The following is a 49499-nucleotide window of genomic DNA, read 5'->3' on the forward strand; positions in this document are numbered from 1 at the left end:
TTGGGATTCATTAAAATTTGTTGGCATCCAAACATTTTCTTCACCTCCTTATGATATTATACAGCACAAAGCCTTATAATGTCCAACGAATATAATTGCGGGGAACCCTGGGTCAGTCGCTCGGCTTATATCCCCACGGATAAATCCGGGGGCTTTACGCCGATTCTCGGTAACCTATTCGGGTAAAGCGCGATAAGTGGCAATCACCATCAACAACAGAACCACGGTCCAGGACCAATCGGGGATAGCATCCATAATAGACCAAACCCCTCCCAACAACACGCCAAACAGTTCTAGAAAGTAAGCAATCGCGATCGTGGCGATCGCAAACAAAATAACCGGAAATATTTGAGACATACCATTTCCTCTTCTTGTTCTTCGTTACCAGCAAGGGGATACCTTACGGATTTTGGACTTTCTTGTAACAGATTATAAAGGAAAATTTACAAAACGCAAAATCAATTATTATGAGCCACCAACATGATGAGGATCGTCGGGGATGAGACGCTTAGACGCCACCAACATGGCAAACACCACCAACAGCTTCACCAACCAGGGGGCTAACACCAAGCTAACCACCATACAAACCGCCGAAATCGATCCCGCCAATACGGCGGCAATTTCTTCGCGGGTGTCGCAAGACACGCAACCGGCACTCAGGGAAATCGCGAGGAAAATAATACAACCTACAGACATGATTCATTACCTTCGAGTGAAAAATATTACCAGTCCCGCACCCAAATTCTAGGTGCGAATTTTCTTATTTACAGCCTAAGACCGACACACCCGCTTGATTTCGCATCTGTGACAGGTTTTTATCTGTCCTCAAAAAAAAGACTGACATCTTCATTCCCTGAAGCTGTCGCCTTCTATTTTCCTCAAGACGCGATCGCCGTTTTGCTTGTTTCTTAGGCTACAAAGATAGCGTAGCCCTCTCGACTTTTTCCTCCGTGAAAACCCCTAACTTTCTTCCGAAAAAAAACGCCGGTTTTCCTGTAGGGATTTAGGCAAAAATACCCTCGCTTCTCCTGCAACCCCAATCCGATCCGGAACTTTAGCACAAGTGGATCGGATTTAAGTTTTCCCGTCCCATTTTGCCGCCAAAAAGCGGATAAGTCGATGAAATTTCCGGTACAAAATCGACCCACGGGGCGGAGAAAATGAACCGCCCCTGTGGCGAGTTCGTTACTCTTGAGAACCCTCGGCGGCGATCGCATCTACCTGGGCTAAATCCGGACCGTCTCCCTCGAATTCCGACGACTCCAAACAGAGGGGGTCATCGATTTGCGCCACAAACAATTCGTCAAGTTCTCCACTGGGGACCGCATCGCGCACGATCGCTTGCATCAAACGATTTTCCACCACCAGACGGCGATCGCGAATATACTCCAAAATTTGGTTTTCCTGAATTCCATACTCCTCCCGATGCTGATGGATCCATCGCAGGGCTAGCAACGGTGTGATATCCGCCCGATTCAAATCCACCCATTTCCCGCCGCGATCGCCGATCAGTTGTTGCAAATACCGATAAGCTTGCCAATGGGAAGGAATAGGACGATCGCGATCGCGAATCAAACAGCCGCAAGTCAGGGCAAACGTATTGTATTGCACCAACCGTTTTAACCCCGCCTCCACCTTTTTGGCGTGGTTATCCTGTAACACCGCCACGGCGATCGCCACTCCCTTGCCCGCGCCATATCCCAGCGCTCTAAAATTCAAATACCCCCCATTGCGGTAATGGCGCTGAATTTCATCGCTGACGTCGTGAATCGTCACTTCGCCAATTTCCTCTCCCACCGCGCTGTAAAACGCGAAGTAAAGCGCATCGCCAATCCGGGCGTTATCGGCAAAAATCTCTGGATTCTCCACCGCTGCGATCGCTGAAACCCAGGCAGTTTCCACCTGTTCGAAGGGGTCATCTTCCACCGGGCGGAAATTTTCCGCGCACCATTCCAGGGCCTCGCGCAGGGTCAGCTTTTCGCGCGCCAGGGCTTCCAGTTGACCGGCGTCAAAGGGATAAATCGGCGTCGGCGGAGTTAAATTGTGACGACGATAATACCCTTGCAACCACTGCCTCACCAACTCTACTACATTTTCCCCGGCGATCGCCCGTAACTGCATCGGTTCTTTGTGCTTGCACAGATATGCCGAAATTCCTTGGGGAAGGGGTTCTACCCTGGTTTTCCAGGTTTCTTCTGTCATCACATTCAGGATGACAATCCCGCGATCGAGGCGCGCCCTCGGAACCGTATCCCAAATCCGCTTAATCAAACTCGCCACCACTCGTTCCCGTTTCAACCCCGTCTCGCTTTTATCTCTCGCCTCCACCTGGTCAAAACAAATCATCAAGGGGTAATAGGCGCTAATTATCTCGAACAGATGCACCAGATTCTCCCAGGCATCCGCATCCCGATGCTCCCGGGGGGGATTGGGCAATCCCAACTCCTCGGCTTTGGCTTGGCCAATTTCTTGACCGGAAAGCCATTTTATGCTATAGGGAGCTTGGGCGTTGCACAAGGTCCAAATAATCGCCCGCACTAAATCCGGATCGCCGAAGTTGGGTTTGAGGAGGAATTGGGCATTGGTAAGGCGATCGACCCAGGCTTGATTTTTGGCCAGGGAATTGGCATTGAGTTTGGCGGAAAGTTCCGAGGGAGAAAGGATGCGGGGGTCGCAATGGAGCGATCGCAGCGCTGTAGAGGCGATCGCGGCGGCTAAGCACTGCCACTGCATGACGCCGCCACTCCCGGTATGGCGCAAACTCTCTACCACTCGTTGCAAAAACTGATAGCGCAGCAGATTGATGTCGGTAAACTGACCGGCATTGATGTAGGCAAACAACGCCCGGGCATCTCGTTGCACCTGATGGCGCAGATGAGCGATCAGATGGCTTTTGCCGGTGCCTGGGTTGCCGAGTACGGCGATCGAATTGAGGGGAGATTGCCCCTGGCGCGCTTGCTGCAGGGCTTGCAGGACCACGCGAGTGGCACAATCGTTTAAGCTGGATAGATTGGGTAGCTGCGATCCCCAGATTTCTCGATCGCTGACGCGCGCCGAGAGGGGAAACGGATTGTCCGTGGCGATCGCCGCATTGAGTGCTTTGATGGAAGAAATCGAACGACTGGGCATAGCAAAGTGCTGGTGTTGGCGGGTCGAAGCCATCTTCGGGTTCTAATTAAAGTGTGCCTCTTTTTTTCCGAAACCTGACGTAACGGCGAAGACCTATTCGCTACCAGAGTTCCTGCCCGTTGGCACTCGCGCGGGAAAAGACAAGGCGCGAAAATCGAGCCAAATTCTCAATTCTTAATCCCGATGCTCTAGGAACTTTTACCCAGAATTGCTTTGGCTTGTTCTAGGTGTTCGCAAACTAATTTACCGGAAGCGAGAAAGGCTTGGCGTTCTTCATCGGTGAGGTCGAGTTCGATAATTTTTTCGATTCCACCACATCCCAACAGGCAGGGAACGCCGAGAAATAGATCTTTCAATCCATATTCACCCTCGAGGTAGGCAGCAGCAGGAACGATGCGGGATTGGTTGAGTAATATGGCTTCGATGGTCAGGCAAATCGAAGAGGCAGGAGCAAAGTAAGCGCTACCGGTTTGCATCAGTTCGACAATTTCCGTGCCGCCGTGGCGGGTGCGTTCCACTAGGCGATCGATGGTGGGGCGATCCATCAGTTCCGTTAGAGGAATGCCGCTAACGGTGCAGTAGCGCGCTAAAGGCACCATCAAGTTGCCATGATCGCCGAGTACCATTGCGTTGATTTCTTGGATGGAAACCCCTAATTCCATCGCCACGAAGGTTTTAAAGCGGGCGGCGTCTAAAATGCCGGCCATACCGATGACGCGGCGACTGGGAAGCCCGGTGGCTTCCCAGGCGACATAGGTCATCACGTCTAGGGGATTGGTGACGACGATTAAGATGGCATCGGGCGATCGCGCGATCGCTTGTTGGGCAGCTTCGCCAACAATTTTGGCATTGACTTCGATTAAGTCATCCCGGTTCATCCCGGGTTTGCGCGGACGCCCTGCCGTAATTACTACGATGTCGGATTCGGCGGTATCCTCGTAGTCGTTGGTGCCCACAATCCGGCGATCGTGCCGTTCTACCCCCCTGGCTTCCATCAAGTCTAGGGCTAGCCCTTGCGGCATTCCTTTCACTACGTCCAGCATCACCACATCGGCGAGGTTTTTCTCGGCGACGCGCTGGGCTAGGGTGCTGCCGACTTTTCCCGCACCAATAATCGAGACGCGGGGACTTTTGCAAAACTGGGGACGGAAGGGGGCAGAGGTCATAATTTCCCTTGGGATTGGCGGAGTGCTTATTTGAATTCTTCCAGTTGGTCGATCCGCAGCCAAATGTTCGGGGTGGGGACTTGGCCGAATTTCACTAGGGCATAATCCCCTTTGGTTTCTAGGACTTCGCCTTTGGTTTCAAAGATATAGGGCGAAAAACGCGAATCGCTGGCTTTGGCTTCTAGACTATTTTCTAACTTTTCGCGCACGGCGCGAACCTTAGTTCCTCTTTTGACGGCCATAATTGTCTGGGTAATGTTTAGAAATGTTTCTGGGGACTATTTTAATGCCCGATGGCGCTCTCGCTTCGCCCGGGCGCTTTTTTGCCTATCGGGTTTGGTCTATGCCACTCATAATTGGGGCAGGTTGCATGAGGGCGATCGGCGGTTTCTTAACTTTCGGATATATTCCGTAACAATTTTTTACATTTTGGCGGGCGGTTTGGCCTCCCGGGCGCTGGATTCTCCATTCACCCCTGGGGCTGACAGTGGGGACAAAAATGGGTGGAACGTCCGGCGAGTTTCAGGCGTTGGATGGGGGTGCTACAGCGGCGACAAGGTTGGCCGGTGCGGTTATAAACCCAGGCGACGCCGGCATAGTTACCGTTCACGCCGAGGAGGTTGAGAAAGTTGCTGAAGGTGGTACCGCCGGCGGCGATCGCTTCTTGCAAGACTTGGATAATGCTGTGGTGCAGGCGATCGATGTCGGTGGGGGTCAGGTCGCTGCACAGTTGGGTGGGCGCAATACCGCTGAGAAATAACGCTTCATCGGCGTAGATATTGCCCAACCCGGCAATGATGGATTGATCCAACAGGGCGGTTTTGATGGGTCTGCGCCGATGGTGCAGGGCGTGGCGCAGGGTGTCTGGGGAAAAGTCTGGGGAAAGGGGTTCCGGGCCGAGTTTTGCTAGGCCGGTGATGATGGTTTCTGGGGCCGTATGGGGCGGAACCCACCACATTTTGCCGAAGGTGCGCTGGTCTACGAAGCGCAATTCGCGATCGCCGGTGCAGAAAATGCGGACTCGGGTGTGTTTTTGCAGGGCCTCCTGGGGATGGAGCCACAGCAGTTGGCCGCTCATCCGCAGGTGAACCCCCAGCCAACCCCCCGGTGTGTGGGAGGAGTTGGCAGAGGGTCGGTGCAGTTGGGCGAGCAAATACTTTCCGCGTCGGTGCCAGAAAGCGATCGCGCAACCTTCCAGTGCTGCCAAAAAATCCACAGCAGAAACCGGGTGGGCAATGGTTCGCGATCGCAACACATCTCCCCCCCGTATGGTTTCGCCGAGGGTTAATTCGGTTAAACCTCGGCGTACTGTTTCGACTTCTGGCAGTTCCGGCACCAGTTAGCGGGCGTCAGTTCCCTGATTGGGATCGCCCTCGACGTTGGTGCTACCCAACCCGGTTTCGGGTTCGGCGGTTTCCTTCGCCCCGCCACCTTTGCCACGTGGGGCACCAGCGCCGGTTTTGCGCGCCCCCGCCGCTGTGGTGGTTTGCTTCCCACCGCCCGTGGCAGCAGTTTTCTTCTTGCCTTTCGGTGCTTCCACTTCGACTACTTCATCTTCGCCGAAGTTGTTGGTGTTGACGCCGGCGTAGTTGACTTTCTCAAAGCGGACGATCACCGGGTAGATGATGCCGCTTTGGTCTACGCTGGCTACGGTGCCGACGTCTTGATACCAGTAGGACTCTTTGCGCAAGATGCGGACTTTAGAACCACGTTGAACCATGAGTGCTTTTCCCTTTTATGAATGCAACAACAACAAGTTAAAGGAGAATTGTTTTTCAGCGTACTACTCTCTCGGGAGAGTCTGGCACCCTTTCATCTTTAAGTTTTGTTAACTATTCCCGCCAGCGCACTTCCACGAAGTGCCCGGGGCGACCCCACATGTCCCGGATGGGGGAAATGTTTTCAATGGTTAGGTTAAAGGGAATGGCGGTGGTCACGTACCGTTGGGCAACGATTCCCACGTCGGGAGAAAGTTGGGAGGCAGTGGTGGCAGCTACGCCAATGCCCAAGAGTTGGGACAGGGGATCCCGGGGCAACACCATCGTCAGCCCAAAGGCAAGAGAGGCGGTGAGTAGCATTCCGACGGAGAGATTGGTGCCGCAGCGCGGATGCACGGCGAGGTCCCATTCTCCTCGGGTGAGGCGATCGAGGGCGCGATGCGCTGCACGTCGGACATCGGCAGCGTTTACTTCGCCGTAAAGGTAAAATCCGCGATCGGTGGACATTCCGCCTAAGCCTTGGTTATCGCGCGATCGCGGCGCTGCAGCAACCCCCACCTCGGAGGTATTCGGGTCTTCGCTCAGTACCCACACCGTGGCATGTTCTAAGGCATGAACTTGCCGCACGGCTAGCAGTTCTTTTAATCCGGGGATAAAGGGCAGTTGCGCGAGTAAATCTGCATCCTGGGTCGGTTGCGGAGCAAATTCAAACGGCAACTGATTCGCCGGGGCGGAAGCAGGAGTGGCGTTGGTCATCGCAGCAAGTCTCCAAAGGGTTGAAACGCATCAGTTTTTCTCATCTTAACCACTAGGATAACGAGTCTGTCTGCACGCACCGGCGATCGCGCCTTTTTTTTCGGCATTTTTTGCCCTTAGTTTTTGTAAATTTCTCCCCTCAATTGCCCCCTTTGTCGATAAAAATTCCTCGGCTGTCTTTCACCCCCCTCTCTGTGACCCGTTACCTATAATCTATTATCCGCTGTTTGCCTATTTTATCATTAAATCGCCGCTTTAATCCCCGATTTATTGTTAGCGTCGAACCCTGATTTTTTGTTGTTTAATCTGAGGGTATCTTTTGAAGAATTTAGAGGCGGGCGATTGAAATCGCGCCTGGGCCGGCAAAGTCCGCCTACGCGGACTAAATTTTATCTCGTTCCCTGGTAAAGCCAGGGAACTTATCCCCGGAGGCTCCGCCTCCTCACCGGAATCGAAGAAGCGGGGGATTGAAATCGCGCCGAGGCACAGGCATTCGTGTGGCCCGGGACAACAGCGCTATAGTCTGCCTACGCAGACTAAATTTTGTGCCATTTATCCCGGTAACTATGATATAATATCGGAACACGGCACTGCCGTGTCCTGACTGCGAGCGATTTTTGTACCGAGAGAATTGCGATCGCTCATTCAAAAAATGGCAATTACAGATTCAGCGTATCGATAGTTTCCCGCATCACCGCCCCCGATTTTTGCAGCAGTTCTTTCTCTTTCGGCGTCATAGTGAGATTTACGATGCGCGTCACTCCCTGGCGATTTACCACCGCAGGTAAACTCAGGCACACATCATTAATCCCGTGAATGCCATTAATCAGAGAACTCACCGTCAAAATCCGGTTTTGATTGCGTAACATCGCCTGTAAAATCTGCGTCACTCCCAACCCGATCGCGTAAGAGGTCGCCCCCTTGCGCTGAATCACTTCATATGCCGCATTTTTCACCTGGGAAAAAATATCCTGCAGCAGATTGGCATTCTCCGTAGAACAATCATCGATTCCCGCTTCCCCGCACAAATTCATCCCGGAAATATTCACCTTGCTCCACACCGGCACCTCGCTGTCCCCATGTTCCCCAAGAATATAAGCATGCAGACTGCGCGGGTCGATTTGTAACTTATCCGCCAATAAATACCGGAAGCGTGCCGTATCCAGCACCGTCCCCGATCCGATAACCCGATTGCTGGAAAAGCCCGATAATTTCAAGGTGACATAGGTCATAATATCCACCGGATTCGTCACTAAGAGTAAAATTGCATTGGGACAATATTTCACCACATCTGGAATCAAGCTTTTGAAAATCTCCACATTGCGATGCACCAAATCTAACCGCGTTTCCCCCGGTTTTTGCTTTGCCCCGGCGGTAATCACCACCACATCCGGATCCTGACTTTCTTCTATGCTTCCCGCTCTCACTTGGGTGGGCGACACAAAGGGCAGCCCGTGGAGTAAATCCATTACTTCCCCTTTCAACTTTTCTTGGTTGATATCCACCAACAGCATCTCGTCTAAGGTATTTTGAATCAGCAGGGAATAGGCGCAAGCCATCCCCACTTGACCCGCACCAATAATCACTCCCTTAACGGGACGACGATTGCTCATCCCTTCTGCACCAGCGTCCCCTAAAGGGGTAAATAAATGTTCGAACATTACCTTTTCTTTCCGTCTATGACTTCTGCCCGTTAGGATAGTCTTTTTCCACTGATTTCGCACCCTTCTCAAGAGGGAGGGCGATGCCACAGGGGAATGAGTTATGATGAAAAATCCGACCAGAACGATCGCGCGGCTTGACCCCCCGATCTGGTGGGCGGAGTTCCCCATGCGAGTGAGTCAGTGGGTGGTTTTTTGCAGCCTACAGGGTGAGGGTTGGTTTCAATTTTATGCTAAAAATGAATGGCGTAGATAAGGCGATCGCGCTCTTGTTAGGGGAAGCAGCGGAAAACTGTTATCTCCATCAGCGAAAGGCGAAGTGCGAGGAAAAAACCCTGGGGGTTGGACTCCCAGCTTCCCGTTATTATGGATGAAGTCGGCTTCGTAATCGTTCCAACTCCGATGAGTTCAATTGATGTCTCGCATTTTTCATCCCCTGAACTAAAGCATCAAATTCCGCCACTATCGGCTCACAGCGATCGATCCACGCCTCAAAAAAATCGCCGCGCGTCAGATAAGAAATACCGAGATCGCAAGCCACCTCGCAAGCCCGATCGTCGAAAGATATAAAAACGGCATCGTTTGGGTAACGCTGTATCAACACCAAACAAGCCGCTTCCCCGACATCGCATCGATGGGATATCTTTGACGAAGTATCTCTCGCCGATCGAGTTCTTCTACAGTTAATCGATCCACAACCAGAGTACCGCGATCGAAGTGTTCCTCTAATTGCCTTGCATTTTCCAAGAGGGTTTGATAACGCTTAGACTGAGCTAGAGTCTGGCGCTTGGCGTAGCGCAGACCCCGCGCGAATTCACTTAACCCCTCATCATTGTTTTCGAGGGGATACTCTCGTCGTCTCGGTTGTAGACTTTGGCGGGGAACCTCGCAGAGGAAACATCGAGCGCTTCTAGGAGGATGTTTATTCCTTGCGGATGAGCGAAGCTCATGACCCGTAGAACAACTGTATCTATGATTAGATTGTTCATGGAAAATTTCAAAAACATTGTTAAAATGCAATTTTATATAGCCATTAGTTTAACACAGCGTTATAATCATTGGTAGAGGTCTGTAAAACGTTGGGAGGCTGGAAATGAAACCATTTGCCCAGATCCCATAGCCGATGGCTGTTTCCGAACCTTCGATCGCCCGCGATCGCAGATTCGGTCAATCCCCCTCTCGCCTGAAGTATGATGTCTGTCATTCCTAGGGCAGAATTTTGAAGCTCACAGAGGCAGATCTATCCCCCACCGAAGGATCCACCGAGGCAGACCCTCTTTGGCTGGATCCGGGGTAATCGGTGATACACTCTGGCATCTGGCGAAACGATACCATTAAATTAAAATGATGAATTACGAAAAGTTAGGTCAGCAATTGCGGCTGGCGCGCGACCGATCGCAAATGACTCAAACCGAGGCGGCTCAACTGATTGATGTCACGCCATCTGCTCTCAACCAGTACGAGAGCGGTAAGCGCCGAGTGGACGCTTTGACTGTAGAGCGTTTGGCACGACTGTACGGAGTTCCGATTCGCTATATATTCGAGGCGGAAATTCCCTCGCGAGACTGGGAAGATGCCTTGCGTCTCGATTCACAGAATATTTCTCCTTCCAGTAAGGCGGGAATTGGACGGCTGATGGAAAAGGTGTCGGCTCTAGAAGAATTATACATGCGGATGGAAATTCCGTTTCCGGGTATTCCTCACTCACCGTTTCCTCCGGTTCCCGACGATCGCTTGGCTGAAGCGCAGACGGCGATCGCTTCTGCCCAAAAGGCGCGATCTCATTACCATTTGGGAATAGCACCCCTGTTGGATTTGCGAGGTTTCTTGGAAAGCCGGACTTACCATATTTTTATGCTTCCCTTTGGTCAAGAAGCAAACGCGATTCGTGGACTGTTTTTCCTTCACCCAAACCTGGGATATATTGCAGTTTTGAATGAAGAATTATCCAGGAGCGATCGACACTTGACCTTAGGGCATTTATTCGCTCATAGTCTCTACCAAAACCACTGGCCCGCTATTTTTTGCCGCCAAAACGATACCCGTTCTCTGGAGACATTTGCTAACCGCTTTGCCGCCTATTTCCTCATTCCTTCTGAGGCGTTAATCGAGCGTTTGCAAGCTCATCAAATCAAGGCAGTTGCCAATCCGGCAGATGCAATCCATCTGGCGCGTTATTTTGGCGTAAGCTATGAAACGATGCTTTATCGATTGAAGGAAGAATCCTGCTTAACCGGCTCTCCGGAACGGTGGAATAAAGTGCAGCCGGAAGTGTTAGCCCAAATGCTCGGCTATTCCCCTAAACCGAATGAATCGGATCGGCCATTTATGACGATAGAAGACCGTTTGCCACGCATTTTTATCGAACTTACTTATCGTGCAGTTGCATCAGAAAAGCTTTCCCTGGGATCGGCTGCTGAAATCTTAGGAATCAGCGAGTTTGAATTGGAGGAGCGTCTATACTTTGAAGAGTCCGAGGAGAAAGTCGCGGAAACTCATAAAATACTCCAGGTGTAATCCTCAGCAATGAGCGATCGCATTGCCCAAGTGAGTGTTTACCCTCCCTCGCCCCCTGAAGGTTACAATTTTCTTAAGGGGGCGATTTCCTCGGTATCGCGCACACCCAATCCTGTTATAATACCTAAATCGTTCCTCGGGAGCGACGAAGACCCTTTATCTCCTGCCATATCCCGATGATGTACTATTGTTTAATTGGCTTTACGTTTCGCACGATCGCCTGTGCCGCGATCGGATCCTGGATGAACCTTGTCCCGTCCCCCCAGAATTGGCGATCGAAATTATTTCTTGCGACCAAACCTTTGGCGAAATCAGCGCCAAAGCGGTAGATTACTTAAATGCGGGGGTTTCTCGCGTCTGGGTTATCGATGCGAAAGCGAAAACCGCGACCATTTTCTATCCCGATCGCCCCCCACAAACGAAAGGCGGCGATGAAGTAATAACCGATTCGTTATTGGTAGAATTGCAAATCACACCGGCGCAGATTTTCCAGTCAGCCGGGATTCCCTAGGTTGGGGGTAAATGTGTGAATTCACCCTGGTGCAACAATCATCGGTTAAAAAGCAACTCAAACTGAAAAAATACCAATTTAGCCTATATATGGCCGCACCTTTTCCATTATGTTTAGAATACCACAAAATCGAGAAATTTTGACGAGTTTTGCGATAAAATTTTCTTATACTTTGGCGGATTGGATAACGCGAGCGCTTTTTTTGTCAACCGTAGGGTGAGTGACCCCCGCCCTGCAATTCGTGGGAACATCATCCCATCCACCTCGGGGGTCGCGCACCAACCCTGACCAAACCCAAAAAAAATAGCCCGCCGCAGCGGACTATTTTGGCGTAGCGGGAGAGTTAGGTCTCCCGACTACACAGAGGAATTACTTCTTCAGCGATTCTTCCAACTTGGCAATGTCGAGCAGGGTCTTCATCACGGAGTCGGGGTTCAAGCTGATGGAGTCGATACCCAGTTCCACCAAGAAGCGGGCGAATTCGGGATAGTCGGACGGTGCTTGACCGCAGATACCGATCTTGCGATTGTTCTTCTTGGCTTTTTCGATGACCATTTGAACCATATCTTTAACCGCTTTGTTGCGTTCGTCAAAGATATGTGCCACCAAGGAGGAGTCGCGATCGAGACCCAAGGTGAGCTGAGTCAGGTCGTTGGAACCGATGGAGAAGCCGTCGAAGATTTCGCTGTACTGATCCGCCAGAATGACGTTGCTGGGGATTTCGCACATCACGTACACTTGCAGGCCGTTTTCGCCGCGCTTGAGACCGAATTTTTCCATCGTCTCTAGCACTTTGCGACCTTCAGCCGGGGTGCGGCAGAAGGGAATCATCGGAATCACGTTCGTCAGACCCATTTCATCGCGAACCCGTTTCAGGGCTTTACATTCCAACCCGTAGGCTTCGGCGTAGTTCGGGTCGTAGTAACGGGAGGCACCGCGCCAGCCGATCATCGGGTTTTCTTCTTTCGGCTCGAATTGCTTACCGCCTAACAGGTTCGCATATTCGTTGCTCTTGAAGTCGGACATGCGGACGACAACCGGATTCGGATAGAAGGCGGCGGCGATCGTGCCGATACCATGTGCCAGTTTGTCTACGAAGAATTCCGGTTTGTTGTCGGGATACAATGCCGTGAGTTTGGCAATCTCTTTCTTGACGGATTCATCTTCGAGTTTGTCAAAGTGAATCAATGCCAAGGGGTGAGCTTTGATGTGGTTGGCAATGATGAACTCGAAACGAGCCAAACCAATACCATCGCAAGGAATGGAGGACAGACCGAAGGCTTCTTCCGGGTTGCCCACGTTCATCAAGATTTTGGTCTTGGTGCGCGGTAAGTTGTCGATTTGGGTTTCTTCGACTTCAAAGGGAATCATGCCTTTGTAGACTTTCCCTTCTTCCCCTTCGGAACACGAAACCGTGATTTCTTCTCCAGTCTTGACGTCGCTGGTGGCAGTTCCGCAACCGACGATCGCCGGAATACCCATTTCCCGGGCGATAATCGCGGCGTGGCAAGTCCGTCCACCTTGGTTGGTGACGATCGCGCTGGATTTCTTCATAATCGGCTCCCAGTCGGGGTCCGTCTTGTTGGTGACCAGCACTTCACCTTCTTTAAATTCGTCGATCTTGTGGACGTCGAGGATGACGCGCGCTTTACCTTGGCCGATCATTTCGCCCACGGCGCGACCCCGGGAAACCACATCGCCGGTGCCTTTGAGTTTAAAGTTGCGGATGACGTTGCCGGCTTTTTGCGATTGCACGGTTTCCGGACGCGCTTGCACGATGAATAAGTCGCCGGTAATCCCGTCTTTCGCCCACTCGATGTCCATCGGGGTTTCTTTGCCCCGGGCGGCGCTATAGTGGTCTTCGATGATGCAGGCCCATTTACCCAAGGTCAAAATTTCATCATCGGTGATGCAATATTGATTGCGTTGGGGTTCGGGAACCGGGACGTTCTTGGTGAGCTTGGAACCGCCCACGTCATACACCATCTTGATTTCTTTACTGCCCAAGCGTTTTTCCAGAATCGGACGCTTGCCTTCTTTTAAGGTGGGCTTGAAGACGAAGTATTCGTCGGGGTTGACGGCACCTTGTACCACGTTTTCCCCTAACCCGTAGGCGGCGGTGATTAAGGCGGCGTTCTTAAAGCCCGTTTCGGTGTCGATGGAGAACATGACCCCGGAGGTTGCTAAGTCGGAACGCACCATTTTTTGCACGCCGACGGAAAGGGCAACGCTGAATTCGTCGAAGTCTTCGCGTTTTTCAGCGTATTGGTGTCGGTAGGAAATCGCGCGATCGGTAAATAAGGAGGCGAAGCACTTGTGGCACGCTTCGAGTACCCCTTTCACGCCTTGCACGTTCAGGTAGGTTTCTTGCTGTCCGGCGAAGCTGGCATCCGGTAAGTCTTCGGCGGTGGCGCTGGAACGCACGGCTACGTCAAGGTCGGTGCTGAAGCGCTCGCACATTTCTTGGTACTCTGGCCCGAACCGCTTGCAAAATTCGGTGTTGCTGCCATATTTTTCGCACAACTTCAAATACGCTTCGGCGATCGCATCGTCGAGTTCTTTCGGGAACGGCGTGTTCATCACCATTGCCCGGGCTTGCTTTCCCCGTTCCCGCAGGTTGTTCAAATCGTTGAGATCTAAGTCGGAGAACAACTTCCGCAGCTTGTCTTCCAACCCGGCTTTTTCAATGAAATATCGATAGGCATAGGCGGTGGTGGCAAAACCGGTGGGTACGTTGACGCCTTTGGACGCGAGCTGTTGGATCATCTCACCCAAGGAGGAGTTTTTCCCTCCCACTAAGGCGAGGTCGGCTAACCCGACTTCTTCAAAGGTCAGCACTAATGCTGTTTCCTTGGAACCTTTGGATTGTTGTTCTGGCGCTGTAGAAACCATAGAATTCGTCTCCCGTTAACTGATGCTCGTTTTAACAACTTTAAGACAAATGTCTTTTCTCTTCAACAAGTCTTTCGTTTCTTTCTCTATCGTATCATAACTCAATTTTTTTCTTTTCCTGCTTAACAAAATGTTTATTTTTCAACTTTCTCTGACAAATCCTCCTGTTCCTGCTTCTTTGATTCGACACTGGTTACTTTATCAACTTTTTCTCCAAATTTCAACCACCTTTAGCTTTACTTAATTTTCCAGTTTGTGGCGGATACCCCGGGATTCCCCGATGCAGCTATAAATCCGGTCTAATCCGGGCTATTCTGACTGAAATTCCCCACTCTTTACCCCTAATCCTAAAAAAATAATAAAGAAAATCGGCAATTCGACAATTCGGTACTTCCCCTCTGGGAAAACCGAGGCGCGAGTTCTTCCAATTGCATAGCCCCTGGAGAGTTTTCCGGCGTGAGGGGATAAATTTTCCCCCTGTTGGTTCCAGGTTTTGCACCCTGGCTTCGCCATTTTGATGGTGCTTAATTTACAAATATTCATCCTTATTTCTTCCCACTCCCGACCCCTCAACAGGTTATCTCTTTCAGGGCTTCTTTGTCTCCACCTAGATGACAATCGAAACGTTCTGAAAGCATCTTGCTTCCTGCTGGTAAAGTCAAGGCAAAGATAGGATTTGCTTGGGATAGTGATTAGTTTTTATTATAAGTAAATAAGTGTTTCTTTTCTTAAAATTGGATTCCCATGCCAAAGACCATTGAGAATGAAGCCAGCGCGCGTCCATTTTCCCTCCTGTCTTCACCTTGTACCCACAGAATTTCTCCTTTTTTTTAAACTCATTGTAAACTCCTGATTTTTCACTCCATAGGGGGATGACATGTACGCGGGTTGGGTAGGGAACGAGCTGCGTGTGAGAGAGACGGTGGAGGCCATTTTCCAGGCATATGGAGTTGGGGGTTCGATCCCCGGCGATCGCCTACCCTGTATTTGACTCCTAACTACCATCTGTTCGAACTCCTCCTTCTTTTGGCGTACCTCGCGTGCGAAATCCCTGCCTTTGGGTTGAATCGCGGGTCACTTCACCACGACTCAACTCGTTCCACAGCCGACAACCCGCACCATTTACAAATTCTGCCAGCAAACAGGTCTTTATGTTAGCCGAACATTTTCCGAGTCGCTGTTATCTCAGATACAGTTTGCGATTCTTAATGTTAAGTTAAGCATTGGCTGTAGAGGTTAAAACCAGGCGATCCCAGAACAGTAAGGCGGTCTGGATCGCAACCTGGGGAGGCGATCGCCCCATCTGCGGTGCAACCCGAGAGGGAAGGAAAGGAGAAAAAACCGGGTGCATTCGGCAAACTAAAACAGGGTATCACATCAGGGTTCTCGTGACATCCTCCCAGAGTGGCAAAAAAACGGGGATCGTCGCAAGATACAATCCAACCCCCGATCGCTTTTGCCGCCCGGGGCAAGGTCGGGTTATAATCAGCACCGAGTAAAAACAGCAGGGCGATGCTCCCCTAAAACCCAGGCGATCGCCCATTTGTTTTCCCCTCGCGGTCCATCAGCCAACCCACTGCTTCTCATGCTTCCCAACATCAAACCTCAAACCTTTGCCATCGATCCGGGCAGCTTGCGGCGCGTTCACCATATCGCCTTTAACGTCAAAAATTTGAACGCATCGCGTCATTTTTATGGTAATATCCTCGGCTTGCACGAACTCACCGGCGAGGAAGTGCCCAGCACCTTGCGCGAATTAGTGGCGGCGGGAAAAGTCGCCAACTTTGTCACTCCAGATAATACCGTCATCGACTTATTTTCCGAACCGGACTTATCGCCGCCAGATCCCGATCCGCAACGGGCCTTTACTCGCGCCAATCATCTGGCATTTGATATCGAGGCGCAATTATTCGATCGCGCGGTAGACGCCCTCCATCACCATCAAGTGCCCATCGCCCAAGGGCCGGTGACTCGTCCCACCGGGCGAGGAATTTACATTTACGATCCAGATGGATTTATCATAGAAATTCGTTGCGATCCCCTGGAGGATTAAAAAATGGAGAATATCGGCCCATTAGATGCGATTATGGGGGGATTAGCGATCGCGATCGCCCTGGGCGGACTGGTCATGTTATTCAGCGGCATTTTCGCCAGCCAAGATAAGCAATAATCCGACGCCGGCGATCGCCGGCGTCGCAGTAGAGACCCATCTCAGGTCTCTACTTGGGGAAAAGCCTTCCCCCGTGGCACTCCTCACGCCGCCAGCGCTTACTTGCCGTTGCCATTTTCCTCAGCATACATGGCCAACACGCGCTCGGCCAGTTTATCCGGCACTTCCTGCAGGTGGTCGAATTCCCAGTTAAAGAACCCGACGCCCATTGTGAGCGATCGCAATTCCACAATTAAATCCTGCATTTCCGACTGCGGGATATAAGCCGAAAGTCGGTCCCATCCTTTCCAGTCGGACATCGGTTCGTAGCCCAAAATCTGGCCGCGACGACCGCTGATCAACTGCATCATATTCGAGGTAAAATCGCTGGGTGCAGAAATTTCCACCGAGGCGATCGGTTCGAGTAACGCCGGTTGGCACTGAGTCATGCCCTCCTGCATCGCCAAACGTGCCGCTTGCTTGAACGCTTGTTCGGAACTATCCACCGAGTGGTGCGATCCATCCACCAGAGTCACCGCCACATCCACCACCGGGAAACCCAACGGGCCTTGTTCCAGGTACTCGCGCACGCCGGTTTCCACCCCGGGAATATACTGCTTCGGCACCACACCGCCGACAATTTTCTCGCTGAAGTTAAAGCCTTCACCGCGCGGGAGGGGCTGAATATCCAAGTAAACATCCCCAAACTGCCCGTGTCCGCCGCTTTGGTGCTTGTAGCGTCCGTGTACGCGAGCTGTAGTTTTGCGAATGGTTTCTTTATACGGAATGTGCGGCACATGGGTCTTCATCGGCAAGTTATACTTGCGGCGCAGCCGATCCAACCCCACTTTTAGGTGAATTTCCCCCTGACCCCAGAGAATGATTTCGTGGGTGTCTCCATGTTGTGCCCAGCTCAATGCCGGGTCTTCTTCGAGCAACTTGCTCATCGCCGCACTGATTTTCACTTCGTCGCTGCGCTTTTCTGGCGTAATGGCAAGGGAGAAAACGGCAGGAATGGGTTCGACTTTGGGTAATTCAATCTTTGGCTTGCCGTTGTCGCGAGTTAAGGTGTCGCCGGTGAAAATTCCTTCCATGCGGCTGAGTGCCACTAACTCTCCCGCACCCGCACGTTGCACGCTTTCGGTCTGCTGTCCCATCATCCGGTACATCCCGCCAACGCGCACCCCATTCAGGCTCATGCTGTCGGTGATTTCCCCTTGCCACACTCGCACCAAGGAGAGTTTTCCCCCTTGGGGGGTGTAATAGGTTTTGATGACCTGCGCCACTGGATCGTTAGCCGGCAGTTTCAACCCGCGCCGTTCCACGGTGGCGCTGGGTGCGGGGGCTTCGCGCACCAACGCATCGAGTAAGTGGCGCACCCCATAGTCCTGTTCGGCAATTCCCATAAACACCGGGACGATTAAATCGGCACTCAATTCCATTTTCAGATCGGCGACGATTTCTTCTTGCGGGGGGTCGATATCTTCGAGCAGTTCTTCTAACAGGCGATCGTCAAAATTGGCTAGCTCTTCGAGCATTTCCTGACGCGCCGCCTGTTCGGCGTCTTTGAGCTCCTCTGGCATGGGAACCGGATCCGCCGGGGCACCGGGATGATAGTGAAAGGCTTGCTCGCTGACTAAATCGATAAAGCCGATCGGCTCTTCCCCTTGGCGAATGGGATATTGATGGGGCACCAACGGACGGCTAGAAACGGTCTTTAAGGCGTTAAGCACCTCCATGAAGCTGTTTTTCGAGCGATCCATTTTGTTGATGAAGACCAAATGCGGGATTTCCCAGTCATCGAGGAATTTAAACAAGGGCGCTAGGGTCAGCACCCGGTTGACTTCCGGTTCGCAAACCACCACGGCGGCACCGGCACCGATTAAGGCGCTGTAGGTCTCTTGGATGAATTCTACCGATCCGGGGCAGTCGAGGAAGGTGAAGCGAATATCCTCGTACCGGGTGGTGGCGGCGGATACTTCGACGCTCATCTGGCGATCGCGGGCTTCTGCAGAACTGTCGCTGACGGTGTTGCCTTCTTTAATGCTGCCTTTGCGGGTAATCGTACCCGTGACAAACAGCAAGCTTTCTAGCAAGGTGGTTTTTCCACTTAAATAGGGTCCTACAATGGCGACGTTCCGCACGCCCGACGGTACTCTTTCGGTCATAACTCACTCCCTTGAGTTCAAACATTAAAAAAAATGAAAGTTTTTCTCCGGGGTTAGGATTTGTGGTATAATATCCCCTTGAACTCTAACCCTTGGCGGATGAACTTAATCGATTCTCCTCTAACTCGGCTTTCTTTCAGGTTCCTTTATATCTTAAAACTGAAACACTTTGCTAGGGTGCCTATTTCGCGAATTTTAACAAAATTTTATCCCGGTTAATAAGTGTGGTGAATTAATAAGTTTTGTAAAGGATTCCCGGCACTGCGCGATCGCCTCCGGGGGAAAAACGAGCAGTTTTCTCAAATGCCGAGAGTCTCCACTCCTTCTCAATTCTCAATTCTTAGTTCTCAATTCTCAATTCTCAATTCTTAACTCTCAATTCTGAAACGGGCAACAGCCACGGGGCAGGGGGATGCAATTCACACGGAAAACATGGCGGCAGATTATCGCGATGAGCGCAATGCTATGGATGGTTGCGGGCGGACCCGGCGCAATGGTCTGGGAACCGATCGCCCTCGCCCAAGCGCAATCCAACCCCGACGCGGCGGTTAACTGGGTCAATCGCGGACTCGGACTCATCCAAGAAGGACAAATCTCGGAAGCGATCGCGGCATTCGAGCGCGCCACGCAACTGGCTCCTTCCCTGGCGGCGGCACATTATAACCTGGGCTTGGCTCTGCGTCAAGATGGCCAACTGCAAGCTGCCGCCGATGCATTTTACCGCGCCACCCAAGCCGATCCCACTTTTGCTCTGGCATTTGCCAATTTAGGGGCGGCTTTATTGGAAGGTAACAATCTGCAACAGTCCCGCGATTACCTACAACAGGCGCTGCAACTCGAACCCACAATGGGACTGGCCCATTATAACTTAGGATTGATTTTCAAACAAGAGGAATCCTGGAATGAGGCAATCGGCGCGTTTCGCGCCAGCATCACCTACAGTCCCAACGCCCCGGAACCTCCCTATCATTTGGGACTCATTTATCTCGAACTCGGCCAAATTCCCGACGCAAAAGCCGCCTTTGAAGAGGCGATCGCCAAGCGCTCTAACTATGCCGAAGCCCACTATCATCTCGGCTTGATTCTCTACAACCAACAAGACTACAATGCCGCTTTAAATGCCTTTCGCAGCGCCGCCGAATCCAATTCTAATTATGCCAATGCCTATTATGGCGCGGGATTAGTTTTTCTCCGCCAAGGGGAAGTCGGGGAAGCGCAACGAGTTTTGGAATATGCTAAAGAACTTTATCGGATACAAGGGAATGGGGAACAAGCTCAGAGTGTGGAACGCCTGTTAGAGCGATCGCGCAATCCCTAACCGTGGCGATCGCGCGCCCATTCATTGCCGATTTTCCAATCGCCAATCCTCTGGTGAACCACCCTACTCTACAACTCAAGCAATTTGAATCGGTTGGGCGATCGGCAGTTCGATATAAAATTCGGTTCCTTTTCCAGGTTTTGAAAAGCACTGCAAAATCCCGTGATGTTTTTCCACAATAATTTGATAGCTGATAGACAGTCCCAACCCCGTGCCTTTCCCAATGGGTTTAGTAGTAAAAAATGGCAAAAATATCTGCTCGATTGTTTTTCGGTCGATGCCGCTTCCATTATCCCCAATCCGAATGACAACCGCCTGAGTTTCTACAGTAACTTCTGTGGGATTAGACCCGGATATCGAGTGGCTTTTTCTAAATGTATGCCCCGGTTCCACCACTTCGGTGCGGAGGGTGAGCGTCGGCACATAATCTGCGCCTAATTTTTTAGTGCTGACTTCTTCTAAAGCATCGATCGCATTTGCCATCAAATTCATAAACACCTGATTGAGTTGCCCGGGAGAACATTCCACCAGAGGCAAATTCCCGTAGTCTTTAATCAGTTTGATGCGCGGGTGTCCGGCAGTTTCTTTGAGCCGATGCTTGAGAATGGTTAAGGTACTTTCAATTCCTTCGTGGATATCCACTTTCTTCATCTGCGCTTCATCCATGCGGGAAAAATTTCGCAAAGAAAGCACGATTTGTTGAATGCGATCGGCTCCCACTTGCATGGAAGAAAGGGTTTTCGGTAAATCTTCGATGATAAAATCTAAGTCGATCGCTTCGGCTTGGTCTTGAATTTCCGACACCGGTTCGGGATAATGCTGCTGATAGAGTTGCAACAATTCAAGCAAATCTCGGCTATATTCATCCGCATGACTGATATTGCCGTAAATAAAACTCACCGGGTTATTGATTTCATGCGCCACTCCCGCCACTAATTGTCCGATGGAGGACATTTTTTCTGCCTGAACCAATTGGGCTTGCGTTTTTTGCAATTTTTCCATTGCGGCTTCTAAATCTACAGTGCGCCGGATGGACATCCACAGATAAATCCCCAGGGTACTGGTCAGCAGCAAGCCAATCGCCAGGGTGGCTAAAGTGGGCAATTGGGTTCTTGCAAAGCCCGGTTGCGGCACAAGTAACACGATCCATTGGCGATCGGCCACTTGAATGGTGCGAGTACAATGGGTGAGACTCGGACATAAAGACCCCCGCAATTTTTCCGTGGGCTTTTCACTGCTGTAATTGTCGATGATTTGGCCGGTTTTTGAATCATAGAAAATTAAAAATCGATTTTCATCTGCAGCAGATTCATCGAGCAGATAAAAATCCAACCGCTCTAGATTAATGCCTTTGAGCGATTCTTGCACCATCTGGGAAAGCTTGTAAATCGTGTAGACCATTCCCTGAAAGTTTTCCTGGCGCTCTTCTACCGTATCCGTGGGTCGGTCTTCCCGATAAACCGGTCGGTAAAGCGCCAATCCGCCAGCTTGAATCGCTAAAATTACCCGTTCCGTTGCCGCGATCGCCCCGGTATCTCGAGCTTTTTCTAAAGCGCTTATGTAATGCGGATCTGAAGCAAGATTAAAGCCGAATATGCTTTTATAAATCGGGGTAGGTTCGCCGTAGGTGATGGGAAAATATACCTCTTTGTCCGGGGCGACAACAAATTTGCCCGCTTCATCTCGCGCCTTAATCTGAAAATTAGGAAGTCCTGACAGGCGCATGGCCCGTTCGTAACTCCAGCGCTGATTTTTCTGCACGGGAATCACCCACGCCATCCCATGAATACCCGGGTAATTATCCAAAAAGGGTTGGGCGAATTGTTTGAAGTCTTGCCGCGAAATGCGATCGCTGGCATCGTAAAAGGCCCCGAGAGCCATTGTGGTTTGCACGTATTTGTCAATACTGCTTTGCAACGCTACGGTAAGATTTTCGAGTCGTCTTCCCAGGGTTTCTTGGGTTTTGGCCACTTCCGACTTCCACACCATCACCGTGGCGATCGCTGTTAATCCTACCCCCACGATCGCGCTAAATGCCACGGGAAGATAAGGATAATTTCGACCAGGCAAGTTCTGCCGTAATGTTTTCGCAATCTTATTTATCATTTTCCCACAGCTTGGGGAGATCCACCCATTGATTGAACGCGGACTATTTTTCGGTCACTCACCCGAGTGCTGTGGACACTGTTGTCTTTGCACTCAAACGCGATCGCCCCCGAGGTCTCCCCGTAAATCCGAAAAATACCCCGCTATTTGCTTATCCTACCAAAACATTTGAACTGTGGAAAACCCTTCACAATTTTTTATCGAAGTGGGAAAATTTTTTGTCAATTGTGCATGGATTTATTCTCACTTATTTTCCCGTTGGCACTATGCCTTTACCCGATCGCGCCTGAACTTTAGAAATCCCGGCATTCCATTGAGTTGCGCTTTGGCTTTTACCATCGATTCCTCCTTGAGACCCGATGAATCGTCGGTTTCATGGGATTTCCCTGGGGCGATCGCCCCCCTGACGGGTTCATCCCCAAGGCGATTTCTATCACCCATCCTCAAATCCACCCTGTCACCCCCTCTAGAACCAGAGGGCTTTCTTGACGTATTCTGGAAAGGGTCGCGCGCCCAATATGCAATTAACCCAAACGATTGGGCGATCGCGACTCCATGTCCCTTACAGTGCAATGCAATATGCCTACCTTTCTATTAGAAGTCGGTACAGAAGAATTACCCGCCAATTTTCTCGATGAGGCGATCGCACAGTGGCGATCGCGCATTCCCGCCAGTTTGTCGGAAAACTTCTTGACAAATGACGCTATTTATGTATATGGAACCCCCCGCCGCTTGGCTGTTCTCATCGAAGGATTGCCCGCCACTCAACCCAATCGGGAATCAGAAATTAAAGGTCCCCCAGCACAAGTCGCCTTCAAAGACGGCAAACCTACCAAAGCTGCAGAAGGATTTGCCCGCAAACAACAAGTCGAACTCGACCAATTAGAAATTCGCCCCACCGAAAAAGGCGATTTTGTCTTCGTCAATAAAACCATCGCCGGACGTCCCACCACGGATATTCTGCACGAATTAATCCCAGACTGGATTACCAAACTCGAAGGCAAACGATTAATGCGCTGGGGCGATGGCGATATGAAGTTTTCCCGCCCCTTGCGCTGGTTAGTCGCCTTGTTCGATAAAGAAGTTCTCCCCTTAGAATTAGACAACGGTTCGGAAACCCTCCGCAGCGATCGCCTCTCTTACGGTCATCGGGTTTTGCATCCTCAACCGATCCAACTCTCCCAAGCTTCGGATTATGTCGAATCCCTGCGATATGCCTTTATCGAAGTCGATAGCGATCGGCGTCAAGCAACCATCGTCGCACAAGTTAAATCCGCCGCTCAAAAAGTCGGCGGTACGGCAGATATTTCCCCGGATTTACTTCAAGAAGTCACCAACCTCGTAGAATGGCCCACTGCAGTTCTCGGCAGCTTTGATGAGGAATTCTTAATCCTCCCCCCGGAAGTCATTACCACCGTGATGGTCAGTCACCAGCGTTACTTCCCCGTCTTACAATCTCCTCAATCTAAAACCAAAACCGCCGAACTTCTCCCCTATTTTATTACCATTTCTAATGGCGACCCGGCTAAATCCGATGTCATCGCTTCGGGCAACGAACGGGTGATTAGAGCGCGATTGGCTGACGGACAATTTTTCTACAAAGCTGACCTCACCAAACCTTTGGAAAGTTATCTGCCTAAGTTGGAAGACGTGACCTTTCAAGAAGACTTAGGCTCCATGCGCGATAAAGTAGACCGCTTAAGTCACATTGCTGCCCTGGTTTGCCAGCAATTAGACGTCACAGGAGAAGAACGCGCCTATATCGATAATGCCGCGTTGCTTTGCAAAACTGACCTGGTGACGCAAATGGTGTATGAATTCCCCGAATTGCAAGGGGTCATGGGGGAAAAATACGCTCGCGCTTGTGGAGAACCAGAAGCGGTGGCTACGGCAATTTTTGAACACTATTTACCCCGCAATGCTTCCGATCGCTTACCGGAAACTCTCCCCGGTCAAGTGGTGGGCATTGCCGATAAATTAGATACTTTGGTGAGTATCTTTGGCTTGGGCATGATTCCTTCGGGGTCTTCAGACCCGTTTGCGTTGCGCCGCGCGGCTAATGCTATCATCGAGATTACTTGGGCGGCTAATTTACCGCTGCATTTGTCCCAGTTACTCGCGCGAATTTCGGGAGATTTTAAATCAAATCATCCCACTGTTTTGCCGGATTTATTGCAACAGTTATCGGAGTTTTTCTGGCAGCGAATTCGCACGCTGTTGCAAGAAGAACGCGGCATCGATTACGATTTGGTTAATGCTATCCTCGGTGAAGATGACCCGGAATATAAGGAGCGATCGTTACAGGATTTGCTGGACGTTCGCGATCGCGCTTTATTCCTGCAATCTATTCGCAATAATGGCACCTTGGATACTATTTACGAAACCGTCAACCGTTCCGCCCGTCTGGCGAAGCAAGGCGAACTCCCCACTACGGTCCTCGACCCCACTCGCGAGGTGAATCCGAAATTGTTCCAAAAATCCTCGGAACAAGCCTTCTACGATGCATTGGTTGACTTGCTTCCCAAAACTCAAGCAGCCCAAGCCCAGCGCAACTATCAGCAGTTAGTGGATGCTTTGGCCCACATCACCCCCGTGGTGTCCAATTTCTTCGATGGCGAAGATAGCGTGCTGGTCATGGATCCCGACCCCGATATCCGCCGCAACCGCTTGAATCTCATCGCCCTACTCCGAAATCACGCTCGCGTATTAGCAGATTTTGGTCCAATTGTCAAGAGCTGATTTGTCGTTGGTCATTTGTCATTTGTCGTTGGTCATTTGTCATTTGTCATTTGTAGGAGTACCAATTACTAATGACCAGTGACCATTGACCATTGGCTAATGACCATTGACCATTGACCATTGACCATTGACCACCCATTCCGGTGGGTGGGGGCAATAGAGGGTAAAATGAACGTTGGACAATTACTCACACGACCCCTCGACCTATGCCAAAGGCTCATATCATTGGACTGGGACGCTCAGGTGTTGCGGCGGCGCGACTGTTAAAACGCCAAGGATGGCAGGTGACGGTGAGCGATCGCAATAGCACCGATAGCCTGCGCCAACAGCAACAGCAACTCGAAACGGAAGACATACAGGTGCAGTTGGGGCAGTCGTTTGACGCCCTCGACTCCCTGGAATTGGTCGTGGTAAGTCCGGGGGTTCGGTGGGATTTACCCGCTTTGGTCCGCGCCCGCGATCGCGGTATCGAAACCATTGGCGAAATGGAATTGGCTTGGCGTCACCTGAAGTTCGCGCCTTGGGTGGGGGTGACGGGTACCAATGGCAAAACCACCACTACGGCGTTGATTGCGGCAATTTTCCAAGCGGCGGGACTTCATGCCCCGGCTTGTGGCAATATCGGCTATGCTGCTACGGAACTGGCGTTAAATCCCTTGGACCGAGGCAAGGAAACGGCAAAACCCCCAGATTGGGTGATTGCGGAAATTAGCAGCTATCAAATCGAGTCTTCTTCGTCTTTAGCGCCGCAAATCGGCGTGTGGACTACGTTTACGCCGGACCACCTCAACCGTCACGCCACGTTGGAAAATTATTTCCAGATTAAAGCGTCTTTGTTGCGCCGATCGCAGCTTCAAGTAATTAACGGCGATGACCCTTATTTGCGGAAAACTGTACCGGATTTGTGGCCGGATGCCTGCTGGACCAGCGTCCAGGGCAAAAGCGAACTCCTCGGAAATCCGGAGAAGGGGGTCTATATCGAAGCGGGTTGGGCGATCGCTATGGGCGAACCGATTGTCCAGGTAGACAGTTTGCGAATGCCTGGGGCGCATAATCTGCAAAATCTACTCATGGCTGTGGGAACTGCACGATTGGCGGGAATCGAGAAAGATGCCATCGCTGAGGCGATCGCTAACTTCCCCGGTGTCCCCCACCGCCTGGAACGGATCCGCACCTGGCAGGGCATTGACTGGATTAATGACAGCAAAGCTACCAACTACGACGCCGCACAAGTTGGCTTGGCTTCGGTTGATTCCCCGGTGATTTTAATCGCTGGCGGCGAGGCTAAAGACGGGGACGATAGCGCCTGGTTGCAAACTATCGAAGCCAAAGTCGCCCGCGTCTTGCTTATTGGTAATGCGGCGGATGCCTTCGCTCACCGATTGGAACAAGTTGGCAATTCGCGATATGAAATCGCCTATGGAATGGAACGGGCAGTGTCGCGCGCGGCAGAATTAGCCCAGGAACATGGGGCGCGCGTGGTGCTGTTATCGCCGGCTTGTGCCAGTTTCGACCAATATCCAAATTTCGAGCAACGCGGCGAGCATTTTCGCGAACTGTGTTTGCAATTGCCTTCCGAATAGAACGGCAACGGAAAAAAAGTCTCGCGCGCGCTTTGCCCCCTCTGAGGTCTTCCCCAGAGGGGGTATTTTTCTGTCCGCCCAAGCTTCAACTGTCCCAACGAAGCAGGCATTGAGGGTATATGGCCGATAAAACCGCAAACCGCCGTGATTTCGATCGCCCTTTTGCGAGAAATTCGTCACTCGGATAAGGTAACGCTTATCAACCGCCAGCAACCAGGATATCACCAGGTTTTCTGTACTCAAATCACAGATGAAGCTTGAAAAATAAACCACATTAGAACCGGGTTTTTAAATCAAGCAATCGGCAATTCAAAACTATGATGATTATTGAAGAAAGCATCTGCGAAATTTTTGCTCAGGCTTGGGTTTCTGGCCAAATTAGCTGGATCCACGAATACAAACTCAGAACTGCATTATCAAACAATGCTTTAGATGGAGAAGAAAAAAGAGTAGTCAACCGACTCTTTTATGCCCTACGCCGAGGATGGTTGAAGGTGGGCGCTTAACAAACGCGATCGCCCCCCTGTACTCCCGGAAGGAAGGTTTTTTTTCAGGGTAAAAATTGTCATTTGTCATTGGTCATTTGTCGTTGGTCATTGGTCATTTGTCATTTGTCCTTGGTCATTTGTCCTTGGTCATTTGTCATTTGTCATTTGAGGGAATACCAATTACCAGTGACCATTGACCATTGACCAGTGACCAGTGACTAATGACCAATGACCAGTGACCAGTGACCAATGACCATTGACCATTGACTATTGAAACCGGCTTTCATGTTTTTTACCCTAATTTATGGTTTCATAAATTAGGTAAACTCCTCCTTTCACATTTTAATGGTACGGAAATACAGATGGTTTGGAATCCTCGCGGCGGTGGTGTGCCTTTCGCAAGGCGCGATCGCCACCACTCCCGATCGCCGAGTGAGTGACACTGCTGAAAACGCTACAGAGAACCTGTGGGCACAAGCAGACAGCGATCGCCACATCCAGTTGGCGAATCAATGCAGTCTGCTGATTGAGGAAGAACAATTTCAAGAGGCGATCGAAGCGTGCAACAACGCCCTCGAACTCAAACCGGATTATTCGATGGGATTGACCAATCGCTGCGTCGCCCTCGGTCAAATCAACGAATATCAACAAGCCGTTGATTCTTGTCGTCGCGCCTTAACTGGCGATGGCAATTGGGGTGACGGAACCGAAGCGGGCGGTTGGAATAATTTTGGCGGTGCCCTATTATTAGTTGCCAGTGCAGCACGCACTCAAAAAGAAGCGATTCCCCTCCTCGAACAAGCCCTCGCCGCCTTTGATCAATCCCTCGAACTCGAACCGGATAACAGCAACACTCAGCAACTGCGAGAAGAGTTAGCCCAACTGATTGAAGTGCTACAATAAGACTTTACCCCGAGCGGTGACAAACGGATTTTTTTATCCACCCACCGGGACAAGAAACCGGGTTTCTCAGTCCTACTGTTTTGCCAAGCAATCAATCGGTTGCCAAGAAACCCGGTTTCTAACCTCTGCTTTACCAACAGAGAATTAATTGCAGTTTATCTAGCGTTTAATCAGCTTTTCCCCGCGAATCGATAAATCTAACAATTCCATCGGGTGCATTAAGGATAAATCGTGCCCTTGTAATTGCAAATGCTTTTTAATTTGCAACGAACAACCGGGATTGGGGGAGGCGATTAATTCCGCGCCAGTATTGACGAGATTCTCGGCTTTTTGCTGACCTAATTCATCGGCAATTCCGGGCTGGAGCATGTTGTAAACCCCCGCACTGCCACAGCACAATGCCGCATCAATGGGTTCGGTGAGAGTAACGCCGGGAATTTCTTTTAGCAGTTGGCGCGGTTGCTGACTGATTTTTTGCCCGTGTAACAAGTGACAAGCATCTTGATAGACGAGTTTTAATTCGCCGTCAGTTAAGGGAGAAAGTTTAGCGGTTAATCCCACTTCGGCGAGAAATTCTTGCACGTCTCGGACTTGACTGGCGAAGGCTTTGGCTTTTTCGCGATAGGTGGGGTCGTCTTGCAGAATGTGGCCGTATTCTTTTAAAGTATGACCGCATCCGGCGGCGTTGATAATGACACAATCCACGCCAGTTCCTTCAAAGCTGTCTATCATTTGACGGGCGATCGCCTGGGCTTGGTCTTCTTGTCCTTGGTGGGCGGGCAATGCGGAACAACATCCCTGGCTTTTCGGAATCACCACTTCACATCCATTGGCGGTTAATACCCGCACTGTTGCCTCATTCACCGGGGAGAAAAATAACCGTTGCACGCATCCTAAAATGACCCCCACGCGATAGCGTTTCTCTCCCTGGGCCGGAATCACATCCGGCAAATTATCGCGAAATGAATCTACCGTGACTTCGGGTAAAATCGATTCCATCGCCGCTAAGCGAGGGGAGAATTTTTTCAGCACTCCACTGCGACGAATCGCGTTAGAAATGCCGAGTTTTTGATACAGAAATAGGGGGGCGAGTAAGGGGCGCAGTCGGTTGGGGTAGGGAAATAGGTTAAAAATCAAACTGCGAAACACGCGATCGCCTAGGCTACGCTCGTAATTGCGCTCTACCTGCGGACGAGTTGCTGCAATTAATTTATCGTATTCTACCCCAGACGGACAAGTGGTGACGCAAGCCAAACATCCCAAGCAAGTATCGAAATGGTGAATCGTGGTCTCGGCTAATGGTGCTTCCCCTTTATTAATCGCCTCCATTGAATAAATCCGCCCTCTCGGGGAATCCATTTCTTTCCCAATCACCCGATAACTGGGACAGGTGGAAAGACAAAATCCGCAGTGAACGCAGGCATTGATGAGATTTGGATCCGGAGGATGTTTCGCATCAAATCCCGGTTGTTGGGATTCCGTTTCGGGCAAGTCTTGTAGATGCGGATTCTGATTCAGGAAGTTACTTTCTTTGGCCGGAACGGTGCGATTTTCTGTGGTATTCATAAAACGAGAATCTATACGGCTATCTTTGATGGAAAGCTTGGAATCAGGGGAGAATCGGCAACCTCTATGGAGGCGATTGGTTGTCGGGGGTTTTATCCGCTGTTTATCGGCCAATTGGTTGCCGATTTTTTGCCATGAACTGTCCTTTCAAATTCCTCCGACAAAACCCTGGGGACTAAAGATATTTTCGGGGTCGAACTGTTGCTTAATTTTTTGCATAATATCTAGGGCATTTCCGGTGTATCCCCAGATATCGAGTTGTTGTTTTATGTGAATCGGGGCCGATCGCACGGTGAGGTATCCGCCGTTATTTTGGCACAGTTGTCGCATTTGAGAAATCTTCTCCACGGCATTTTCAGCGTCGAATCCCAGACTACCCAAACCGCTACTGGCGTGAATTTGACCCACAGCAGATCCGCCGAGGATTTGGTCAACTTTTGCCAGGGTGGCGACGGCTTCGGTGGGTCTTACTCCTATTTTGCAGGCGATCGCCCCTTCAGTGTCGGATTGAGCCATTATTTCTCTCAATCGTCGCCATAAATCCGCTTCCTGACTTTCCGGATAAGCGCTTCCGTTTAACCCCAGTTTTTCCCCCACTTCTAACACCCGGGCGGATTGTTCTTCCACGCTATCACTCAAACTTTGGAACCGCACCAGCAACCCCATTCCTTCCCCCATCTCCAATCCACTCACCAGTTGGGGGGAAAGCAGGTCGTGGACTGTGGGCGTCAGGGCGGAATTTCGCAGGGTTTGGGTGGCGGTGGCGATCGCCTCTGCATCCCCCGTCAGCACCACGCTTCCCGACCCTAGGGATTTCGGATACACCCGAAACGTGACTTGACAAATTATCCCTAATGTGCCATATGACCCACTGAGTAATTTCATCAAGTCATATCCGGCGACATTCTTCACCACGCGACCCCCCGCTTTCGCCAATTCCCCGTCATAGCGGACGAAGGAAATTCCCAGCAGTTGGTCGCGCACGCCACCATACCGCTGTCGCCAACTTCCCGTATCTCCCGTGGCCACAATCCCGCCCAGGGTCGCCAACTGACGATACACTGGATCTAAGGCGAGAAACTGTCCCACCGAGGCGAGGTTATTCTGCAAATCCGCATAGCGCATCCCCGCTTCCACCGTTACGGTTAAATCCCCCACCGCCCGTTCGATTAATCGGTTCAGGCGCGCCGTACTCACCACCACCTGCACCCCCTCGGGAATTCCTCCCCAGTGGATCTTGCTCCCCGCCCCGCAAGCCAGGAGTTTCCAGCGATTGCGATTCGCCGCTTTCACTACCTCACCCACTTCATCGGCGGTTTTTGGATAAACAATGCAAACCGGCGGCGACCCAAGCCAGCGATCGCGCACCGGATCCCGCAGATCCTCCCAGGCGATCGCCCGGTCGCTTCCCAGAATACTTTCGATTTGTTCTGCGATCGCTTTCATTTCTTGTCCTTGGTCAGTTGTCATTTGTCCTTGGTCATTGGTCTTTGGTTATTGCTCATTGGTCATTTGTCCTTAGTCATTTGACCAGTGACTAATGACTAATGCGTTAATGTTAAAGCTTCTTTCTAGCCCTGAGAAAAAATTTTCCTCTACTGCTTTTTTCATTGGTGGGATATTATATCACATGCAGCCCACTTCCATCTTGTTGTTTGTTATTTGTCCTTTGACCTGTTACCACATGACCAATGACTAACCAACTGAACCCATTTGAAAAGATTGTCGGACAACAGCAAGCCGTGGAATTGCTCACCCAGGCGGTGGAGTGCTTACGCATTGCGCCTGCTTATTTATTTGTGGGGACGGCGGGGGTGGGGCGTGCTTTGGCGGCGCGTTGCTTTTTAGAATTACTGTTAATTTCTAAAAAAGGTTCTACTGTGGGCGTGAAACGCAAGTTAGAAAATCATCCGGACTTGCTGTGGATAGAACCCACCTATTTAGACCGAGGAAAATTGCTGACCACCAAAGAAGCGCAAGCGGCGGGACTCAAACGGAAAGCCCCGCCACAAATTCGCTTAGAACAAGTGCGCGATATCGGGGAGTTTCTGGGTAGAAATCCCCTGGAAGCTCTGCGAAAGGTGGTGGTTATCGAACAAGCGGAAACTATGAATGAAAGTGCGGCGAATGCGTTGTTAAAAACTTTGGAAGAACCGGGACAGGCAACCTTGATTTTAATTGCGCCCGGGGTGGATTCTTTGCTGCCAACTTTGGTTTCTCGCTGTCAGCGAATTCCGTTTTATCGCCTTACTGATGAGCAGATGGCGGAGATATTGCTTCGGGAAGGATATGAGGAGATTTTGCAAAATCAGGCGGTGTTGGGAATGGCGCAGGGGTCCCCGGGAATGGCGATCGCCTGTTGGCAAACCTTACAAGAAATTCCCCCAGAACTATTAGAAAAACCCCGCCAGTTCCATTTCACGACCCAGCAAGCCCTAGAATTAGCCAAACAAATCGATCGCACTCTGGATACCCCAGAACAACTGTGGTTACTCGACTACCTGCAGCAAGCCTATTGGATTGCTTCCCAGGAACAAGGAATTATCAGCGATTTCCCGATTCATCAGTTCGAACGGGCGCGGCGCAATTTACTCAATTATGCCAGTCCGCGTCTGGTCTGGGAAGTCACCCTGATGGGGATGAGTTAATCCGAAAGGGTGCGAATGATAATTAGCCCGCGTAGGCGGGCGTTGCTTGCCAAGGCGCGATTTCAATCCCCCGCTTTTTCCAAAAATTCCTTGCACAAAACCGACAGCAGGTGATATAATAAAAAATTACTTGCAGTTGCGGTCGGGGAGGAACCCTTCCCAGAGCCACAACTTGTCACGAGATAGCTTGCACATTTACGGGCAAGCTCTGCTAAAATCAAAGACACGCGGACGTGGCGGAATTGGTAGACGCGCTAGATTTAGGTTCTAGTGCCGCAAGGCGTGAAGGTTCAAGTCCTTTCGTCCGCATTGGGAAACTGGTAGAGGGAACGGCGATCGCGCTTCGGATTAATCTCCAGAGGCGCGATCGCATTACTCATCCCCTCAATCCCGACGGCGAAACCGCACCCGCAATCCATCCCGAGGATGGGGGGTGGGCACCGTCACCAACTCCAAATCTTGGTCTGGGAGCAATTCCCAGCGATAATTCCGCACCAAATGGGTGGCAAATACCCGCATCACCAGCAGGGCAAATGCTTTCCCCAAACATTCCCGCACCCCGCCCCCAAAGGGCACGAAACTAAAGGGTTTTTGCTTATCCTCCGCGCGATCGGCTCCAAATCGGTCCGGATCGAATTCCTCCGGATGCGGATAAACCGCCTCATCTTGATGGGTTTGATTGATTTGATAGAGAATCATCCATCCTTCCGGGATTCGATAGTCATTGAACTCGCAGGAATTCACCACGCGCCGAAATCCACCCCCCACCGGTGGCACCTTTCGCAACACCTCTTTGACGACCTGTTCGAGGTAGGTCATCTGTTTGAATAGGTCCATTGTCAGGGAATCCGAGCATCCCACCTGCTGCTGTTCTTCGCGCAGCTTTGCGATCGCCTCGGGATGCTGCGCCAGCAACAAACACAAGGAAGCGAGAGAAGAAGTGACGGTTTCGTGACCGGCAAACAGCAGCAAAAGCACTTGGTCTTTCAATTCTTCCAAGGTTAACCCGTTTCCCTCTTCATCGCGCGCCTCTAAGAGCAACCCGAGAGCATCGTTGCGCGGGGTATTTTCTTGCTGTCTGCGGCGGACGATTTCTTCGATTTTATCTAATAGTAATTGGCGACACCGCATGGCTTTTCCAAACCGGGACCAAGGTAAATTTAGGGGAATGGAAAATAACCCCTCGGTCCAGGTTTGAAAAATTTGGCTTAATGCGGCAGTTTCCGAGCCGGTTTCGGTGCCAATTAACAAGATGCTGGCAATGTCAAAGGTGTAATTTCGCAGTTGCGGATACCAGGTCATTTCCCCCCACTCTTCCCATTTGGCGAGATATTGATGGGTGATTTTTTCCATGCGGGGAAGATATCCCGCCAGGGCCTTGGGGACAAACGCCTGCGCCATGAGGCGGCGTCGCTGTTGGTGCAAGGTACCGCTTTGGGTGGCGAGGGAGAGCGAACCGAGTAAAGTGCGGGTACTATAAGGCCAAGTGGCGGCAAAATAGCTGTTGTCGTGGGTAAATAGAAAGCGATTCGCTTCTGAACCGCTCAACATGACGGTAGGTTGTCCGAAGATATGGCTGCGGTAAACCGAACCGTATTTTTTTTGACGCTTTTGGTTGAAGTCGCGATCGCGAAGAAAGCTAATGGTTTCGCCAATTATCGGCCAACCAAAGCTTCCGGGGGGTAAGGGCAGCGATCGCGAAGTGTCTGTGGTGGTCATGGTTTTTTTCAGTAGAACCCAACTCCCCACCATTGTGCCACCGCGCTGGCTTGAAAATTGAGAATTGAGCAATTTTGAATTGAGAATTGGGAAAATTCTCCATCCTCTATCCTCAGTGGGCTTCCTCGGTTCTCAGCGATCGCTTCTTGTTGAGTTCCACCGAACCGGAAACCGGGTTTTGCTCTCTAATTCGTTGCCAATCGGGCAAGATTGAGGGCAAGATTCCCGGTTTCTTGTAGCTTTCTCCTGAACCGACGCTCTAGTTATTCGCCCCCGGGGTTTTGATGTTAATAAACGGTAGCGCCCCGCCATCACTGCCCATCACCATCGGGAATTGACCATCCCATTTCTCGATCGCTTGCTTTTGCAGCAGTTGTGCGGTGATGCTTTCTCGCAGCAATCTTTGTGCTTCGGCTTGACCTTTTGCCCGGTTGATATCCGCCTGGGCTTCTTGTTCGGCTTTCAGAGCGATAAAAGATGCCCGTTTCGCTTCTTGTTCGGCGATTTGCTTCGCTTCAATTGCCTTAGCAAATTCTGGCGAGAACTGGATATCCACCAAGGATATATCGTTAATCAAAACGCTATACTCGCTCAATCTCTCTTGGATTTGATTGTCGATTTCTAGCTTGAGTTCCGTGCGTTTGGTGATGATTTCCTCGGCATTTTTCTTGGCAGTTGCAGCTTTTACCACTTCCGAAACGGCTGGAGAAATAATCCGATTGACGATTTCACTTTCGTCGCCGATAGTTTGATAAATGGTATTGACCCGCGCCGGGTCTACTCGCCAGTTGAGTGCCACATTCATGGTGACATATTGCAAATCTTTAGAAGCGGCTTCGGCTTCGATTTCGTTTTTCTGCACCCGCACGCTCATGGTTTCAACGCTGGTCACGATGGGCATAATTGGGTGGATGCCTTCATCGAGAATTCCCTCTTGGACTTTACCGAATTTCATCAATACCCCCCGTTGCCCTGCGTTAATAATCACAAAGGGCTTAAAGGCGGCGGCTAATATAAATAACAAGATGACTCCGGTTATTCCACCTGCCACTGTAATGGCTTGTTTGGAGTTGTAAGAAGGATTAGAGGAAGAGGAGTATTTCATCTTTTGCTGCTCTTAGTTTGTGTTAAAGGTGCTTTGGGTCTCGTCCCACACCAGAGTCGGCGCATTTTCTAAAATTTTATCAAATTTTAAACATTCCCTTGCTGCTTTGGCGTGGGCTGTGGGTTGTGCAGAAAGCAAGGGGTCTTGCTGCGGAGGTTTACTCCATTTTTCCGGTAATGATTTGTGGGCTTTTCTATGATAAACCTAAAGCACTAAACTTGTCACTAATTGATGAAGTTTTATGAAGATTACGGCAGCTCATGGTTGGCCTGGAACCACGGAAGAGGCGATCGCGATTCAGCAGCAGTTGCGATCGCAAGTGGTGGCGCAAGACGATTTGCCCCCAGTGCAGTATGTGGCGGGGGTGGATGTAGGCTACAAAGACAACGATAGCATCACTCAGGCGGCGGTGGCGGTGCTGAGTTTTCCGGATTTGCAGATCTGCGATCGCGCGATCGCTACTCGTCCCACCACCTTTCCTTACATTCCCGGATTCCTCTCCTTTCGAGAAGTCCCGGCGATTTTAGACGCCTTGCAACAGTTAACCCAGATCCCCGACTTGTTGTTATGCGACGGACAGGGGTTGGCGCATCCGCGTCGGTTTGGGTTGGCGTGCCATTTGGGCGTATTGACCGACCTGCCGGCCATTGGCGTGGCCAAATCCCGGTTTATTGGCGAACATGACGAGTTAGGGAAGCAGCGCGGCGCGTGGCAACCCTTGCGACATCAAGGTGAAATCATCGGGGCGGTGGTGCGTACGCGCAGCAACGTCAATCCGATTTACATTTCCATCGGACATCGCATTTCCCTGCCCACCGCCATCGATTATGTATTGCGCTGTACCCCAAAATACCGATTGCCCGAGACCACGCGCTACAGTGACAAACTGGCATCCGAGGGTTGAGAAGGCACGCCAGAAGTCGGTTTTTCCAGTCTCGGCGATCGCGATTGCCCGTTTCGCCGACGAGAGTTACAAAACTTTATGTCGGCGATCGCCTCCCTTTGTGTCCGATATCACTGCCGCTGCTGTGACAATATCACTGATAATAGAAAGTTTGGGGATTCATAATAGAAATAGAAAATAAACTCGACCGGGGGTGAATACAATGACCGCTAATTTTGGATATTTCCCAGGGCGTCGTTGCCGCGTGGTTAAACCGGAAAACATCCTATTCCACGATAACTTACAGGAATTCGGCTATCGAGCCAGCATTCTGAGTAATTTAGCAACCGGCGGCAAGCTTTCTCTAGAAGATGCCTTTGATAAAATCGAACAACTCTGGGAAAAATTAAGCTACTCCAAGCAAGAACTGGGCATTGGAGAGTCCTCCAATAGAGGGCGACGGGGTACGGAAGACCCTTAGGGACTTTTGATGGCGCTTGGGGTATAATATTTACCTAAAATTGCCTGCCAGTAGTGGTAAATGTTTTTTGTCGTATTTTTGCATAGGGTGCAACGTGAAAACGCTTTCCAAATGCTTAGCCGCTTGGCTTCGGAATCCTTTTGGAATCCTGTGGGCGCGGATACTGGTCTTGCGAGAGGCTAGCCTAACCGCGTCTTTTTTTGTTGGAAATCAGTCAATTTACTGACAAAATTATGAGAAAATCGATCCAGTGGAGGAGTTTAATTGCCGCCCGATTCCATGCGGTTACGTGGGTGAAGATTAAAAGGGGGGCACTCAAGACCGAGGGATCCGGCGATCGTTAACGACATTCCCAGATAGGTATTGGCAAATCAAATGCCACCCTAAAATGACATCCGATCGCAGACACTCCCCGAAGTTATTGGGATAATCGAAATACTCTCCGGAACTCGGAGAGCGAAGCGGCGGCACATGCCGCATTTAGAATAACAATCGTTCTTGCCAAACCGGATCGAATTTCACCCGAGCGCGGGTAGGTCGATATTTATGCTGCCACAGTAGGAGAGCCTTTGAGAGTTATGCACGAATTAACATTAGGATGGGTAGAAGCCGGAGAGGTCAGAGTTCAGACCCTTTGGGACAATCAGCCAAGCAAAAACCCCGGTACCGTGCGAATCGGTCGAGATCCGACTCGCTGCGATATCGTTTTACTGCATTCAAGCGTGTCGGGATTGCATGTGGAAATCTTTTACCACCACGGAAAAAATAGTTTTTACTTGCGGAACCTGCGCTATACCAATCCCCCCACGGTGGATGGCCATAAATTCACCAAAGGCAGTGCCAGTTTACGTCAAGGCAGCATTATTCTGTTGGGACAAGTGAAACTGAAAGTGATTGCCATCGATCCGCGAGATCCGGCTGCAGTGATGCTCTCGCCTAACTCTTCAGGAAAGGAATTGGTGGGGCAAAAAAGCCGTCGCCGTCGCCCCGCGCGTAAACCCCTCCCCACTTACGGATTGGAATGTCCCAACTGCAAGAAAGTCTCTCCGAATAAGTTACTGGATTTTGGTTGTCCCTGGTGTGGTTCCTCTCTGAGTTCGGCAAAAAGTGTGGTCATGTCAAGCAATAGTGAATGATAGGTTATATCTTGCCTTGTCGGTTTAATTGTAAGCGAGGTTTCCGTTGGTGCCGATCTGCTTTTCTTCATCTAGAGGGTGGGCTTTTGGTGGTTCAATCGGCAAGGGTAAGGTGACGATAAAGGTCGTTCCTTTTCCTACTTCACTGTGGACGGAAATGGTGCCGCCGTGTAACTCTACCGATTTTTTCACAATGGCCAATCCCAGTCCGGTTCCCTCAATTTTTGTGGCATTGGTGGCGCGATAAAAGGTCTCGAAAAGCCGTTTTTGGTCGTCTTTGGGAATGCCGATTCCCGCGTCTTGAATGTGGAACGTGACTTGGCGATCGCGGCAATTTAGCGCCAAGCGAACCGGCTTGCCTTCGGGAGAATACTTGAGAGCATTGGAGAGCAAATTCACGAGAATGTGCCGCAGGAGTTTTCGATCCATCCACCCCGAGTGGCAGGTGCCGTTAAAAGTGAAATCAAAGGGGTGGCGATCGCGATCGCTCTGTTGCAGTTCTTCCACCAATTCCTCGCAGTATGCTTTGACATCAAGTCGTTGGGGCTGGAATTGAAGTTTGCCGGTTTCTGCTTTGCCAATAATCAGTACATCATCGAGCAAATCGGTCATTCGCTTCACCGCCATTTGAATCCGATCGAAGTGCTTGAGCTTTTTTTCTGCAGAGAAGCGATCGCTGTAATGCTGTAGTAATTCCGTGGAAGATTGAATGGTAGTCAGGGGCGTGCGAAACTCGTGGGAGGTCATGGAAATAAACTGCGATCGCAGTTGCGCTAGTTGCTTTTCTTGGGCTAAAGAATCGCGCAGTTTGCTTTCGAGTTGCTTGAGGTGGGTAATGTCAATTCCTACGGAAACCGCTGCCTTTCCATTGTCGTATTTTTGCGCCACAAGCAAGTAATTGCGCGTCTGACCTTGATAGTGGCTTTCAATTTCGCGGGAGGCTTGCCAATCGCTATCGGCAAAAAACCGCTGCATAAATTCGCCCAATTCCGGCGTACTTTTGAGAAAGCCAAGGGGTTGACCGATAAAGTCTTCTGGGGTTAAATTAAACTGAGCGGCTAAAAATTTGTTGGCTCCCATATAATGCAAGTCGGAACTAATCCAGGCGACGCTTCCGGGGACGGCATCTAATACCGCTTGCAGTCGATCTTTGGCTTGTTGCAGTCCCTGTTGGGCGGAGTGGCGATCGCTGATATCGCGGGCGATGCAAATTAGTTCGTCGTCTTCTAGTGCGGTGAGGGAGACTTCTTGATAGAATTCCGTGCCATCGCGACGAATTCCCTTGGCGATTCCCCGCCAGGGTTGACTCTCGCTGATAAAAGGCAGCAAGGTATCTTGAAATGCGCTGAATTGTGCGTTATGATATAGGTTTTGCCAGCTCATGCCCAGCAGGTCGCTGGGGCGATCGTAGCCGTAGAGTTTGGCATAAGCCGGATTGAGATAGATATATTCGCGATCGCTGTTGAGCAGGGCAATGCCGTCGATAGAGGATTCGATCGCCGCTAAGTGCTTTTCCAAAGAGCGTTTGGCCAGAGTGTGCTGCACCACTTCTACCACAAAGCGATCGTTGCATTCTTTTAACGCCGCCGTGCGTTCTTCTACCTCGGTTTGCAAGGATTGATTGGCCTGCATTAGTTGGCGGGAGTGGGCAGAATCCCGCTCTGGTGTCACAAAAGATAGAATAGAGCGGAGTTCCCCTCCCGGATCTACCACGGATGACAGCAAACATTCGCATTTTATACTTCTGCCAGAAGGCGTCAAATAGCGGGCTTCGATCCGGGTGTGGCGCGCTCTCCCCTGCCGCAAATCGGCGATCGCTTCCTCCATTGAGTCCGCCCCTGTAGGATAGACCAAAATCCCGTCTCTGAGATGCTTGCCCACTACTTGCGAGGCACGCCACCCCAAGAGGGTTTCGGCTTGGGCGGACCACCGACACACCCGCAACTCGCGATCCCACTCGATCGCCGCCACCGGACAACGATCGAAGAAAATGTCGAGTTTTCCATCTGCCGATTGCCCCGCCGTTTCCGGTGCTCGAATCGGGGAAATCTCTCGCCCCACCCACTGCATAGTAGGCTTACCTTTGTAGCTACAAAAGCAGCCGCGCAATTCCACCTGCACCGTCTTGCCATCCACCCGGAAGCACTGGGTGAGGGTGGGATTTTGTACGTCCGAGGTCGGATCGAGGGTAGGAAGTCCCAACTTGTGTGCGGGTTGACCGATTAATTCTTCCGGTGTAGCGGCACCGAATAATCGCACCCCCGCTCGGTTAATATAAGAAACTCGCGCTTCGCACACCAAGGCGATCGCCTCTGGAATCATCTCCCCTAATTGGTGGTAGCGCTGTTCCCATTCTCCTATTATGCTCTGCTGTACCTGCTGTTTTTTTTGGCGCATTTTTTTTCTTCCCTAGCCCATGAGATGCCCTTACAACTGCCACGATCGCCTCGCGAAAGTCGTCTAATCCTCCCGAACTCCCCCAGTGGGGAATCAGGCCCCGAAGCGATCGCCGCAATTATGGCGCGATCGCTACCCCGGATGCGAACTTCGGCTCGGTTGCCACAATGTCTATCCCCATACCCCCTTTTCTGAGCGCATCCAGCCTCGATTTGACCCCATTCGTAGAATTGGCGACATAACCTCATTCGGAGACGAGACATTGCAACCTTCTCGGGTAACAGGCGATTTATGTTTAATCGATTCCAATTTAGATTAACCCACTCTCCATATTTTGCAGTGATCTGTGTCATAGAAGATGCTGCTTTCCAGTCACAATCCCAAGAAATCCTCGCCTTGCATCCCGCTTTTGCTGCACCGGACTACTCACTCCCATTTTATTGTTTTTTGTTACTGCACAATTCCCCGGGAAAATTCGTTGATTTTACCCACATCCCTCGGCGCTCCAGTCGGTAATTCTACGTATCCCGCTCCCCAGTTTCGAGCTGTTTTGTCGGCTTATAATTTCCGAAAATTTACCGATATTCCCTCAAATATCGCGCTTTTTATCATGTTTTTATGCCTGGATTTAAACTGCCTGAAACCATGCAGTGAGCGCCACAGCTAAAGCATCGGCTGCATCATCGGGCTTCGGTATTTTCTCTAAGTTAAACTCGCGAGCGACCGCTTCTTGGACGTCGTATTTTTCCGCATTGCCATAGCCGGTGAGTGCGAGTTTAACTTGGGCGGGGGTGTATTCCACCACGGGAACATTATGCTGGGCCAATACGAGCAGAATGACCCCCCGGGCCTGAGCCACTAAAATCGTGTTGCCCATGCGATAAAAGAAGAGTTTTTCTGCCGCAACCAGGTCGGGTTGAAACTGTTCTACCAGGGCTTGCATATCGTCGTAAATGGTGCGAAGGCGATCGCCCATCGGTTGCTTGGCGGGGGTTTGAATGATGCCAAAATCGAGAATCGAGACCTTATCCGCGCCAGTTCGACCTTGGCCCAATTCGCAGGCGATCGCGCCAAATCCGAGAGTAGCTAACCCGGGGTCGAGGCCCAGGATGCGTTTTTCCATGAGTGAATAAATCTGTGGGAAAACGGCTGAAGGAGGGTAGTGAATATTACATTGTAGAGTGATTGCTTGTTGGTTTCATCCCGGTCAAAGCCCTGAGCTTTAGCGCCGCTAGGGACGCTAAAGCGCAACGAAGAAATCTCAGAGCTTAGGCATTGTCTTCTTCCGGCATTTCCACGCCAAAGACGCTGCAGAAGACCTTTTGCACCTTATAACCCGAGTCAATCGATTCGAGGGGGTCTTTCCGCAGGCGGTGACGCAGACATAGCGTCACCACGCGGCGGATATCATCCACCGTCACCTCCGTGCGACCTTCCAAAGCTGCGATCGCCTTCGCCGCCCGGTTAGTGACGATATCGCCGCGCAAACCATCCACATCGAGTTCGGCGCAAACTTGGGAAATTTGCACCCGCAGATCGTAGTCCATCGTCACCGAAGGCAAGAGATTTTGCGCCTCGATCAGCTTTTGTTGCAAATCTTCTTGCTTTTGGGCGCGTTGTTCCAGGTAGACTTTGGGATTTTGGTCAAATGCCGAGCGTTCCTCGACGATTTTCACCCGCAAAGCAGGTTTTTTCACGGTACGGATTTCCGCGTGCATCCCGAAGCGATCGAGCAATTGGGGGCGCAGTTCCCCTTCCTCCGGGTTCCCGGATCCCACCAGGACGAATCGCGCGGGGTGGCGAATGGAAATCCCTTCTCGTTCCACGGTGTTCCAGCCAGAAGCTGCCGAGTCGAGTAGCACATCCACCAGGTGATCGTCAAGCAGGTTGACTTCATCCACATAGAGGATGCCGCGATTGGCTTTTGCCAGCAGTCCCGGTTCAAAGGCTTTTACACCTTCCGAGAGGGCTTTTTCGATATCGATGGTGCCGCAAACGCGATCCTCGGTGGCCCCCAGGGGCAGGTCGATCATCTGCACTTTGCGCCGCATCACCGGTAAGGATTCGTTATTGGCGACGCGATCGCGCACGCTGTCGCTCATCAATTCCGGATCCGACGGATCGCTGTTAAAGGGGTCATCAGCGACCACTTCGATTTCGGGAAGCAGATCGGCGAGTGCGCGAATCGTTGTAGATTTGCCAGTGCCGCGATCGCCCATAATCATCACCCCGCCAATCTTGGGATCGATTACATTGAGCAGCAGTGCCAGCTTCATCTCATCCTGACCGACAATTGCCGTGAAAGGAAAGACAGCACGCCGCGCCATCGCGGTAGGGGTTGGAATAGCTTGGGCAGTCGGACTCACTTGTTTACCTAAAATACTAATATATGAATGCTCCCCCACCTGCTGGAGCAAGGTGGAGGTGTCCCGGTAGGGCGGTGGGCTGTCAGGCCCGCTCCCCGTATCCCAGTCAGGTGGCATTCTCACCGCGCACTGGAAGCTTTTGCCCAGATGCGCCTCCAAATCGTTTCCGTCTGGAGCTAATTTGAGAAAATGAATTGTCCTTGGATTCTAACCTAGCGCCCTAGATTTACTAATTGGGCGATACCAGGATTTACAGGGCATCCAGCCTTGCCAAATGGGTCGTGTCTCCGGTTTGCTCGGAATCTGTGTCCGCCCTTTACCGTACCCATTGAGCTGGTACAAGTTTACCAGAGTTTGGCGATTTTTCCTCTACCAACTCCGGCGCTGAACTGCGTTGAGCATTTCTGCTTGGGGGAGGCAAAATCACCCCGTCTTGACTCCACCGTGCGATCGCGACGGATGGAGAGTGCGATCGCGTTTGTTCAAGGATAGCGTTTTTCATTGTCTCGCGATCTGTGGTTGTTTGTCGTTTGTCTACCCATGCAGCACGCGGCGATCGCGGCGAGGGGGACAATGCAGAGGGTTCAAAGAAAGCGATTTTCGGGTTTAAGTGTTAAAGCCCCAGGTGGGATCGGAGGCGAGCAATTCTGTAGCGGCATCTGGCGGTAACGGTTTGGCGAAGAAATACCCTTGACCGTATTCGCAACCGAGCGATCGCAGGCGTTCCATTTGGTCGGCGGTTTCCACCCCTTCGGCAATCACGTCCATTTTCAAGTTATGAGCCAAGGTAATAATCGTTTTCACAATGGCTTCATTTTCATCTCCCTCATTCATCCGACTGACGAAGGAGCGATCCACCTTTAGGGTATCGGTGGGAAATCGGTGCAAGTAACTCAACGAAGAATATCCCGTGCCGAAATCATCAATGCCGAGCTTCAGGTTTAACCCTTTGAGGGAGCAAAGCATTTCAATGGCCAACTCTACGTCATCCATCACCACGCTTTCGGTCATTTCCAGTTTGATGTAGCTCGGATCGATATTGGTTTCGCGAAGGATTTGTTGGACCACCTCAATGAGATTGGGTTGGGCGAACTGTTTCCCGGAGAGATTCACGCTCATCATTAAGGGTGTAGAGCGATCGAACTGTTCGGACCACTGGCGAGTCTGCCAACAAGCTATCCACAAGACTAACTCGCCGAGGGAGATAATCAAGCCAGTTTCTTCTGCAATCGGGATAAACTCTCCCGGAGAGACCATTCCCCGTTCCGGGTGCAGCCAACGAACCAAAGCTTCAAACCCGGCTATTTTTCCGGTTTTCAAGCAGATTAAGGGTTGGTAATAGAGGACGAATTCAGAGTCGAGGGATGGGGCAGTGGGGAGCGATCGCCCATTCGCACCGTTAGCCTGTTTTCCCGCAGTGCCCGAAAAACAGTGTTGGATTTGTGCCTGGGGTTGCCCCGCTTTGCCATTGGGGGTTTCTTGTGCCGCACAGACCCCACAGCCATCTGCTCGCCGACCCCCAGCCGGATCGGTGAATGCAGAACCGTCAGGACTTTTCACCCATTGGGAGAGGGCGCGTCTCAGGTCAGTTTCTAGCTTAAAGCGGGTCACTGCATTTTGTTGCATTTTGCTTTCAAAGACCTCGGGACGTAATTTGCCCAGGGCCTTGGCGCGATACATAGCGGTATGGGCTTCGCGCAGTAAATCGCGTTTTTCTTCTCCCTGACTGAGGGCCATTCCCATACTGGCAGTGGTAAAGACTTCTTGACCTTGGAGGTGAAAGGGTAAAGTCAGTTGGCGGCAGAGGTTTTCGCCGATGTGAATGCCTTCTTGTTCGCTGTCGAGGTTTTCGAGGAGGATGGCAAATTCGTCTCCGCCGACGCGGGCGATTTCCACGGTGGAAAAGTGACCGCAGCGCTGCTGAAGGGCTAGGGTTTTGCGAATGCGCTCCGCGATCGCGATCAGCAAGCGATCGCCTAAGTCATGTCCGAGTCCATTGTTGATATTTTTGAAGCGATCGAGATCTAAAAACAGGACGGCGATTAAGGTAGAAAGGGTGGAACGCGGATTCAGTGCGCAGATCTCCACCGAAAGCTGGTTTTCTAAGTCCCCTGCCGAGTGTGGAACCGGGCGTTCCTGCGGGGGCTGAGATTTTTGGGTTTTGATTTGCACTCTGGCATGGGATCGCTCCAGTTGCTTCATAAATAAGGAGCGGTTGGGCAAACCGGTGAGGCGATCGTGAAAGGCATAATACAGTAACTTGGAAACCACCACTGTGCTCAGGGTGCTGGCAAATGCCACGGCGGGGGCAATGACGGGGAGCCAACCGGCTCCATGAAATACGCCAAAACTAATCCCGTAAATGCCTACCAAACCGAGCATAACGGCGACTCCCAATTCCAGGGGATGCTCCATGCGCCACGAGATAATTCCGCCGGCAAAAGACCAGCTCACCACCCAGAGGATTTCCACCCACTCGGGCCAATACCAAAACAAGGGCTGTCCATCCAAGGCGCTGCTTAACAGTTGGCTGAGCATCTGAGCGTGAATGATTACCCCTGGCATTTGCAGGTTTTCGCGCTCGGTTTTCACGCCATAGGGGGTGAAAAATAAGTCTTTTTGGCTGGGGGCAGTGGTGCCAATGAGGACGATTTTATCTTTGACGAGATTGGGGTCAATTTCGCCGTTTAAAACTTCGGTGAGGGTAATTTCCGGGGCGATCGCGCCGGGAGAGCGATAATTGAGCAGGATTTGGTAGCCGTTGGCGTCAATGGTTTGATAGCCGCCAGAGTTGGACTGTAACGGCTTTAATCGGACTTTGCCGAAATTGATGTGCAACGGGTTGGCGGGGCTATTTTCCAAGGAAATGTCTTGCTGTTGCATGTAGCGCAGCGCCACGCGCAAGGCAAAGGAATAGGATAAACCGTTGGTCTGGCTGGAGGCAAAGAGTAAGTTGCGCCGCACCACGCCATCGGGATCGTTGACGATATCGTTAAATCCAATAGCATCCGGGGATAGCATCGGCGGCGGGGGCACCCCGGCTTCTTGGGCGTCCGGGAGTTTGGTAATGCCGATGAGATTGGGGGTTTTTTCGAGCTGTGCGAGCAGTGCTTGATGACCGGGTTCGTGCGGGACATCGCGATAGAGGTCGAGTCCGATAACCGCCGGGTCGTATTGGGATAATTCCTGCAATACTGTGGCGATCGCGCGATCGGACAAGGGCCACTGGTTCTGGTTTTGAATGTCGGACTCGGTAATGGTGACGAGCAACAGGCGCTCATCCGGATCGCGATCGCCCAAGCGAGACCGCATCATCCAGTCAAAGTTGGCCAGTTCTAAGTATTGAAATCCACCCGCTACCCGCACGGCGATCGTGACCCCGGAAACGAGCAAGCAGGCAATGAAGACGGAGCCAAATGCCGGTTGTATCCGGTTGAGTCGGCTTTCGCCTATCTGTCGATGCACCACAGACCAAATCGAACTGATTTTTTGGCAAAGTTGAGAAATCACTGGGTTTGATTGGGGAGGAAGTGATTGCAAAGGTTAAAAGGAAGATTTTTGCATTTCGTGGGGTAATTTGGGATGGGAAAATGGTGGTATGGGGTGTAGGGGTCGCATCTAACGCCTCCAGAATGTTTGGGACCATCGAACATGCACCCTCGTCGTTCGTCTTGGACGCCGCTAGCGCAACTTTTCTCTGGCTCTGGCGCGTGACGGGCAAGAATCGGATCGGGTTTGTTGGGTCTTCTCTTCCTTGGTAGCACATCACCTGGGGAGGTTGGTTGTTCCGCCCGAGTGAAAGTCGGCTCTGTCTTTCGCCAGATGGCGAGTTTCTGAGTGTTCTCTAGTTGCTATTTTAGGCTTGCATGTTCATTCCCAAGGTAAAATTCCTTTGTTAGCTTCAAGGGGATTTTTCGATTATGGCGAATCAACTTCCTATCCCAGTGGTTGTGAATGGGGCAGGCGGTAAAATGGGTCGCGAAGTGGTCAAGGCGGTTGCCCAAGCTGAAGATATGATGCTTTTGGGAGCGGTCGATCGCAATCCGGAGTATATGGGCAAAGATGTGGGCGAAGTGGCAGGTTGCGGTCCGCTGGAAGTTCCCATTATTAATGACCTGCAGGGCACTCTGGGAATGGCGGTTCAGGAAAAACAACCGGGGGTGATGGTGGATTTTACTCACCCGAGTTCGGTTTATGAAAATACCCGCGCCGCGATCGCCTATGGGATTCGCCCGGTGGTGGGCACGACGGGGTTGAGTCCGCAACAAATTAATGAGCTGGCTGAGTTTTCTGAAAAGGCGAGCATCGGTTGTGTTATCGTTCCGAATTTCTCGATTGGGATGGTATTGCTGCAACAAGCGGCGATCTCGGCTTCTCAATATTTCGACCATGTGGAAATTATCGAGCGTCACCACAACCAAAAGGCTGATGCCCCTAGCGGTACCGCAATTCAAACGGCTCAAATGCTGGCGGAATTGGGGAAAACTTATAATGTCCCCGCCGTGAAGGAAACGGAAAAGCTCTCTGGGGCCAGGGGCACCCAGATCCACGAGGGCATCCGGATCCACAGCCTCCGCCTCCCGGGTTCGATCGCTCACCAAGAGGTGATTTTTGGCGCACCGGGCCAGGTCTATACCCTCCGTCACGATACCAGCGATCGCGCCTGCTACATGCCGGGAGTTCTCCTGGCTATTCGCAAGGTCCTCCAACTTAAAACTACGATCTATGGTCTGGAAAAACTCCTGTAACCCGACTCTCTAAACGAAGATTTTTCCGGGGTTGGATTCGCGTTTTGAGCGTTGGGTGAGTGGAGTCTCTCCATTCCCCGCCTCAAAACTTCTTTCTTCGCGCTGTTCGATCGTTCTATTTGTTTGCTCGAGAATTTCCCTTACCTATCGTTCGCTCATGCTAGTTCCGTTAACTCGCGAAACCTTTCATGCCCTGATTCCTGCCATCGCCACTGGCGCTCAATATCTCTATTTTTGGGGCAAGTTTAATGATTTTTTACAGCGACTGCTGATTTCTGTGGTCGGGATTTTAAGTTTGACGTTGTTGGTGAATCTGTTGCCAGATGAGTGGCGTCCTTTTCTGCTGCTCCTGGGAATCGCGATCGGTCTGTATTGGCTCTGGGGACCGGTCGCTTCCGCCGCTCGTCGCAATTACGAGTGCCGTCGCTACAAATACAGTGGCTTCTGGCAAGGAGAGGTCTTGGATGTTTTCGTCACGGAAGATGTGGTGGGCACGGAGGAAACGGTCAACCAGCGCGGAGAGCTGGTGATCGTGGAAAACCGCGAGCGGCGGCTGAATCTGGAGGTGGGTGATGAAACTGGGTTTAGTACCATCATTCGGGTTCCCCTGCGTCGCGAACATAAGGCGATCGCTCCGGGGGATATCGCTGAAATGCTCGTGATGTCTAACCGTGGGGACCTCGGTCGCATTGCTAAGGTCTCGGATATCTTTCTGCCCCGGATTAATTTTTGGGTCAGCGACTATCCCTACTTGCGACGCGATTTATTTGAAGAAGTCTCTCAAGAGGTCGGCTACCAGGCCGATCGGCGCTCTCCCAAACGTCGCGCTAAACGCCGTTAACTCGGAAGGGTGCAGGGATGAGGTGGGGTGGGCGTCCACCCGCCAGTTTTGACTGCTGTCAAATAATCCCCCTGCCTTCTTGTCCGTATGCCTGCCACGCTAAATCCACTAACCCGTTGGCTATGGCAACCGCAACTACCGCACTGCCTTTTCTCCCGTCTACTCGAATGTTCTGAATCATCGAGTCGTTGAGTCTCGCTTTTGCTGCATCTACTCCCACAAATCCGGAGGGGGTTCCGATCACGAGGGCGGGTCGGATTTCCTCGGATTCGATTAATTCCACGAGGGCGGTTAGGGCTGTCTGAGCCTGACCCACGACGAAAATTCCCTCGGGATAGCGCCTCGCAAGGGTCTCAATCCCCCATGCAGCACGGGTTTTCTCTTTTTGGGGCCGGGTCAGTGCTTCCATCGAACAGTAAACCGGATTGGCAAAGGTGGTTTGAATATGCGGCGTAATCCCAACCTGCACCATCGGTACGTCTACCACGATCGTACTCCGCGCCGCTAACGCCGCCGCACCCGCCTGCAGGGCTTGGTCAGAAAAGCGAATCAGGGACTTGTATTCAAAGTCGGCGGTGGCATAAATTGCCCTCCGGACAATCTCGTACTCTGCCGGCGAGAAGACGTGCTCGCCGATTTCGCTGTCAATAATTGCCAAACTCTGGGCATCGGTTGCGTGCCATTCCATGTTAAGCGTTTTACTATTAATCGTTTATTTTCAAGCACCATTGCCGGAATTTTTCTGTTTCTGGCATCCGTGCTATTGCTGTTTCCAGCAGGCAGCTTGCCTTTCTTCAGAATCATACCAGCCTACGCTCTCCCTCTATCTGCTGATTTAATCCCCCTTTCCCCCATTCGTCAATCCCCCTGGGATTTTTCTCTGAAGTTGGCAATTGCGAATTTGTTAGCTGATATTATTCGGCTTCGATGGCGGCGGCAAATTCGCGCAGGGTCTCGGCGTAGCGATCGCCGGCCACCCCCATCACATTATTATGCATGGCTCCTTGCACGGGAAAAAAGGTCTTGGGTTCGTTCGCCGCCGCAAACAGTTTCTCTCCATGCCAAAATGCAATCACCTCGTCTTCAGTTCCGTGAATCACTAGCACCGGTGCATCCACCTGCTTAATCTTTTGAATGTTATTAAACTTGTCCACGGGATAAATCGGTATTTGGGTGATAACTCGGAAAACTGAGGTAAAGGCACTTTCTAAAACTAAACCGGCGATCGGTTCTCGGGTTGCTAACTCGACCGCAGGCCCTCCACCCACAGACCGTCCGTAAATAATAATTCGCTCCGGTGATTTTCCTAGTTTCTGTGTCAGATAAGCATAGGCTGCATTAATATCTGCATAGGCATTGTTTTCCGAGGGCTTGCCTTCGGAGGTTCCATATCCTTGATAGTCATACGCAAACAAGGAAAAGCCCATCTGGCGAATTCGATTCAAGACCGGGCGGATGTCCCCCAAGTCTTCTGCATTTCCATGACTGTAAAGAATGGTATAAGTCGCCTGGGGATTGGGCAAATATATTGCCGAAATTAAGTTGCCTTTCCCAGACTTTAGTTTGAGAATATCGCCGCTGTCTTGATAGCTATCAGGTTGCGGTTTAAAAATCATCCAATCTGACAAAAAATACCCATAACTTCCAATTGCTGCATAGATAAAAAGCACCGAAATCATCAGCCGTTTTAAAGAAAATTCGCCAATTAAAAGACGTTTTATGATTTTCTTGTTCATCAGAAATTAGGGTTGGTAAGGGGGAGAACGGAAACCCTCGTCATTTATGCGTAGGGAGGAGTTCTCCCC

38 protein-coding genes and 1 tRNA gene are annotated in these 49499 nt (G+C 51.2%); 16 read left to right on the plus strand and 23 right to left on the minus strand.

Annotated elements, in window-relative coordinates; translation table 11 throughout:
• Window positions 1-174: 174 nt before the first annotated feature.
• The 9 genes from LKK83_RS18930 to LKK83_RS18970 form a co-directional block, all read right to left on the minus strand.
• Window positions 175-357 carry a hypothetical protein gene (locus LKK83_RS18930; RefSeq protein ID WP_324632837.1) on the minus strand — a complete coding sequence of 61 codons (183 nt, stop codon included), beginning with the start codon at window positions 355-357 and terminating at the stop codon, window positions 175-177.
• A 108-nt stretch (window positions 358-465) separates the two neighbouring features.
• Window positions 466-696 carry a hypothetical protein gene (locus LKK83_RS18935; protein ID WP_324632838.1) on the minus strand — a complete coding sequence of 77 codons (231 nt, stop codon included), beginning with the start codon at window positions 694-696 and terminating at the stop codon, window positions 466-468.
• A 489-nt stretch (window positions 697-1185) separates the two neighbouring features.
• A complete protein-coding gene (locus tag LKK83_RS18940; protein ID WP_324632839.1) occupies window positions 1186-3162 on the minus strand; it encodes an AAA family ATPase in 1977 nt (658 codons plus the stop codon).
• A gap of 155 nt (window positions 3163-3317) precedes the next feature.
• Window positions 3318-4295 (minus strand): malate dehydrogenase, encoded by a 978-nt coding sequence (gene mdh, locus LKK83_RS18945; RefSeq protein ID WP_324632840.1) that lies wholly within the window; start codon window positions 4293-4295, stop codon window positions 3318-3320.
• A gap of 26 nt (window positions 4296-4321) precedes the next feature.
• Complete coding sequence (locus LKK83_RS18950) at window positions 4322-4537, minus strand: NAD(P)H-quinone oxidoreductase subunit O (RefSeq protein WP_324632841.1); 216 nt, start codon at window positions 4535-4537, stop codon at window positions 4322-4324.
• 227 nt (window positions 4538-4764) lie between these two features.
• Complete coding sequence (locus tag LKK83_RS18955; protein ID WP_324632842.1) at window positions 4765-5631, minus strand: DNA-formamidopyrimidine glycosylase; 867 nt, start codon at window positions 5629-5631, stop codon at window positions 4765-4767.
• Window positions 5632-5634: 3 nt separating this feature from the next.
• Window positions 5635-6015, minus strand: a complete 381-nt coding sequence (locus tag LKK83_RS18960; RefSeq protein ID WP_324632843.1) for a photosystem I reaction center subunit IV — start codon at window positions 6013-6015, stop codon at window positions 5635-5637.
• A gap of 112 nt (window positions 6016-6127) precedes the next feature.
• On the minus strand, window positions 6128-6769 hold the full coding sequence (locus LKK83_RS18965; protein ID WP_324632844.1) for a DUF6391 domain-containing protein: 642 nt from the start codon (window positions 6767-6769) through the stop codon (window positions 6128-6130).
• A 659-nt stretch (window positions 6770-7428) separates the two neighbouring features.
• Window positions 7429-8430, minus strand: coding sequence for an L-lactate dehydrogenase (locus LKK83_RS18970; RefSeq protein ID WP_324632845.1), 1002 nt, complete (start codon window positions 8428-8430; stop codon window positions 7429-7431).
• A gap of 1344 nt (window positions 8431-9774) precedes the next feature.
• Here LKK83_RS18970 and LKK83_RS18975 point away from each other — a divergent pair.
• Both LKK83_RS18975 and LKK83_RS18980 read left to right on the plus strand, forming a co-directional pair.
• A complete protein-coding gene (locus LKK83_RS18975; protein ID WP_324632847.1) occupies window positions 9775-10947 on the plus strand; it encodes a helix-turn-helix domain-containing protein in 1173 nt (390 codons plus the stop codon).
• 187 nt (window positions 10948-11134) lie between these two features.
• The gene (locus LKK83_RS18980; protein ID WP_324632849.1) at window positions 11135-11458 is read left to right on the plus strand and encodes a Uma2 family endonuclease; all 324 of its coding nucleotides are present in this window, start codon (window positions 11135-11137) and stop codon (window positions 11456-11458) included.
• A gap of 369 nt (window positions 11459-11827) precedes the next feature.
• Here LKK83_RS18980 and ppsA read toward each other — a convergent pair whose 3' ends face one another.
• Window positions 11828-14350, minus strand: coding sequence for a phosphoenolpyruvate synthase (gene ppsA, locus LKK83_RS18985; protein ID WP_324632850.1), 2523 nt, complete (start codon window positions 14348-14350; stop codon window positions 11828-11830).
• 309 nt (window positions 14351-14659) lie between these two features.
• Complete coding sequence (locus LKK83_RS18990) at window positions 14660-14893, minus strand: hypothetical protein (protein ID WP_324632852.1); 234 nt, start codon at window positions 14891-14893, stop codon at window positions 14660-14662.
• Between the two features lie 1042 nt (window positions 14894-15935).
• On the opposite strand from LKK83_RS18990, the gene LKK83_RS18995 reads away from it, so the two are divergent.
• Complete coding sequence (locus tag LKK83_RS18995) at window positions 15936-16403, plus strand: VOC family protein (protein WP_324632853.1); 468 nt, start codon at window positions 15936-15938, stop codon at window positions 16401-16403.
• 215 nt (window positions 16404-16618) lie between these two features.
• Here LKK83_RS18995 and LKK83_RS19000 read toward each other — a convergent pair whose 3' ends face one another.
• Window positions 16619-18667, minus strand: coding sequence for an elongation factor G (locus LKK83_RS19000; RefSeq protein WP_324632854.1), 2049 nt, complete (start codon window positions 18665-18667; stop codon window positions 16619-16621).
• Between the two features lie 451 nt (window positions 18668-19118).
• Between LKK83_RS19000 and LKK83_RS19005 the strand changes: the two genes are divergently transcribed.
• Window positions 19119-19985, plus strand: a complete 867-nt coding sequence (locus LKK83_RS19005) for a tetratricopeptide repeat protein (RefSeq protein ID WP_324632855.1) — start codon at window positions 19119-19121, stop codon at window positions 19983-19985.
• 75 nt (window positions 19986-20060) lie between these two features.
• On the opposite strand, the gene LKK83_RS19010 is transcribed toward LKK83_RS19005, so the two are convergent.
• Window positions 20061-22055: a CHASE domain-containing protein gene (locus tag LKK83_RS19010; protein ID WP_324632856.1), complete on the minus strand. Its 1995-nt coding sequence runs from the start codon at window positions 22053-22055 to the stop codon at window positions 20061-20063.
• A gap of 211 nt (window positions 22056-22266) precedes the next feature.
• On the opposite strand from LKK83_RS19010, the gene LKK83_RS19015 reads away from it, so the two are divergent.
• The 5 genes from LKK83_RS19015 (at window position 22267) to LKK83_RS19035 (ending at window position 27804) form a co-directional block, all read left to right on the plus strand.
• Window positions 22267-22689: a hypothetical protein gene (locus LKK83_RS19015; RefSeq protein ID WP_324632857.1), complete on the plus strand. Its 423-nt coding sequence runs from the start codon at window positions 22267-22269 to the stop codon at window positions 22687-22689.
• The gene (gene glyS / locus LKK83_RS19020) at window positions 22671-24830 is read left to right on the plus strand and encodes a glycine--tRNA ligase subunit beta (protein ID WP_324632859.1); all 2160 of its coding nucleotides are present in this window, start codon (window positions 22671-22673) and stop codon (window positions 24828-24830) included. The genes LKK83_RS19015 and glyS overlap by 19 nt, the downstream gene beginning before the upstream one ends.
• Before the next feature lie 206 nt (window positions 24831-25036).
• Window positions 25037-26413 carry a UDP-N-acetylmuramoyl-L-alanine--D-glutamate ligase gene (gene murD / locus LKK83_RS19025; protein ID WP_324632860.1) on the plus strand — a complete coding sequence of 459 codons (1377 nt, stop codon included), beginning with the start codon at window positions 25037-25039 and terminating at the stop codon, window positions 26411-26413.
• 317 nt (window positions 26414-26730) lie between these two features.
• Window positions 26731-26919: a hypothetical protein gene (locus LKK83_RS19030; RefSeq protein WP_324632861.1), complete on the plus strand. Its 189-nt coding sequence runs from the start codon at window positions 26731-26733 to the stop codon at window positions 26917-26919.
• A 327-nt stretch (window positions 26920-27246) separates the two neighbouring features.
• Window positions 27247-27804 (plus strand): hypothetical protein, encoded by a 558-nt coding sequence (locus LKK83_RS19035; protein WP_324632862.1) that lies wholly within the window; start codon window positions 27247-27249, stop codon window positions 27802-27804.
• A 159-nt stretch (window positions 27805-27963) separates the two neighbouring features.
• On the opposite strand, the gene LKK83_RS19040 is transcribed toward LKK83_RS19035, so the two are convergent.
• Window positions 27964-29370 carry a (Fe-S)-binding protein gene (locus tag LKK83_RS19040; RefSeq protein WP_324632863.1) on the minus strand — a complete coding sequence of 469 codons (1407 nt, stop codon included), beginning with the start codon at window positions 29368-29370 and terminating at the stop codon, window positions 27964-27966.
• Window positions 29371-29517: 147 nt separating this feature from the next.
• On the minus strand, window positions 29518-30840 hold the full coding sequence (locus LKK83_RS19045; protein ID WP_324632865.1) for an FAD-binding oxidoreductase: 1323 nt from the start codon (window positions 30838-30840) through the stop codon (window positions 29518-29520).
• A gap of 221 nt (window positions 30841-31061) precedes the next feature.
• On the opposite strand from LKK83_RS19045, the gene LKK83_RS19050 reads away from it, so the two are divergent.
• Together LKK83_RS19050 and LKK83_RS19055 are read left to right on the plus strand one after the other, a co-directional pair.
• Window positions 31062-32018: a DNA polymerase III subunit delta' gene (locus LKK83_RS19050; RefSeq protein ID WP_442957336.1), complete on the plus strand. Its 957-nt coding sequence runs from the start codon at window positions 31062-31064 to the stop codon at window positions 32016-32018.
• A 227-nt stretch (window positions 32019-32245) separates the two neighbouring features.
• Window positions 32246-32327, plus strand: a tRNA-Leu gene (locus LKK83_RS19055).
• 75 nt (window positions 32328-32402) lie between these two features.
• Here LKK83_RS19055 and LKK83_RS19060 read toward each other — a convergent pair.
• Both LKK83_RS19060 and LKK83_RS19065 read right to left on the minus strand, forming a co-directional pair.
• Window positions 32403-33737, minus strand: a complete 1335-nt coding sequence (locus tag LKK83_RS19060; RefSeq protein ID WP_324632866.1) for a cytochrome P450 — start codon at window positions 33735-33737, stop codon at window positions 32403-32405.
• A gap of 259 nt (window positions 33738-33996) precedes the next feature.
• A complete protein-coding gene (locus tag LKK83_RS19065; protein WP_324632867.1) occupies window positions 33997-34842 on the minus strand; it encodes a prohibitin family protein in 846 nt (281 codons plus the stop codon).
• Between the two features lie 241 nt (window positions 34843-35083).
• Between LKK83_RS19065 and nfi the strand changes: the two genes are divergently transcribed.
• The 3 genes from nfi (at window position 35084) to LKK83_RS19080 (ending at window position 37342) form a co-directional block, all read left to right on the plus strand.
• On the plus strand, window positions 35084-35746 hold the full coding sequence (gene nfi / locus LKK83_RS19070; RefSeq protein ID WP_324632868.1) for a deoxyribonuclease V: 663 nt from the start codon (window positions 35084-35086) through the stop codon (window positions 35744-35746).
• 202 nt (window positions 35747-35948) lie between these two features.
• Window positions 35949-36206 (plus strand): DUF7219 family protein, encoded by a 258-nt coding sequence (locus LKK83_RS19075; protein ID WP_324632869.1) that lies wholly within the window; start codon window positions 35949-35951, stop codon window positions 36204-36206.
• Between the two features lie 578 nt (window positions 36207-36784).
• On the plus strand, window positions 36785-37342 hold the full coding sequence (locus LKK83_RS19080) for an FHA domain-containing protein (RefSeq protein WP_324632870.1): 558 nt from the start codon (window positions 36785-36787) through the stop codon (window positions 37340-37342).
• 24 nt (window positions 37343-37366) lie between these two features.
• On the opposite strand, the gene LKK83_RS19085 is transcribed toward LKK83_RS19080, so the two are convergent.
• From LKK83_RS19085 to LKK83_RS19100, 4 genes are all read right to left on the minus strand, one after another.
• Window positions 37367-39739 carry a sensor histidine kinase gene (locus LKK83_RS19085; RefSeq protein WP_324632871.1) on the minus strand — a complete coding sequence of 791 codons (2373 nt, stop codon included), beginning with the start codon at window positions 39737-39739 and terminating at the stop codon, window positions 37367-37369.
• A 628-nt stretch (window positions 39740-40367) separates the two neighbouring features.
• Window positions 40368-40862: a crossover junction endodeoxyribonuclease RuvC gene (gene ruvC / locus LKK83_RS19090; RefSeq protein WP_324632872.1), complete on the minus strand. Its 495-nt coding sequence runs from the start codon at window positions 40860-40862 to the stop codon at window positions 40368-40370.
• Window positions 40863-41007: 145 nt separating this feature from the next.
• Window positions 41008-42105 carry a magnesium chelatase ATPase subunit I gene (bchI, locus tag LKK83_RS19095; protein WP_442957337.1) on the minus strand — a complete coding sequence of 366 codons (1098 nt, stop codon included), beginning with the start codon at window positions 42103-42105 and terminating at the stop codon, window positions 41008-41010.
• Window positions 42106-42711: 606 nt separating this feature from the next.
• Window positions 42712-45615, minus strand: a complete 2904-nt coding sequence (locus tag LKK83_RS19100) for a CHASE2 domain-containing protein (RefSeq protein WP_324632873.1) — start codon at window positions 45613-45615, stop codon at window positions 42712-42714.
• 410 nt (window positions 45616-46025) lie between these two features.
• Here LKK83_RS19100 and dapB point away from each other — a divergent pair, with 410 nt between their 5' ends.
• Both dapB and LKK83_RS19110 read left to right on the plus strand, forming a co-directional pair.
• Window positions 46026-46853, plus strand: a complete 828-nt coding sequence (gene dapB / locus LKK83_RS19105; protein ID WP_324632874.1) for a 4-hydroxy-tetrahydrodipicolinate reductase — start codon at window positions 46026-46028, stop codon at window positions 46851-46853.
• 157 nt (window positions 46854-47010) lie between these two features.
• The gene (locus tag LKK83_RS19110; RefSeq protein WP_324632875.1) at window positions 47011-47694 is read left to right on the plus strand and encodes a phosphate ABC transporter permease; all 684 of its coding nucleotides are present in this window, start codon (window positions 47011-47013) and stop codon (window positions 47692-47694) included.
• A gap of 58 nt (window positions 47695-47752) precedes the next feature.
• Here LKK83_RS19110 and LKK83_RS19115 read toward each other — a convergent pair whose 3' ends face one another.
• Together LKK83_RS19115 and LKK83_RS19120 are read right to left on the minus strand one after the other, a co-directional pair.
• Window positions 47753-48382, minus strand: a complete 630-nt coding sequence (locus LKK83_RS19115; RefSeq protein WP_324632876.1) for a precorrin-8X methylmutase — start codon at window positions 48380-48382, stop codon at window positions 47753-47755.
• Between the two features lie 226 nt (window positions 48383-48608).
• On the minus strand, window positions 48609-49430 hold the full coding sequence (locus LKK83_RS19120) for an alpha/beta hydrolase (protein ID WP_324632877.1): 822 nt from the start codon (window positions 49428-49430) through the stop codon (window positions 48609-48611).
• Window positions 49431-49499: the final 69 nt, after the last annotated feature.

Origin of the sequence: Phormidium sp. CCY1219, assembly GCF_035615515.1 — a bacterium.
Taxonomy (GTDB): domain Bacteria; phylum Cyanobacteriota; class Cyanobacteriia; order Cyanobacteriales; family Laspinemataceae; genus CCY1219.

Coding starts and splice junctions, on each gene's coding strand:
- LKK83_RS18930 (WP_324632837.1), bottom strand. CDS start 357: ATGTCTCAAATATTTCCGGTTATTTTGTTTGCGATCGCCACGATCGCG.
- LKK83_RS18935 (WP_324632838.1), bottom strand. CDS start 696: ATGTCTGTAGGTTGTATTATTTTCCTCGCGATTTCCCTGAGTGCCGGT.
- LKK83_RS18940 (WP_324632839.1), bottom strand. CDS start 3,162: ATGGCTTCGACCCGCCAACACCAGCACTTTGCTATGCCCAGTCGTTCG.
- mdh (WP_324632840.1), bottom strand. CDS start 4,295: ATGACCTCTGCCCCCTTCCGTCCCCAGTTTTGCAAAAGTCCCCGCGTC.
- LKK83_RS18950 (WP_324632841.1), bottom strand. CDS start 4,537: ATGGCCGTCAAAAGAGGAACTAAGGTTCGCGCCGTGCGCGAAAAGTTA.
- LKK83_RS18960 (WP_324632843.1), bottom strand. CDS start 6,015: ATGGTTCAACGTGGTTCTAAAGTCCGCATCTTGCGCAAAGAGTCCTAC.
- LKK83_RS18965 (WP_324632844.1), bottom strand. CDS start 6,769: ATGACCAACGCCACTCCTGCTTCCGCCCCGGCGAATCAGTTGCCGTTT.
- LKK83_RS18970 (WP_324632845.1), bottom strand. CDS start 8,430: ATGTTCGAACATTTATTTACCCCTTTAGGGGACGCTGGTGCAGAAGGG.
- LKK83_RS18975 (WP_324632847.1), top strand. CDS start 9,775: ATGATGAATTACGAAAAGTTAGGTCAGCAATTGCGGCTGGCGCGCGAC.
- ppsA (WP_324632850.1), bottom strand. CDS start 14,350: ATGGTTTCTACAGCGCCAGAACAACAATCCAAAGGTTCCAAGGAAACA.
- LKK83_RS18990 (WP_324632852.1), bottom strand. CDS start 14,893: ATGAATATTTGTAAATTAAGCACCATCAAAATGGCGAAGCCAGGGTGC.
- LKK83_RS18995 (WP_324632853.1), top strand. CDS start 15,936: ATGCTTCCCAACATCAAACCTCAAACCTTTGCCATCGATCCGGGCAGC.
- LKK83_RS19000 (WP_324632854.1), bottom strand. CDS start 18,667: ATGACCGAAAGAGTACCGTCGGGCGTGCGGAACGTCGCCATTGTAGGA.
- LKK83_RS19005 (WP_324632855.1), top strand. CDS start 19,119: ATGAGCGCAATGCTATGGATGGTTGCGGGCGGACCCGGCGCAATGGTC.
- glyS (WP_324632859.1), top strand. CDS start 22,671: ATGCCTACCTTTCTATTAGAAGTCGGTACAGAAGAATTACCCGCCAAT.
- murD (WP_324632860.1), top strand. CDS start 25,037: ATGCCAAAGGCTCATATCATTGGACTGGGACGCTCAGGTGTTGCGGCG.
- LKK83_RS19030 (WP_324632861.1), top strand. CDS start 26,731: ATGATGATTATTGAAGAAAGCATCTGCGAAATTTTTGCTCAGGCTTGG.
- LKK83_RS19035 (WP_324632862.1), top strand. CDS start 27,247: ATGGTACGGAAATACAGATGGTTTGGAATCCTCGCGGCGGTGGTGTGC.
- LKK83_RS19040 (WP_324632863.1), bottom strand. CDS start 29,370: ATGAATACCACAGAAAATCGCACCGTTCCGGCCAAAGAAAGTAACTTC.
- LKK83_RS19045 (WP_324632865.1), bottom strand. CDS start 30,840: ATGACAACTGACCAAGGACAAGAAATGAAAGCGATCGCAGAACAAATC.
- LKK83_RS19050 (WP_442957336.1), top strand. CDS start 31,062: ATGACTAACCAACTGAACCCATTTGAAAAGATTGTCGGACAACAGCAA.
- LKK83_RS19060 (WP_324632866.1), bottom strand. CDS start 33,737: ATGACCACCACAGACACTTCGCGATCGCTGCCCTTACCCCCCGGAAGC.
- LKK83_RS19065 (WP_324632867.1), bottom strand. CDS start 34,842: ATGAAATACTCCTCTTCCTCTAATCCTTCTTACAACTCCAAACAAGCC.
- nfi (WP_324632868.1), top strand. CDS start 35,084: ATGAAGATTACGGCAGCTCATGGTTGGCCTGGAACCACGGAAGAGGCG.
- LKK83_RS19075 (WP_324632869.1), top strand. CDS start 35,949: ATGACCGCTAATTTTGGATATTTCCCAGGGCGTCGTTGCCGCGTGGTT.
- LKK83_RS19080 (WP_324632870.1), top strand. CDS start 36,785: ATGCACGAATTAACATTAGGATGGGTAGAAGCCGGAGAGGTCAGAGTT.
- LKK83_RS19085 (WP_324632871.1), bottom strand. CDS start 39,739: ATGCGCCAAAAAAAACAGCAGGTACAGCAGAGCATAATAGGAGAATGG.
- ruvC (WP_324632872.1), bottom strand. CDS start 40,862: ATGGAAAAACGCATCCTGGGCCTCGACCCCGGGTTAGCTACTCTCGGA.
- dapB (WP_324632874.1), top strand. CDS start 46,026: ATGGCGAATCAACTTCCTATCCCAGTGGTTGTGAATGGGGCAGGCGGT.
- LKK83_RS19110 (WP_324632875.1), top strand. CDS start 47,011: ATGCTAGTTCCGTTAACTCGCGAAACCTTTCATGCCCTGATTCCTGCC.
- LKK83_RS19115 (WP_324632876.1), bottom strand. CDS start 48,382: ATGGAATGGCACGCAACCGATGCCCAGAGTTTGGCAATTATTGACAGC.
- LKK83_RS19120 (WP_324632877.1), bottom strand. CDS start 49,430: ATGAACAAGAAAATCATAAAACGTCTTTTAATTGGCGAATTTTCTTTA.